The organism is Pantoea sp. BR_17 (assembly GCF_041955125.1).
GTDB lineage: Bacteria > Pseudomonadota > Gammaproteobacteria > Enterobacterales > Enterobacteriaceae > Pantoea > Pantoea stewartii.
In genome coordinates, this window is the sequence record NZ_JAVAXT010000006.1 from 166,338 (window position 1) to 223,805 (window position 57,468).

The following is a 57,468-nucleotide window of genomic DNA, read 5'->3' on the forward strand; positions in this document are numbered from 1 at the left end:
GTTACTGGAGTCTGTTAAGACAGCGTAGCTGGGGACTGCTGTTGGTGGTCGCTGGCGTCTGCGTCATTACGTTTATTATTTCGCATCTTATTCCCGGGGATCCGGCCAGGCTGCTGGCCGGCGATCGTGCCAGTGATGAAATTGTCCAACACATCCGCCAGCAGTTAGGGCTGGACTTACCGCTGTGGCAACAATTTATCCGTTATGTACAGCAACTTTTGCATGGCGATCTGGGCACCTCGATCCGCACAGGCCGCCCGGTGTTAGACGATTTGCGGGCATTCTTTCCCGCCACGCTGGAGCTGGCCTTTTGTGCGCTGTTGATCGCGCTGCTGGTCGGCGTGCCGCTGGGCGTGCTTTCTGCCGTTTATCGCAACCGCTGGCTTGATCATCTGGTGCGTCTGCTGGCGCTGACCGGTATTTCGACCCCGGCGTTCTGGCTGGGACTGGGTGCCATCGTCCTGTTTTATGGCAAGTTGAACCTGCTGCCCGGCGGCGGACGCCTGGATGACTGGCTTGATCCACCCACACGCATCACCGGTTTCTACCTGGTTGATGCCTTGCTGGAGGGCAATACTGAGGTCTTTATGAACGCCCTGCAGCATCTGATTTTGCCTGCCACCACGCTGGCCTTTGTCCATCTGGGCATCGTGGCGCGTCAGATTCGCTCGGCCATGCTGGAACAGTTAAGCGAAGACTATATTCGCACCGCGCTGGCGAGCGGACTGCCTAAGTTTACTATCGTCGTGCGCTATGCCCTGCCCAACGCCCTGATCCCCTCTGTGACCGTGCTGGGGCTGGCCCTGGGTGACCTGCTGTATGGTGCCGTCCTGACCGAAACCGTGTTTGCCTGGCCCGGTATGGGCGCGTACGTGGTGTCCTCGATTCAGGCACTCGATTTTCCCGCCGTGATGGGTTTTGCCATCGTCGTGTCCTTTGCGTACGTGCTGGTCAACCTGTTTGTGGATCTTCTTTATCTGTGGATTGACCCGCGCATGGGTCGGGGAGCGTAACGCATGATGATGACGCAAGAACAGCCTGCTGTACGTCAGGCGAAACCCACGCTTCTCGTCTGGAAGCGTCGGCTCTGGATGGTGCGTAAAAGTCCACTGACCCTGCTGGGGGCCGCCATTATTGTCCTGATGCTGGGATTGATGGTGTTCTCGCCCTGGCTGGTGCCCCACGATCCGAATGCCATCAGTTTGACCGACCGTCTTCAGCCGCCCAGTGCTGCGCACTGGTTTGGCACCGATGAAGTCGGCCGGGATCTGTTTAGTCGCGTGCTGGTCGGCAGCCAGCAGTCTGTCGCGGCCGGACTGGCCGTGGTGTTGCTGGCGGGCATCAGCGGTTCATTACTGGGCTGTCTGTCCGGTGTTCTGGGCGGTCGCAGCGATGCGCTCATTATGCGCCTGATGGACATCATGCTGTCTATCCCTTCGCTGGTGCTGACCATGGCGCTGGCCGCGGCGCTGGGACCGAGCCTGTTTAACGCCATGCTCGCCATCGCCATTGTGCGTATCCCTTTTTACGTCCGGCTGGCACGCGGTCAGACGTTGATTGTCAGACAGCATACCTTTGTCGAAGCCGCCAAAACCTTTGGTGCCTCGCGCTGGCATCTGATTAGCTGGCATATCCTGCGTAATGCGCTGCCGCCTCTGGTGGTACAGGCCTCACTGGATATCGGCAGCGCCATTCTGATGGCCGCGACGCTGGGCTTCATTGGCTTAGGCGCGCAGCAACCGACCGCTGAATGGGGCGCGATGGTGGCGAACGGGCGCAACTACGTGCTGGACCAGTGGTGGTACTGCACCTTCCCCGGCGCGGCGATCTTAATCACCGCCGTTGGATTCAATTTGTTTGGCGATGGGATTCAGGATCTGCTGGATCCGAAAGCAGGAGGACGTCACTGATGCAAGAGAGAATCCTGACGATTGAGGATTTACGCCTCAGTTTCCCGGTCTATCAGGGCGAGGTGAATGTGCTGAACAATGTGTCCATGCACATTAACCGTGGTGAAATTGTCGGCGTAGTCGGGGAATCCGGTTCGGGGAAATCGGTCACCGCCATGCTGGCGATGCGGCTGATTCCCGAACACAGCTATCAGATCAAAAGCGGCAAACTGGAACTGGCGGGACAGAATGTCCTGACCGCCAGTGAGGCCGCGATGCGTAAAATGCGCGGCAATCGCGTTGCCATGATCTTTCAGGAACCCATGACCGCCCTGAATCCCACTCGCCGCATCGGCAAGCAGATGGTGGATGTCATTCGACAACATCGTCCCGTGTCAGCCCGTGAGGCCAACGCACGGGCGCTTGCGCTGTTGGGCGATATGCAAATCGCGGACGCAAAGAACGTGATGGCGCGCTATCCCTTCGAGCTTTCCGGCGGCATGCGTCAGCGCGTCATGATCGCCCTGGCCTTTTCCTGTGAACCCGATCTGCTGATTGCCGATGAACCCACGACCGCGCTGGATGTCACCGTACAGCGTCAGGTACTGCGCCTGTTAAAACAAAAAGCGGAGGCAACGGGCACGGCGGTGCTGTTTATCAGCCACGATATGGCGGTGGTTTCGCAGTTGTGCGACCGGATTTACGTCATGTACGCCGGCGCAGTCATTGAAAGCGGCCTGACGGAAACCGTCCTGCATTCACCGAGCCATCCCTATTCCATTGGCCTGCTTGCCTGCTCGCCCGATGCCAGCGAACCGCGCGCCCCGTTGGCGTCCATTTCCGGCACCGTCCCCAACCTGACCTGCCTGCCCTCGGGCTGTGCGTTTCGCGAGCGCTGCTTCGCGGCAGGCGAACGCTGCACCCGCGCACCACGTTTACAGGCGACGGGCAACGCTGCCCAGCAGGTGGCCTGCTGGTATCCACAACAGGAGACGCGCCATGTCTGATGCTCTGCTCACGCTACAAAACGTACACGTTGCCTTTCCTGCGAAGAAGAACTGGCGTGGCAAAGTGACGGAACGGGTTCATGCACTGAATGGCCTGGATATCCAGGTCAGACAGGGCGAAACGCTGGGCATTGTCGGTGAATCCGGTTGCGGCAAAAGCACCCTGGCGAAACTGTTGATGGGCATGCTGAGTCCGACAACGGGTCAGCTTGACCTGGCCACCGCCGCTGGCGGAGGCCGGGAACGTCGCATGCAAATGGTCTTTCAGGATCCGCTCTCGTCACTGGATCCCCGCCTGCCGGTCTGGCGTATCATGACCGAACCGGTCTGGATTCAGTCACGCGCGTCAGAAAAAACGCGACGCGCCCTGGCTGAATCCCTGGCCCGTCAGGTGGGGATTCGCCCGGAATACCTGGACCGGCCACCGCATGCGTTTTCCGGCGGTCAGCGTCAACGCATTGCCATCGCCCGGGCACTGTCCTCCCAACCCGACATCATTGTGCTGGATGAACCTACCTCGGCACTGGATATTTCTGTCCAGGCGCAGATTCTGAACCTGCTGGTGGAACTGCAACAGCAGTACAATCTGACGTATATCCTGATCTCTCACAACGTCTCGGTCGTCCGTCACATGAGCGATCGCGTTGCGGTCATGTATCTGGGCCAGATTGTCGAACTGGGCGCGGCTCAGCACGTTCTCGATTCACCTCAGCATCCCTATACGCAATTGCTGATGGACTCTGTGCCACGCATTGGCACGCCGCTGGAGGGGGCTCCCGTCAACACCGAACTACCGGGTAACCGCCACCTGCCAACCGGCTGTTTCTTTCGCGATCGCTGTCCGCAGGCAACAAGTGGCTGTGCCACGCCTCAGTCTTTGCGCGTTCAGGATGACGGGCGGGCGGTCAGGTGCTGGCTGGCCCATAACCTTATGCATGCCTGATTCACAACACATCAAGCGGGTGGCGCAACGCGACCACCTTTTAACGATCACTCTTTCAGGAAGACATTGCGATGAAAATCATTGTGCTTGGCAGCGGCGTGGTGGGCGTCACCACCGCCTGGTATCTGCAGCAGGCAGGGCATCAGGTCACCGTGATCGAACGCGAAGCGGGCCCGGCATTGGGTACCAGCGCCGCCAACGCCGGTCAGATCTCGCCTGGCTACGCCGCGCCCTGGGCCGCGCCAGGCGTGCCGCTTAAAGCGGTGAAGTGGATGGTGCAGCGCCATGCGCCCCTTTCGGTACGGCCGGATGGATCTCGCTTCCAGCTGGCCTGGATGATGCAAATGCTGAAAAACTGCAATCCTCACAGCTATGCCGTCAATAAAGCCAGGATGGTCAGACTGGCAGAGTACAGCCGTGACTGCATCAGTGCGCTGCGGGCCAGCACAGGAATTGAATATGAAGGACGCCAGGGCGGCACCCTGCAGCTGTTTCGCACAGAACAGCAGTTTGAAAACGCAGCGCGTGATATTGCCGTGCTGCAGGAGGCTGGCGTGCCGTATCAACTGCTTGAAGCCGACCAGCTGGCGACCATCGAACCTGCACTGGCTGACGTCAAGCACAAGTTGACGGGAGGTTTACGGTTGCCTAACGATGAGACTGGCGATTGCCAGCTGTTTACCCAGCGACTTGCCGCCCTGGCGCGCGATGCCGGCGTCACGTTCCGCTTTAACACGCAGGTGGATGCGCTACTGACCGAAGGTGACAGGATCAGCGGGATTGTCTGTGGCGATCAGACGCTGACGGCGGACGGGTACGTTATGGCATTTGGCGCTTACTCTACCCAGTTGCTTCGACCACTGATGTACATTCCGGTGTATCCGCTGAAAGGCTATTCCCTGACGATTCCCCTCGCCGATGAGGCCGGTGCCCCGGTTTCCACGGTACTGGATGAAACCTATAAAATTGCCATCACGCGTTTTGATAATCGCATCCGCGTCGGCGGTATGGCGGAAATCGTGGGATACAGCAAAACCCTGCTGCCCGCGAGACGGCAAACGCTTGAGATGGTGGTAAACGATCTTTATCCCCGTGGCGGCCGCGTTGAGCAGGCGACTTTCTGGACCGGATTACGGCCGATGACGCCTGACGGCACGCCGATTGTCGGTCATACACATTTCACCAACCTGTGGCTGAACACCGGACATGGCACGCTGGGCTGGACGATGGCCTGCGGATCCGGCCAGCTGTTAAGTGATGTGATTTCAGGCAAACAGCCCGAGATTGCGCACGCAGACTATGCGGTTTCGCGCTATGCCTGAGCGCGTCACTGATGGCGAAGCTCGTTACACGGCCTGCGCGCAAGCCCAGGCCGAGCTCCAGGCCCACTGGAAATTATAGCCTCCCAGCCAGCCGGTCACGTCAACGACCTCACCGATAAAATAGAGTCCCGGCACGTCACGTGCTTCCATTGTTTTAGAGGACAGCTGAGTCGTATCCACACCGCCCAGCGTGACTTCAGCGGTACGGTAACCCTCCGTGCCGTTGGGCTGCACCTGCCAGTTGTGCAACGTCTGCACCAGCGCTGACTGCTGCTTGCTGTTCAGCTGCTTCAGCGTGACATCCGGCACCACCTGCATTTCCTGTAAAATTTCGACCAGGCGCTTAGGCAGAATTTTCGCCAGACTGTTTTTCAGACTCAGATTCGGGTGCGCGTCACGCTGAATCGTGAGGAACGCATCCAGCGGCGTGGCAGGCGAGAGATTGACCGAGATAAACTCACCCGGCTGCCAGTAGCTGGAAATCTGCAAGACCGCCGGGCCGGACAGGCCACGATGGGTAAACAGCATCGCCTCTTTGAAGACGGTGCCGTCTTTCGCTTCGATGGTCGTGTCCAGCGCCACACCGGACAGTGTCTGCAGTTGTTCAAGCAGGGGTTTATGCAGCGTAAAGGGCACCAGGGCGGCACGGGTTGGCAACACCGTTAACCCAAACTGCTCGGCCACTTTATAGCCAAACGGTGACGCGCCCAGGCCCGGCATGGAAAGCCCGCCGCTGGCGATGACCAGCTTCTCTGCCTGTACGCTGCTGCCGTTGAGTTGCAGGACGTAGCCCGCTTCATCGCGGGTTACACTCAGGATTTCGCTGCGCAAACGCAGGGTCACACGCCCCTTTTCACACTCGGCGAGCAGGAGATCGACCATCTGCTGCGCAGACTCATCGCAAAACAGTTGCCCCAGCGTTTTCTCGTGCCAGGCAATGCCGTGACGATTCACCAGATCGATAAAATCCCATTGGGTATAACGCGCCAGCGCTGACTTACAGAAATGGGGATTATTCGACAGGTAGGCGGCCGGTTCGGTATAGAGATTGGTGAAATTGCAGCGCCCGCCGCCTGACATTAAAATCTTGCGGCCCGGCTTTTTGCCGTTATCCAGCAGTAATACGCGGCGACCGCGCTGTCCAGCCTGCGCGGCACAAAAAAGCCCCGCGGCCCCTGCTCCAATCACGATAACGTCAAACTGTTCCACTGCCATTGTCCACCTGATAAAAGAGGGGCAGATTGTAGTGATCTGCCTGCGTTGATGCCAGTGTCAAAAAATTGCCGCAATTATGTCATAATGTAACTTTATAATTTTAAAGGAATTTACGCCTCTAAGCTTACAAAATTGACACTTTTAAGCCGGTTCAGGTCTATATTTTCCTTTCCCAGACCACATATTGTCGCGGATAATGCGCCGCGTTCATGTCCTCCAAAATGGCGTAACGTCTATGCTACATCTGTTTGCTGGTCTCGATCTTAGCACCGGCCTGTTACTGGTTCTTGCTCTGCTGTTTGTATTGTTTTACGAAGCAATTAACGGCTTCCATGATACGGCCAACGCGGTTGCGACGGTCATCTATACACGCGCTATGCGTGCTCAGCTTGCTGTGTTAATGGCTGGGGTATTCAATTTCTTTGGCGTGCTGCTCGGCGGATTAAGCGTGGCTTACGCCATCGTGCATATGCTCCCGACCGATCTGCTGCTCAATGTTGGCTCCGCTCACGGTCTTGCTATGGTCTTCTCCATGCTGCTGGCCGCGATTATCTGGAACCTGGGAACGTGGTATTTAGGGCTTCCGGCCTCCAGTTCTCACACCCTGATCGGCGCGATTATCGGTATTGGCCTGACCAATGCGTTAATGAGCGGGACATCGGTGGTGGATGCGCTTAACATTCCGAAAGTGCTGAATATCTTCCTGTCGCTCATTCTCTCCCCCATTGTCGGTCTGGTGATTGCGGGCAGCCTGATTTTCCTTCTGCGCCGTTACTGGAGCAACACTAAAAAGCGTGCACGCATTCATATGACGCCCGCTGACCGTGAGAAGATTGACGGCAAGAAAAAACCGCCTTTCTGGACCCGTACCGCCCTGATTATCTCCGCCATTGGCGTCAGTTATTCACATGGTGCTAACGACGGGCAAAAAGGCATTGGTCTGATTATGCTGGTCCTGATTGGCGTTGCGCCAGCGGGCTTTGTGGTCAATATGAACGCGTCGGGTTACGACATCACGCGAACGCGCGATGCTGTGAATCACCTGGAACAGTATTACCAGCAGCACAGCGAATCACTGACCCATATTATCCAGATGGCACCGCCTAAGCTGCCCACGCCGGAAGAAGTCGAACCCACCAGTCCCAAAGAGTTTCACTGCGACAGTGCACGTGCGCTTCAGGCCGTGCAGCGTGCGCAGGTGCTTCTGAACAATCTGCAAAACTACAACGACTTGTCGGTTGAGCAACGCAGCCAGATGCGTCGCCTTTTGTTGTGTATTTCCGATACGGCCGATAAAGCGGCGAAGCTGCCGGAAACCTCGCCAGAGGATAAACGCTTCCTGGGCAAGCTCAAAGGCGACCTGCTGAACACCATTGAGTACGCCCCGGTGTGGATTATCATGGCGGTCGCACTGGCATTGGGAATCGGCACGATGATTGGCTGGCGCCGTGTGGCCACCACCATCGGTGAGAAAATCGGTAAAAAAGGCATGACGTATGCGCAGGGCATGTCGGCGCAGGTTACTGCCGCAGTGTCCATAGGGATTGCCAGCTACACCGGCATGCCGGTTTCCACGACCCACATCCTTTCGTCTTCCGTGGCCGGCACCATGCTGGTCGACGGTGGCGGACTGCAGAGTAAAACGATCAAAAACATCGCCATGGCCTGGGTTTTCACCCTGCCGGTCTGTATTTTGTTATCAGGTTCACTCTACTGGATAGCGCTGAAGCTCATCTGAGTAAGCAGCACATCAGGGCGACTTCGGTCGCCCTTTTTAATGCCAGATAGCCAGGGCGATCAAACTGATAATGACTAATCCGCACAGCGAACTGGTCAACAAAAACAAGCCTCTTACCCGCTCACACCGGCGAATAAATTCGTCATCATGATGATCAAGATAGCGCCTTGCCCAGATATAGCGGACCAGCCGCACCTGCTTGCCAGGCTGACCATGGGAGGTGAAAAAACCCGCGCCGTCAACATATTGGTATAAGAGGGGATCGCAACCCCGCAGAACCACCAGCAGCGCACGCAACGAAGAGAAATAGCGCGCCATATTTACAAGGCATACCACACAAAGAGCCCAAAAAAGCGCGATAGTGCTGATCATGTCACCCTCCTTACCGGCACCGCAGAACAGTGCAGAACGCGCACCATGCTGAACAGTCCCTGCAGAATTTGCCAACAACCCCGTTAAGCGATTTGTAGTTTTATTTTTGAATCATCAGAAAAGTAACAGCCATGTGATCAAGGCTGCTTTTTTTAGTTTAGGAGAAATGTTCAATTTTTTACCAGCGAGGATTTTCGTTTTATACGAGTAAAAATCGTTCATCATTGATCTTATTCACAAGCCAGACGGCTTCAGAAGCATTTGTTAACACACAGGGCTATACTTTCAGGTATAACAACAGCATTGCCTGTATTGCAGGTTACCCAATTTGGTGGCGCTCATCGCCCGTTCGCGCAATGGATTTCGCAGCTGTGACGCGTCTGGAAACCGCTGCCATTCTGAATCTCGTGGAAGGAGTTATATCATGGCTTATAAACATATCCTGATTGCAGTCGATCTTTCGCCAGAAAGTCAGTTATTAGTGGATAAAGCTGTCTCGCTCGCGCGCCCTTACGACGCCAAAATTTCGCTGATTCATGTCGATGTGAATTACTCTGATCTGTACACCGGCCTGATTGACGTCAACCTGGGCGATATGCAAAAGCGGATTTCTGAAGAAACCCATCTGGCGCTGAAAAATCTGTCAGATGCAGCGGGCTATCCCATCACCGAAACCCTGAGCGGCAGTGGCGATCTGGGCCAGGTGCTGGTCGATGCGATTAAAAAATACGACGTGGACATGGTGGTGTGCGGTCATCATCAGGACTTCTGGAGCAAGCTGATGTCATCAGCGCGTCAGTTGATCAACACCGTGCATATCGACATGTTGATCGTGCCACTGCGCGACGAGGATGACGAATAACCCGCACGAAAAAAGCCGGGGCGGTTGACGTGAAGGAACGTCGTCGCCGACCGGCTTGACATGACTACTCCGCGAGCGGCGGATAGATATCGAAGCGGTGGCTTTTCGTGACCACCGCAGACTGCGTAACGACACCGGCCAGCGGTGGCGCATAATCAGGACGTTTCACCACGATACGCTTCTTTGCCAGACGGCGGGCCGGTTCCAGCAAGGCATCCGCATCCTCATCCGCGCCGACTAATGACTGAAACACCCGCATCTCTTTTTTCACCATGGCGCTTTTTTGTCGATGGGGATACATAGGATCGAGATAAACCACATCTGGCGGTGGCGCAATATCGGTGAGTGCCTGAATACTGGAGGCATGAATCAGTGAAAGACGCTCACGCAGCCAGCCACCAATTTCCGCATCCTGATAGCCACGCGCCAGCCCGTCTTCCAGCAGTGCCGCCACCACGGGATGCCGTTCCAGCATGCGCACCCGACAGCCTAAGGCCGCCAGCACAAACGCATCGCGCCCTAACCCGGCGGTTGCATCCACTACATCGGGCAGGTAACTGCCTTTAATGCCGACCGCTTTTGCTACCGCTTCGCCACGGCCACCGCCAAAACGCCGGCGATGCGCCATGGCACCGGAAACAAAATCCACGAAGATGCCGCCCAGTTTAGGCTCATCCCGCTTACGCAGTTCAAGATGCGTTGCGGTCTTTACCAGCGCCAGCACCGCATCGTCACAATGCGTCAGTTGCCAGCGTTCGGCCAAAACAGATAAGGCGCCGTCACCGGCGCCTGTTTCATCAAACAAACAAATTTTCACGTACGGCTTATCCCTGAATACCGTAGTGTTCCAGCATGGCATCCAGCTGAGGCTCACGGCCACGGAAGCGTTTAAACAGCTCCATCGGTTCTTCCGAACCGCCGCGCGTCAGAATGTTGTCGAGGAAGGACTGACCGGTTTCGCGGTTAAAAATGCCCTCTTCTTCAAAACGTGAATACGCATCCGCCGCCAGTACATCGGCCCACAGATAGCTGTAATAACCCGCTGCGTATCCGCCCGCGAAGATATGGCTGAACGCATGCGGGAAGCGGCCCCATTCCGGGCTGGGGACCACGGCGACTTTGCTTTTCACTTCGCGCAGCGTCTCCAGGATCTGTGCGCCTTTTTCTGGGTTGAATTCAGTATGCAGACGGAAATCGAACAGACCGAACTCCAGCTGGCGCAGGATGAACAACGCCGCCTGGTAATTTTTCGCTGCCAGCATCTTATTCAGCAGGTCTTCAGGCAGTGGCTCGCCGGTTTCGTAGTGCCCGGAAATAAACGCCAGCGCCTCCGGCTCCCAGCACCAGTTCTCCATGAACTGACTTGGCAGTTCCACCGCATCCCATGGCACACCGTTAATGCCTGACACGCCAGCCGCCTCAACGCGGGTCAGCATGTGGTGCAGGCCGTGACCAAACTCATGGAACAGGGTGATCACTTCGTCGTGCGTGAACAGCGCCGGTTTACCACTGACGGGACGGTTAAAGTTACAGGTCAGGTAAGCGACCGGTTTTTGCAGGCTGCCATCGGCTTTACGCATCTGCCCAACGCAGTCATCCATCCACGCGCCGCCACGCTTATGCTCACGCGCATACAGGTCAAGGTAGAAGCTGCCGCGCAGCTCGCCACTTTCATCAAACAGATCGAAGAAACGCACATCCGGGTGATAAACATCCACATCCGTCCGCTCTTTGGCGGTGATGCCATAGATGCGTTTGACGACTTCAAACAGGCCAGACACCGCACGGGATTCCGGGAAGTAAGGACGCAGTTGCTCATCACTAATGGTGTAGAGGTGCTGTTTCTGTTTTTCGCCATAGTAGGTCAGATCCCAGGGATTCATGGTCTCCACGCCGTACTCTTTCTTCGCGAAAGCACGCAGTTGCGCCAGCTCTTTCTCGCCCTGTGGACGTGCGCGGTCGGCCAGATCGTTCAGGAAATCGATCACCTGAGCAGGGCTTTGCGCCATTTTGGTTGCCAGCGATTTATCCGCGAAGGAGTCGAAACCCAGCAGCTGAGCCAGTTCGTGGCGCAGAGCCAGCTCCTCGGCCATAATCGGGCCGTTATCCCATTTGCCCGCATTAGGGCCTTGATCGGAGGCGCGGGTGGAATAAGCACGGTACATTTCTTCACGCAACGCGGCGTTATCACAGTAGGTCATCACCGGCAGGTAGCTGGGAATATCCAGCGTCAGCAACCAGCCTTCCTGACCTTTGGCTTCAGCCTGCGCTTTCGCTGCGGCCAGTGCGCTCTCCGGCATGCCCGACAGTTCGCTTTCGTCAGTGATCAGCTTGCTCCAGCCCATCGTGGCATCCAGCACGTTGTTACTGTAGGCAGAGCCCAGCTCAGACAAACGCGCGGCAATTTCGCCATAGCGCTGCTGCTTGTCTTTTTCCAGACCAATCCCGGACAGCTCAAAGTCACGCAGGGCGTTATCGACGGCTTTCTGCTGCGCCTGATCCAGCGTGCGGTAATGACTGCCTTCCTTTAAATCCCGGTAAGCCTGATAGAGCCCTTCGTGCTGACCAACCCAGGTACTGTACTCAGACAGCAGCGGCAGCGTTTGCTCGTAGGCTTCACGCAGTTCCGGGCTGTTTTTAACCGAGTTCAGATGGCTGACCGGCGAAAAAATACGGCTCAGGCGATCGTCGGCTTCTGCCAGCGGCTGGACAAGATTATCCCAGGTGTAAGGTGCGCCGTGCGCTACCACTTTTTCCACCATCGCCCGGCATTCATTTAAAACGTCGGTCACGGCAGGCACCACGTGCTCAGGCTTAATCGCCGAAAACGGGGGAAGCGTGAACGAGGTGAGTAACGGATTAGTCATAGCGCAGTCCTTTAACAATGTGTGGGGCGCGATGAATCGCGCAACGCAATCTTATTAACATGCGGTCTGGAATGCTGAAAATCAATGGTGTAACCGGTCATGAATAGCAGAATAGCGCCAGGCTGGCCTTCCGCCGGCGTTTGGATTAACCATAGCAGAGGATAAAACAGGCTAACACACCGATGGCGCAGAAGGTTTACCCTGTAATCCAGGGCCAGAGGCCCGCTGCCGTGCGCGAAATGCCAGCAATTATTCTTATCTGTCGTTATAATCGGGCCAACTTGATTATTTTTAGCTTCAACCGCGGACATACCCTTTTTTATGTTGAGTTATCGCCACAGTTTTCACGCTGGCAACCATGCCGACGTGCTTAAGCACACCGTACAGAGCCTCATCATCACTGCGTTAAAAGAGAAAGAAAAACCATTTCTCTATCTGGATACGCACGCCGGTGCAGGACGTTATCAACTCAGCGGCGAGCACGCAGAGCGCACGGGTGAATATCTGGAAGGCATCGGACGCATCTGGCAACAACCGGACGCGCCCGCCCTGCTGCAACCCTATTTCGATGCGATTCATGCCCTGAACCGTAACGGCACGCTGCGCTACTATCCCGGCTCTCCGCTAATCGCCCGCCATCTGCTGCGCCCTGAAGATAAGATTCAGCTGACCGAGCTGCATTCCAGCGATTATCCGCTGCTGCGTACCGAGTTCAGCAAAGACAGTCGCGCGCGCGTTGAAAGGGCCGATGGCTATCAGCAGCTAAAAGCGAAGCTGCCACCGCTGTCACGTCGTGGACTGATACTGATTGATCCGCCTTACGAAATGAAAAGTGATTACCAGGCCGTCGTAAAAGGCATTCAGGAAGGTCACAAACGTTTCGGTACCGGTATTTATGCGCTGTGGTACCCGGTCGTCTTGCGTCAGCAAATCAAACATATGCTGCGCGAGCTGGAGGCCACGGGCATCCGTAATATCCTGCAGATTGAGCTGGCCGTGCGCCCCGATAGCGATCAGCGTGGCATGACCGCGTCCGGCATGATTGTCATCAATCCCCCGTGGAAGCTGGCCGATCAGATGAACACGCTGCTGCCGTGGCTGCATCAGAAGCTGGTGCCAACCGGCACAGGCCATTTCAGCGTTAACCAAATCGTACCTGAATAATTCCTTTCCCAGCTTAACGTCGCCGCGCACAGCACGGCGGCGTTGAACGTAGGTCATTTTTATGTGGATCATCCTGGCGGGCGCGCTGGCCGCCCTGCAACCGGCGAAACGCCTTTCTCTGTTATTGCTCGCGCTGGCAACGGCGCTGGGCGTTTATCAAAACGTCCTCGACTGGCCCGTTACCTTTGTGTTTGCGGCTGTCGCTGCCCTGGTAGCGTTTCGTATCTACGATCGCCGGAGTCGGCGATGGCAGATCGTCAGCGAAGCCCTTCTGGTGTTGATTGCGCTGGCGCTGATGCTGCACCTTATTCCGGGATTCAATAATCCCCTGCAGGTCGAGGCGGTTAAGGTCGGTGCCCGCAGCGTGCCCTTCTCATTTTCCTTTAATTTCGATAAAGCGCTGATTCCTTTTCTGCTGCTGGCCTGTCTGCCGACGCTGTTCAACGCAGAGGCACATCCGCCGCGCTCGCCGGCCTGGTGGCTCGCGCCTGTCGCCGCCGTGCCGCTGCTGTTGAGCAGCGCCGTGTTGCTGGGCGGCCTTGCCGTCGAAACGCACCTTCCGGACTGGCTGGGATCGTTTGCCCTGGCCAATCTGTTTTTTGTCTCACTGGCCGAAGAGGCGTTTTTCCGGGGTTATCTCCAGCAGCGCCTGCGCCAGAAATGGGGCGGCGTGATCGCCCTGCTGGTAACGGCACTGCTGTTTGGTCTGGCCCATGCATCTGGCGGGGTGCTGCTGATGATCTTTGCCGCGCTGGCCGGACTGATTTATGGTCTGGTCTGGCACTGGAGCGGCCGCCTGTGGCTGGCGACCGCGTTCCATTTTGCACTCAACATGGCCCACCTGCTGTTCTTTACCTACCCTGCGCTGGCGCACTGATCCTTACAGCGTGAAGACCGCCAGGTCGTGCGCCATCTCGGTGTCAGGGAAAATGCGCTGGCATTCTGCCAGCAGGCGCGCCATGTCCCGGGCGAGGTAACGCGAACTAAAATGGGTGGCAATCAGGCGCTTTGCTCCGGCCTGCTTTGCCACCGTCGCAGCCTGTAAGGTAGTAGAGTGACCGCGTCCGTTGGCTTTTTCAGCCAGCGCCTCTTCCAGCGTGGTTTCATGCACCATCACATCCACGTCCGCCGCCAGCTGTAGCGCGACGTCAGTGGGCGCAGTATCACCAAAAATGGCCAGCGTTTTGCCTTTCACTGGCGGCCCAAGATACTCAGCGCCGTTAACGGTACGCCCGTCTTCCAGCGTAATCGTGTCGCCCTGCTTTAACTGCTGATACCAGGGTCCGCGCGGTACGCCCTCTGCTTTCAGGCGAGGCGCATCCAGAAAACCGGGTTTGTCATGCTGCTCAATGCGATAGCCAAAGCAGGCAATGGTGTGATTCATCGGCCAGGCGGTCACGCGAAATTCGCCATCATCCAGTACCTCACCCGCGGCGATCTCAACGATCTCCAGCGGGTAATCGGTATACGAGCTGGACAGCGACAGTGCCGTTTCAACGAAGGCTTTCAGCCCTGCTGGACCGTAAACCGTCATTGGCGTGGTTAACCCCGCCATCGAGCGACTGGTAAGCAGGCCCGGCAGCCCAAAAATATGGTCGCCATGAAGATGGGTGATAAAGATTTTATCGAGTTTGCCAGGCTTCAGGTCTGAGCGCATAAACTGGAGTTGTGTGCCCTCACCGCAGTCAAACAGCCAGGTGGCGCCGCTTTTGTCGCGGGTAAACGCGATGGCAGTGACATTGCGTTGCAGACTCGGCGCGCCCCCGCCGGTGCCAAGAAAAGTCAGGTACATGCTATGCTTCCCTGTAAATAATGAAACGATAAGGCCTGTTACAATCATAGGCGCAATTTTTGCGACGCCGTACCCTGCGGCGTTACACTCTCTATCACTTTCCCAGTAACCGGATGAGACTTCCATGACCCGACATTATGACTATCTCGCCATCGGCGGCGGCAGCGGCGGTATCGCTTCAATTAACCGTGCAGCAAGCTATGGCCAGACGTGCGCCCTGATTGAAGCCAAAGCGCTGGGCGGAACCTGTGTCAACGTCGGCTGCGTGCCGAAAAAAGTAATGTGGCACGCCGCACAAATTGCCGAGGCCATTCATCTTTACGGGCCGGATTATGGTTTTGATACCACCGTTAATCGCTTTGACTGGGGCACGCTGGTGAAAAACCGTAGCGCCTATATCGATCGTATTCACCAATCATACGACAATGTTCTGGGGAAAAATAAGGTCGATGTGATCCACGGTTTTGCCCGTTTTGTTGATGCCCATACCGTTGAGGTGAATGGCGAAACGATCACCGCCGATCATATTTTGATTGCTACGGGCGGACGCCCGAGTCATCCCGACATTCCCGGCGCGGAATACGGGATTGATTCTGACGGCTTCTTTGAGCTGGATGCCCTGCCAAAACGTACCGCCGTGGTCGGCGCGGGCTATATCGCCGTTGAGCTGGCGGGCGTGGTAAACGCATTAGGTTCAGAAACCCATCTGTTTGTTCGCAAACATGCGCCACTACGCAATTTTGATCCGCTAATTACGGATACGCTGGTTGAAGTGATGAACGCGGAAGGCCCAACGCTGCATACGCAGGCGACGCCAAAAGCGGTAGTAAAAAATGCCGATGGCAGCCTGACGCTGCAGCTGGAAGATGGCAGTGAATACACGGTTGATTGCCTGGTCTGGGCGATTGGACGCGTTCCTGAAACCGACGGCCTGAATATTCAGGCAGCGGGTGTGGCGCTGGACGAGAAAGGCTACATCAAGGTCGATAAATTCCAGAACACCAACGTGCCTGGCGTTTATGCCGTCGGCGATAACACCGGTGCCGTTGAACTGACGCCGGTCGCCGTCGCGGCGGGCCGTCGCCTGTCAGAGCGTTTGTTCAATAACAAACCGGATGAGCATCTGGACTACCGCAATATCCCGACTGTGGTGTTCAGCCATCCCCCCATCGGCACGGTGGGCCTGACAGAGCCGCAGGCGCGCGAACAGTACGGTGATGACCAGGTGAAAGTCTACAAATCCGCCTTTACCGCGATGTACACCGCCGTCACGCAGCATCGCCAGCCGTGCCGCATGAAACTCGTCTGCGTCGGTCCGGAGGAAAAAATCGTCGGCATTCATGGCATTGGCAGTGGTATGGACGAAATGCTGCAGGGCTTTGCGGTTGCGTTAAAAATGGGCGCGACCAAAAAAGACTTTGATAATACCGTGGCGATTCACCCGACGGCGGCGGAAGAGTTTGTCACCATGCGCTAACCCGTTCCTCTCTGCTGCCGACAGACAGCAGAGAGACCACCGCTCGCTGGCCTTCGCGCCAGTGAGCGATTTATCAGTTGAAATAGGTCTCCCGCAGCGGCGTCAACGCCGCACCGAGTGCCGAGCTGTCGCCCTCAATAGTGCTCAGCAGAATATCCGGATACTCCGCCGAAATATTCCAGCGTTTGCCCGAACTGACCCGGGGCATGGCTAAAAACATTTCGCCCAGCTTACGGGGCAATTCGCCGCCTAAAATAATGGCACCGGGATCGATAACGGCATTCAGGGCATCCATGGCCCGATGTAAATTGGGCGTGACTTCGTTGACCCATTGCCGGGCAATGGGCCAGTCCGGATCGAATTTATTATTAAGATCGCGAATGTTGTGAATTTCAATACCGCCGTTGCGCAGTCGATCAATTAAGATCCCCAGCGCAGGACGCAGTTTGCCCTCTTCCGGCGAAAAAATCCGGCTGATCTCGCCCGCATTGCCAAAAGCGCCCTGAAACGGTTTGCCGTTAATGACAATGCCGCCACCAAAGCCGTAATTAAAAGAGAGGTAGCCGAAGGTCTCGTAGTGCAGGCCCGCGCCCAAAAAAGCTTCTGCATGCGCGGCCGTCGTGGCGTTATTTTCAATCCAGACGGGCCGGTCAAACAGCGTCATAATTTCACGGCGCAGATCAATGCCCATCCAGTTTTTCAGCGGTTCTGGCGGATTAAAATATTTCCGGGAGTCATACAGAAAGCCCGCCATGCTGTATCCGACGCCACACACTTTTTCTGACGAAATACCAATATGTTTTAAGGTATCCAGATAATGGCGTTTGAGATCCAGCAGCGTTCGGGCAGGATTGCCGGGCAGCGTGTCCAGCACGCAGTATTCGATAATATCGCCGCGGAAATTAATCAGGCTTGCCGCCACGCTGTCAGAGTTAATGGAAATACCGTAACTGTAACGTGCGTCCGGATTCAGGGATAACGACGGGCTGGGCTTACCCCTTCCCTGTGAGGGCGATTCCCCCAGGCTGAGAAAACCGTTTTCGGTCAGTGTATCAACAATACGGTGAACCGATGACTGATTCAGAATCGTTTGTGAAACCAGCGAGGAGCGGGAAATGCCGTGATTGCGGCGGACAAGCTCAAGAATAAGTTTTTCACTGCGATTAAGTTCGACTTCATCACGACCTGAATATCCATGAACCACCACGTTATCCTCACCGTTTTAATGACAGGTTCTGTTACACCCTAGCACGCTTTTATGCATTCCGAATAGTCATGCGCCTGACCTTTACGTGCTGTGTGAACATGCTGATTCAGGACGATATTCCTAAAAAAAAATCGCATCACCAAATCATCATAATACTGACACAAAACAGGCCGACACTCTAATTTCATGCGTAACGCATTATATTAAATCAGCGTTTCCCGTTGCTGAGTCATTGTGCAGCACAAGGTAAACGAACGAGCTCAGGACCTTTCACAAAATGAACGGATTAAGAATGGATACGCGCGTAAAGGTGATTGAACGTATTGCTCAAGAAGCATCACAGCTGGCGCTGGATTATTTCAGGCAGCTCAGTGAATTAGAAATCTGCGAAAAAAGGCCCCAGGATGTGTTCAGTGAAGCAGACCAGGAGGTTGAGAAGCTGATTCGTCAACGTCTGGCGCAATATTTCCCCAATGAACGCGTCATTGGCGAAGAGCAAGGCGGCGAACTCAGTGACCGTTACTGGTCAGTCGATCCGATTGATGGCACCAGTAACTTTCTCCGTGGCTCGTCGTTATGGGGCATTTCTGTCGGTTATGTCATCGACGGCGAACCGGTCATCGGGGTGATTGTTCATCCGGTGTTAAACATCATGCTGAGCGGGGGCAAGGAGACCGGCATTTATTTTAACGGCCAGCCTTTTACGCGGCCCGAGATCGCCCAGGGGCTCAAAACCGTTGCCATTGGCGACAGTCCTTCATGGGACTTCACCCACCAGCTCTGCATTGAAAAAGCGTACCGGGATACTGGCTGGAATGTGGTGCGCTACCGCTGTGCCACCATCGGTTTAAGCTTTAGTGTGCTGGGCTATGTTGATGGCTATCAGGAGTGCTTCAGCAGTATGTGGGATGTTTCCGCGGGCTATGCCCTATGCAAAGCCGCAGGGCTTGATGCTCATCTGGCCGGGAGCCAGGAAAAAAGTTCAACACATGTGAGTGTTGGCACCGCGGCACTCAATCGCCTTTCCGCCCAGTTTATTCCGCATCCCCGCTTTACCCCCGCCTGAATATCCGTCAGTCCGCGCTCTCTTCCTGCCGTCTTTTCAGGACAGCGTTTCGGCGCTGTCCTCCCCGCTTTTTTCTTCATATGACCGACAAACGTCCTGCCCTTAATATTATTCACTACGCATGATAATAGTTAGCAGAGTAAATGTACGAAATCAAAGCAACTCATTATTATCATGTTAAATATGGGTTTTATAAAATTAATAAATTCTTAACCTGCCTGAAATTGCCTAATTTCGCCGCATCAAATTATTATGCGCATCGCATTAATTAATATGCACACATTTCTTCAATGACGGGGCAGCCATACGTGAATACGCTTGAAATCAATAATGCCATGCTCAGATTCGACGACTTTGTCGCGCTGGACGGCATTTCACTGAAGGCCGAAAAAGGACAGTTCGTTTCCCTGCTGGGTCCGTCTGGATGTGGCAAAACCACGCTGCTCAAAGTGATTGCGGGCTTTTACAGCCTGGACAGCGGGGAAGTCCTGATTCACCAGCAGGACATGCATCAGGTTAAACCTGAGCACCGCGATACGGCCATGTGCTTTCAGTCCTATGCGCTGTTCCCTCACCTGTCTGTGGCCGAAAACATTGGGTTTGGGCTGAAGCAGAGGAAAATGGCCAAAGCGGAGAGACAGGATCGCGTCACGCAAACCGCCGCTCAGGTCTCGTTAAACGCCCACTTACCGAAGCTGCCTGCGCAGTTATCGGGCGGTCAGCAGCAGCGTGTCGCGCTGGCCAGAGCGCTGGCTGTGCGGCCCGAAATCGTGTTGTTCGACGAACCGCTGTCGAATCTCGACGCCACATTACGCGACAGAGTCCGCCTCGAAATCCGCCAGCTGCAGCGTTCACACGGGTTTACCGCTATCTATGTGACCCATGACCGTGCAGAAGCCCTGTCCATGTCTGACGTCGTCGTGGTTATGAACGCCGGACGCATTGAGCAAACCGGCACCCCTGAAGATATTTATTACTCGCCGGTTAACCGGTTTGTTGCGGGCTTTGTTGGCCAGGCGAATGTGATGAAAGCGCATGTCATCGACGGTGACAGTCACACCGGAATGTATCGTGTTTCCTGCGTGCTGGGTGAAATGAACATTCACAGTCCTGTTCCGCCCCTTTCCGACAAGGTATACACCTTCTGGCGTCCGGAAGATGCTCTGCTGAGCGAACAGGAAACCGGTATGAATACCCGTGCTTTCGAAATAGGTGCCGTGAGCTTTCTGGGCAACCTGTCCGAGCTACAGGTTCACCCAAAGGACCATGAAGAGCCGGAATACCAGTGGCATATTCAGTTAGTCGGTAAAAATCATATTCGGGAAGGAGATAGCGTTAATTTTTCCATCGCGCCTGACAGGATTCGCTTTTTGCAGGAAAGCTGGTCATGAAAGTGCACAACCGAAACATAGTCGCCTGGTTACTGGTGCTGCCTGCGGTCGCTCCCGTCGTGCTCACCCTGATTCTGATTGTCTTTATGGCCATCGCGCAATCTGTCGGACTGTTCAACTTTGGCGCGCCTGCGCATTTTACGCTGCAGTACTGGGAAACCATCCTGAACGACAGTCAGCTGTGGCGCGCCACCGGCTATTCCCTGAAAATTGGCGTGGTCAGTGCCGTCCTGTCTGTGGCGCTGGCCCTGCCGCTGGCGCTGTGGCTGAGAAAGCCCTTTCCCGGCTCTGTGCTGATGAGCGGCTTACTGAAAGCCCCGTTGATGGTGCACGGGCTGGTCGCCGCCCTGCTGTTCATCAATCTGATTTCCTGGCAGGGCTTTATTAACCTCGGCCTGCTCAAACTGGGCATCATCTCGCAACCCATCCGTATGCAGAATGATCGCTGGGGCATTGGTGTCATTATCCTGCAGGTCTGGAAACAGCTTCCCTATGCCCTGTTGATCATCACCGGCAGCCTGCGCGCTATCGGGGACGAAATCGTTGATGCGGCCCGCGATCTGGGCGCAGGCAAAACCGCCCGCCTTTTACAGATCATTCTGCCCTTATCCATCAAAGCCGTTCAGGTCTCGCTGATCCTGATCTTCATTGGCGCATTGGGCGACTTTTCATTCCAGGTCGTGGCTGGCCCCACCAGCGTTTTCTCCCTGTCGCAATACATGCTGCGCTTTCCGGAAATCAGCGCCCAGGGCTGGAACCTTGCGGCCGTGGTGGCGGTGATATTAATGCTGGCGGCGTTTGTCGGTGCGGTGGTGCTGGCCGGTGTGGCGAAGTGGCTGCAAAAAGTGGGAGAACATAAATGATGAGAGCCAGAAAAAGCATGTCGCCCCTGCGTATCATGATGATGATCCTGATTACCGCACTGTTCATGTTGTGGCTGGTGATCCCCTTTATTCTGACCGTGCTGTGGTCTCTGGTGGATAAAACGCATCCCTGGGCCTGGCCGGATGCCCTGCCGCCCGTGCTTTCCCTGGGCCGCTGGGTCGAAGTCTGGACGACCACGGCCCTGCCGCAGGCGCTGAAGAACAGCTATTTACTGGCAGCAACCGTCTCTGTGCTCACGTTGCTACTGGCCCTGCCAGCGGGCTGGGCGTTTGGCCGGATGTCGTTTACGGGTAAATCCCTGCTACAGAATGCGGTTTTGCTTCCGCTCATCGTGCCCGGCTTTGTGATTGCGCTGTTTTTTTCCATGCTGTTGAACGTGGTGGGCATCCACAGTCGGTTTGTCGGCATTTTACTGGGACATACCATCATCTTAATGCCCTATGCCGTGAGGATTCTGACCCTTTCCTTTTCTCAAATACGTCAGGACACCCTGGATGCCGCCCGCGATATGGGCGCGTCTGTAGTAAATCGTTTTTTAGTTGCCTGCCTGCCAACTATCAGACCCGGCATATTTGCGGCCTTAATTATTGTCTTTACGTTATCCATCGAAGAGTTCGCCATTAGCTTTATTGTCGGCTCGCCGGATTTTATTACCGTACCGACCATTCTTTATTCTTATCTGGGTTACAACTTTATCAGACCTAATGCCGCTGTTATTTCTTTAATGCTGGTCGTGCCGAATGTCATTTTAATGCTGATAGCTGAAAAATTACTGACAAAGAATCCCGTCGCCGCTTTTGCTGGAAAAGGCTGACGGTTATTAACTCGCTTAACTGGGGAAAATCATGTTCAGACGATCTGCCACCTTATTATTACTTGCGTGGGCTTTTTGTACTCAGGCTCAGGGTATTACACAAATGGACTGGCAACACATTGTTGACGAGGCTAAAAAAGAAGGGAAATTAACCTGGTACCAATGGTATTACCAGGATCGTCTTAAAGAGCAGGTCAGCCTGTTTGAAAAACAGTACGGTATTGCTGTTACGATCTCTGAAGGTCCGCTGCAAGGCAATATTAATAAACTCATGGCTGACCGGGGACGGGAAACAGGCGATATTGATGTGTTTTCGATTGGCGGAGGCGCATTCGGTACGGTATCGCCTCAGCAAACGTTTTTTGGCCCGATTAATACGCTGCTGCCGGAAGGCAAAACCCTGAACTACACCATTGAGGGTACGGACAGTAAAGGTTATGGCGTGGCATTTTGGGGCAATCAGACGGGCCTGGCCTACGATTCGCGCCGCATGAAAGAAAGCGAGTTGCCCCGTACCCTGCCGCAGCTCACCACCTTCCTGCAGACTCATCCTCAGGAGTTTGGCTTTAACGTGGAAAACGGCGGTTCCGGTCCGGCGTTTATTGAATCTGTCACGCGTACGCTGGTGCCTGGCTTTGATTTCACCAAAGGCGATGCGGATGTAAAAAGCCTGACGGCCTTACAACCGGCCTGGAACTGGTTCAAACAACTGCGTCCTGATTACATTATTACCGCCTCTAACGCCGACAGCGTAACGCGACTGGTGAGCGGTGAGTTTCTGCTGGTCCCCGCCTGGGAAGACTATCTGGTGGGCTTAGAAAACCACGGCGAAGTCCCCAAAACCATCCGACTCTACATCCCCGATTTTGGCATGCCCGGCGGCGGAAATATGGTGGCGATTCCCAAGAATGCGCCGCACAAAGCGGCAGCATTACTGTTTATCCACTGGCTGACGCTGCCCACGACACAAAGGCTGTTTCAACAGGTTTATGGCATTACGCCACAAAATAAAGAAGTGAATCGCGATGCTGGTCTGATCAACAGCAAAGAACGTGTTCATGGCACCCAGTTCATGCCTAAACCGCTGGGCGACGAAGTCAGAACCGAATTTTCTAACCAGGTCTTACTTAAGTAAGCCTGTGCTAACCCGACAACAGAAGGTAACGCTGAGCATGCCGACAAAAAAACACCCTGTACGCGTAGTGAATTCCCGCCTGATTGCACATCGTGGTGCGCCTCTGCTGGCACCAGAAAACACACTGCCTTCTTTTCAGGCGGCCGTTGAGCATGGCGCGACGTGGATAGAGGTGGATGTCAAACTGACCAAAGACAGGCACCCGGTCATCATTCACGATGATGCGGTGGATCGGACAACAAATGGCACCGGCTACGTCGCCAATTTAACCCTGGACCAAATCCGGTCGCTGGATGCGGGCGTCTGTTATGGCCACCTGTTCAAAGGCGTTAAAGTCCCTACACTGGCTGAAACCGTGGGATTTGTGCTGGATAAAGGTATTGGCCTTCAGCTGGAGATCAAACCAACGTCTGGTCAGGAAATTGAAACCGCGGAAATTGCCATTACGCAGCTGAAATCGCTGTGGCCTGCGGATGAAAAGAAGCTCTTTATCAGCAGCTTTTCTGAGCTCTCGCTGAAGGTTGCGGAAAGGATCATGCCTGACGTCCCGCGTGGACTGGCCGTGTGCGTTCCTCCCAGCGATCCTGTGGCATTACTGGCCAGAACCGGCTGTCAGATCCTGCACTTCCTGGCGGACTTTGCGACGGATGACGACCTGAAACGCCTGGCCGATTCCGGTATTGAATTTGCGATTGCCACAATTAATGACCCTGCTGTCGCCCGTAAATATTTACACAGTGGCGCGCAAACGATATTGAGCGATATACCTGATTTAGCCATTTAATAATAAATTCATTATCAAGGCGTTATGCGCCCTGATAATAAACACCAGGGAAAACCATAAAAATACGGCCACATGATGTAGCCACGTAACGCTTTTAATTATTTCGTCATAACGAAACTGACATTTTTGAACAATGCCGCCTTGTGCGGAAATAAACCTCATGCTTCACCAACATTAAAGGGTAGATGATATGCAACGTAAAATAAAAATATGCGCGCCGCATGCACTGTGTTTGCTGATCTCATTTTCTGCATGCTCCGCTGAAATTTATAATAAAAACGGTAATAAACTTGATCTGTACGGTAAAGTCGATGCGCGTCATGTCTTTTCGGACAATACCGCCGAAGATGGTGATAACTCTTATGCGCGCCTGGGTTTTAAAGGTGAAACCCAAATTAACGATCAGCTGACAGGCTATGGTCAATGGGAATATAACTTCCAGCTGAACCACAGTGAAGGCGGCACTGACGCACAAACCGGGAATGCGACGCGTCTGGGTTTTGCAGGTCTGAAACTGGCTGACTTTGGCTCATTCGATTACGGCCGCAGCTTTGGCGTGCTGTATACCGCATCGGCTTACACCGATATGGCACCGATTTACGGTTCCGGCACCATGACCACCAACGACAACTTCCTGTCAAAACGCTCAACCGGCCTGGCCACCTGGCACTCGCCAGACTGGAACGGCCTGAAGGTCATTCTTCAGTATCAGGGGAAAAACGACCGCTCAACCGCTAAGCTGGCAAACGGCGACGGCTACGGTGCCGGTCTGACCTACAGCATTACCGATGGTTTGAGCTTTGCTGCGGCCGGTATGAAAGCCAATCGTACGCTGACACAGCAAGCTGACGGTCAGGGTGACGATGCGACGGCATGGGTGACCTCGGCCAAATACGATGCGAACCAAATCTACCTTGCCGCGATGTACGGTGAGGCCAACGATGTGACCCCGTACGGCCAGCTGTCGCAGATTGCTGATAAGACGCATAACTTCGAAGCCATTGCGCAATATCAGTTCCTCAACGGCTTACGCCCTTCCATTGGTTTTGTCACGCAGCGTGGGGAAAACCTGCAAGGCGCAGGCAACTTTGCCGGTGGAAGCCAGACCATGCAGAAATATATTGCGGTGGGCACCTATTACTACTTCAACAAGAACATGCTGACCTATGTGGATTACCGCATTAACCTGTTGAAAGATAATGACTTTACTCGTGCTACCGGTATCACTACGAAAGACAGCGTCGGGATGGGCCTGACCTATCAGTTTTAATCGCAGTGACCGTGCTTTATCACATGCTTTGCCCTGTGTCGCTTCAATCCTGAGAATCGCTGTTTTAGCGAGGCCGGCAACTGTCGGCTTTTTTTATGACCGGCGTCGCCAGGATAACTAAAGGACAGTGGCAGACCGATGCGTCAACGGTGAGGGGTTCTGATCAAGGTTTTCCAGCCATTTCACATAGGCCTGATCCCACAGCGCAGCCGGCGTGCCCGCTTTACCCAGGCCAAAACCATGCCCGCCGCTGGAAAGCTGAATCAACTGAACCGGCACGCGATTGCGGCGACAGGTATCGCGCATTAACTGCGTGTTAAAGGGTTTCGAAGTGTGGTCGTCACCGGCCTGAGCCAGGAAGGTGGGCGGATAAGCGTGCGTGACATAATTTTGCACAGACCAACTGGCTTCTTCCTGTGGGCTGGCATCATTACCGACCATCATCAGATGTGTATTGGTATGTTGATAAGGGGCTTCCAGGGTAATGACCGGATAAATCAGCCCGACACTGTCCGCTTTGGGGATTTCCTGATCCACTCTGTCAATGGGGGGATAGGACTGAAAGTCCGGACGCGCCGCCGCCATCCCCAGCAAATGCCCACCGGCCGAAAATCCTAATACATGCACTTTTCGTTCGAATGAGCGAAGCAGACGCAGCGCGCGCTGGGCATCCTGTAAAGGCGCCAGATTTCCGGCCTGCCACTTTTCACGCGGCAAACGGTAGCTGAGAACATAGGCGGTATAGCCGTTGGCATTTAACCAGTGTGCAACGGGCCAGGCTTCACGTCCCATACCGATCCAGCGGTAGCCGCCGCCTGCCGCGATGAGCACCGCTTCACCGTTGGGGTTTTCAGGTCTGAAACGCTGAATCGCCGGGCTGACGATATTCGACCAGGAGCCCCATGCATCAACACGTAATTTTCCGCCAGGGCCGCCACCGCCGGGCGGTTCGTCCGGCCAGAGGGGAATAATATCATCGCGGGCAAACAGTTTGCTGGTAGCCAGTGAAAGCGCAAGCGCTCCTGTGCCGAAAATAAAGCGTCGACGCGTAATCATGATGCCTGTTAAATCTATGCCAGAAAGGTCAGACGGCCCTGTCGGTCCGCTGCGTTTTTATTATGTATCGCACGTTTGGTGAAGACGCTGGCGATTATGTACGCAATCGGGCATGAAAATCCATTAAAAAACGCGCCATTTTAGCGCGTTTATTGACGATTTAACTGCGGTTAATCTTCCTGCTGGAACTGCGTCATCACCGTTTGCTCACACTGCTGCGTATTTTTACGCAGTTTAGCGCGCTCTTCGTCACCCAGCTGCAGCCATGCGCTGGCGACTTCATTCGCCAGTTCCTCGTCAAATTCAGGTTTATTGAAGGCGGAAGAGGACTGCGATCCTGCGACGCTGGATTTCATTTTTTCGACATACTGATCGGCTGTCGATACGCTTTTTTCACTGCTCACGATGTGACACAGCTGGCTGGCGTAAGCACTTTGTTCCGTGTCGTCTGCCGCCAGCGCACTGCCAGAGGCCAGTACGCTCAGCAACAGTATCTGAGATATCTTCATCGTCTTCTCCTGTTATCAGTTAACCCACTTTCATGACTGGCGCTGCTTTGCATCCAGTCGGGCCTGGCGCCAGTTTAGCAACGGCGTTACCGACACGCCGTGCACCACGATGCTGCATACCACCAGCGTCAGCGCCATATCAACCATCATCGTTGCCTGCGAGCCGCCCATACCATGGACCCAGGCAAACGCAATATAATTAAGACTACCTATACCGCGAATCCCCAGCCAGCCGATGAGCAAACGGTGAGGAAGCGATACGCCGCAGCGCAGCGTGACCAGCCATACGGCGAGTGGCCGGACGACCACAAACAGCAACAGGCCGAGCATCACGCCCTGCATGTTCCAGTGATGGGCCAGCGTCACGCCGAGGACCACCATCATTGTGGCCGCCAGTAAACGCTCAATAGTATCGCCAAAAGACAGCGCGTCGCCTACCACTAAACCGACCGATTTCACCATACCGCTACCGTGTTGCTGTAAACGCTGGTTGGGATTGACCAGTGCTTCCGCAGGCAGCACCCGATCGTCATCCGGCATATCATCAGGCTGATAACGTTTGAACACACCCAGTTCAGCCCGACGTAATCCCAGGCCTGCCGCAAAGGTAGCCAGAAAGCCCGACGCGCCCAGCGATTCAGCAAGGGCATAGCTCAACGCAATGAGCGCCAGCGCCAGAAAGTCATTGGGTGCGACATCACCATGCGCATGACGAAGCCGTGCGGCCAGCAGGCCGACTAACCGCCCCAGACCAAACCCCAGCAGAATGCCGCCGCCAATGGCCCACACCACATCAATGGCTGCCCAGCGTGCCAGCATGCCCGTGCCCAGACTTTCACCGTTAAACAGCAACAGGGCCAGAATGAGTAACGGCAGCGCCGAACCATCATTCATGCCCGCCTCACTGGATATCGCAACGCGCAGGGCATCATCGTCCTGCGCATCGCTGACGGAAATCAGGCTGGCCAGCACAGGATCGGTGGGCGCAACAATGGCACCAAAGGCCAGCGCAATCGGCCACGACAGCCCCACCAGCCAGTGAGACAGCAGCGTCATTGCGGCGACCGTCAACAACATGGCCGGAAACGCCAGCAGGCTGCCCGCGCGCCATTGCCTGGCTTTCAGCGGCAGACGCAGCTTGAGCCCGGTGATGAACAGCGACGCGGCCATCGTTATCTCGGTAATATGCGCGACCAGTTCAGCATGGCGGAGGATATCGATTTCAATCACATCAAATCCCCACGGCCCACAGGCGATCCCGGTTAATAAAAAAAGACCAAAAGAGGTCACGGGGCCGCGGTGGATCCACCCTGATGCCAGCGACATTAATAACAGCAGACAGCCCGTCGCAGCTGTCCAGGCAATGAAGTTCATAACGCACCGTTTTAATTGAGTTTATGACTAAGCCTGGCACATTTGCTGGCGGGCGGAAGAATCAGTCCCTGAGGTGACGACTGGCGAGGCGGATCAACAGGCTGACAGCGGCGGCAGCGGTGGATAACACGACAACGCCATTCCAGCCCCAGTGCGCCAACGCCAGGCTACCCAGTGCCGCCCCACTGGCCATACCGATAAACACCACGGTAAACAGCAGGGCATTTAGCCGGCTACGCGCCTCGGGAACCAGACCGTAAATCAATGTCTGATGGGCCACCAGGGTCGCCTGCACGCCTAAGTCAAAACCTATTGTGCTGATAATAATGACGGCCAGTTGAGCAGACAGCGGCAGGAAAGGCAGTAAAAACATCAGCGCGAAAGAGAGCGTCACCAGACCGGCACCAAACTGGGTGACGCGCGCCGGGCCAATACGATCCGCCACGTTCCCGGCCAGCGGCGCCGCCAGCGCGCCTGCCGCCCCTGCCAGACCAAAAGCACCGGCAATGGCACTGTCAAAATGGAAGCGGTCGCTAAGCATGATCGCCAGCGTTGACCAGAACGCACTAAAACTCACGGAGAGCAGTCCCTGTGCCAGCGCCGCACGCCGCAGGGTTTGATGCGCACGCCATAAGTGCACCAGTGACAACAGCAGGCGGGGATAGCTTACCGACGTACCCGGCGTAAAGCGCGGCAGTACGCGCCACAGCGTCAGGCTGATCAGCAACACGGCCACAGCCGCAATCATGTACATGGTGCGCCAGCCAAAATACTCCGCCACCACACCGCTAACGACACGGGATAATAAAATGCCGACCAGTAAACCCGTCATCACCGTGCCAACCGTTTTACCCCGGCTGGCCACCGGGGCGAGCGCGGCCGACGCCGGAACAATGTCCTGCGCCACGGTCGCCGTCAGGCCGGTGATAAAACTGGCGATAAGCAGTGCGCTGATGCCGCCGGAAAAGCCGCACAGCAGAAGCGCCATGACTAGCAGTAACCCTTTGATTAAAATAATGGTGCGACGATCGTGGCGATCGCCGAGCGGGGCCAGCAGCAGGATCCCCAGCGCATAACCCGCCTGGGTTAACATGGGCACCATACCGACGCTGCCAACGCTTATCTGGAACTGCTTGCTGATGATGTCGAGCATGGGCTGACTGTAGTAAATCGATGCCACGCTCAGACCCGCACCGGTTGCTAACGTAAAAACAAGGGGCGCAGGCAGGCGCTCAGTTGAATGCCGGTTCAGGTTGTGTACCACTGTCATAGTGAAATCCTCGAAAAAAGCGTGTGGCAAGTAAAGCCTGTTTTTGGCATACGCGGTAGACTGATAAAAAACAAAACGGTTATACGTGGGGCGCATGATCAATTTCAGCAATAACGATCGTATCGCATTGATGCATACCTTTATTCGCATTGTCGAAAACGGCAGTTTGTCTGCCGCCGCAGTGCAACTTGGCTCAACGCAGCCCACTATCAGCCGTCGGTTGCAGGCGCTTGAGCACGGGCTCGGCGTGAAGCTGATACTGCGCACGACGCACGCGCTCAAGCTCACCGATGATGGCGAACGCTGTTATGCACAGGCACGGCAACTGCTCGCCACCTGGCATGCGCTGGAAGACGATTTAACCGGCGCAGGTAGCGATCCCGTCGGGACACTGCGGGTACGCGCGCCGCATGCATTTGGTCAGGATCAACTGGTCGCCCCGCTGGTGGACTTTATGCGCCGCTATCCCCGTTTACGCATTGAGTGGATGCTTAACGACAGAACACCCGATTTTGTGGCCGAGAACGTTGACTGCGCCATTCAGGTCGGCGCGCCTACCGATCCTTCGGTCGTGGCGGTGCTGCTGGCCGAAGTGCCGCGCATTGTTGTCGCGGCCCCTGAGCTGCTCCGGCAGCATGCACCGATCACCCGGGTCGAACAGCTGGGCGCGTTGCCCTGGCTCGCGTTAACCAGCTTCTACCGTAACGAAATCGCGTTACAGCATCAGGACAAAGGTGAACCGGTGAATCTGCCGATCGCCCCTGTTTTAAGCAGCGACAGCCTCTATGCGGTACGCAAAGCCGCGCTGGCGGGCCTGGGGGCCGCCATCGTCTCGTCGTGGGTGATACAAGAGGATTTAGCAGAGGGCAGGCTGGTCCAGCTCATGCCGGAATGGCAGGCTCCGGCGTTACCGGTATGGCTGACCTATCCCTGGGCGAGCTATTATCCTGCCCGGCTGACTGCGTTTTTTGCCATGATCAAGGCGGTGTTGCCTCATCTGGCGGGGGCACGGCCGGCGTCAGGCTGACGCCGGCATCTCGCGGGAAAAGCGACGTCAGTCGCCGGCGCGGATAACGCGTGCCGTCGGTTACACGTTTTTCTTCTCTGCCCGCGACATGCTGTCCAGCCAGCCCATCACAAAGGCCGACAAAACGAAGGTCAGATGGATGATCACGTACCACATCAGCTTATCATTTTCGACATTGCGCGCGTCCATAAACACCCGCAGCAGGTGGATGGAGGAGATAGCCACAATCGACGCCGCCACTTTGTTTTTCAGCGAGCCGGAATCCATCTTACCCAGCCAGCTCAGCTTCTCTTTGCCCTCATCAATATCGAGTTTGGAGACAAAGTTTTCATAGCCAGACAGCATCACCATCACGAGCAACCCGCCGACCAGCGTCATGTCCACCAGTGACAGCAACAGCAGGATCAGATCGTTTTCTGCAATGCTAAAAATGTTGGGCAACAGGTGAACAATTTCCTGGAAAAATTTGATGGTCAGTGCCAGTAATCCCAGCGAAAGTCCAATGTAAACGGGAGCCAACAGCCAGCGCGATGCATACATCAGGTTTTCGGTAAAACGTTCCATAATTTCCCAGTCATAAGCAGTAAAGTCGCGCATTATAACCGATCATCTGTGAAGTTATTTCAGCCCTTCAGGAGAAATTTCAGGTGCGGGCGGCAAGGGTAAAGAAAGACGGAAACAGGCCCCACCTTCCGGGCGATTTTCCGCCCAGATCTGACCGCCGTGACTCTCAATGATGGTTTTACAAATGGCCAGCCCCAGTCCGACGCCAGGCACGGCCGACTCTTTGTCGCCACGCGAAAACTTATCAAAAATACGGGTCATGTCCTGTTCCGCGATGCCCGGACCGCCATCCCAGACGGCAATTTCCAGGCGGGCATGATCACACCAGGCGCGGATCCCGCGCGGCGCGCAGTTACCGGCGTATTTGAGGCTGTTTTCGATCAGGTTGGTAAACACCCGCTCCAGCAAGGTGCTGTCTCCCTTAATCAGGACGATATCCGCAGGCAGATCGAGTTCGACCGCCTTTCCTTTCAGCGACGGTGCCATGCTACTGAGCGCCCCGCCGATCACCTCTTCGAGAGCCAGCCACTCTTCCCGTAAATTCAGACCGCCGGACTGAATACGCGCCATATCCAGCATATTGCTGACCAGACGAATCGTGCTCAGGGTCTGTTCGCGAATCTGGCTGGCCTGGGGCACATACTTTGAATTATCACTGGCCAGGTCGAGCATCAGCATTTCCGCCTGACCAAACAGCACGGTTAAGGGCGTGCGTAAATCGTGAGACAGCGCCGACAACAGGGCATTGCGTAACTGTTCACGCTCGGCGGCCAGCCGCGAAGCCGCTTCACTCTGCGACAGCGCCAGACGTTCCAGCGCGTTCGCAATCAGGACGGTGAAGGTTTCTAACAGCCGCTGCTGTTCGGGAATCATCAGCTGGCGCACGTTTTCTGGCTCGACGACCAGCAGCCCGCGACAGGATTCTCCTACCTTCAGCGGCAGAATCTGGTAGGGCACGGCCGGTAACGTGTCTGTGCCTGCGCCGGCTGGCTGGCCTTTGCTGTAGCTCCATTTGGCGATAGCCCAGTCCGGTTCATTTCCCGGTAGCGCGTTGCCCTGGGTTTGCAGCTCGCCCTGCTCATCCGGCAGCAGCAGCAGGGATCGGGCCTGCAATGTGGCGTCGAGCACGCGCTGACTGGTGGCCGCGATATCCTCGGGTGTCAGACCGCTGCCCAACGATTTAGCCATTTCATACAGTTGCCGGGTGCGCTGTTCGCGATAACGCGCGACGCGCGCCTGGTAGCGCACGCCCGCCGTCAGGTTACCCACGATCACGCCGACCGCCAGCATTACGCCAAAGGTCACCAGGTACTGTAAATCGGAGACGGCAATCGTGCCTTTCGGTGCCACAAAAAACAGATCAAAGGCAATGATGTTGATGACTGTGGCGATTACGGATGGCCATCGGCCATAACGCAGGGCCACGATCACCACCGCCAGCAGGTAGATCATCACGCAGTTGGCCGGATCAAAGCTGATCAGCACCGATTGTCCGGCGGCGGTGACCAGAATACACAGCACCAGCGCCATCATGACGCCGCGCAACTGCATGCGCCATTTGTCGCTGTTAACCCGGTCGCTGGCTAAGGGATGCGGCGCATCCTGCATGGGCTCATTGAGTGCCACTACCAGCAAATCCAGATCCGGGCCCAGTTGCCCAAGCCGCTCAGCAAAACTGTCGCGCCGCCAGCGTCGCACGGGACGCCGTCCGGTCACAATCTTGCCCAGATCGTGTTCCCGCGCGTAGCGCAGCACCGCCTGAGCGTCGTCGGGATCGGAGAGCGTTGCCGTTTCCGCGCCCATCTCCTGCGCCAGTTTGAGCGTCCGCAAAATGGCGCGGCGACGGGCCTCCGGTAAGCGGTTGAGGCGCGGCGTTTCAACATAGACAGCGTGCCATTCGCTGCCGAGCCGGGCGGCCAGCCGTGCCGCCGTACGAACCAGTTTCTCGCTGCCCGTATCGTCTCCGATACAGAGCAAAATCGCGTCGCGCGTGTGCCAGACCTTGTCCCGTCCCTGGCTGTCGCGCCAGGCGCGCATCTGGTCGTCTACCCGATCGGCCGTGCGGCGCAGTGCCAGCTCACGAAGCGCAAACAGGTTGCCTTTGCGGAAGAAATTTTCGATGGCCCGCTCGGCGCGATCGCCAATGTAGACCTTGCCCTCTTTCAGGCGTTGCCGGAGATCATCAGGCGGCAGATCCACCAGCACCACTTCATCGGCGCTGTCAAAAAACGGGTCTGGTACGGTTTCACGCACCTGAATGCCGGTAACGCCGCCGACCACATCATTCAGGCTTTCCAGGTGCTGAACGTTCACTGTGGTCAGCACATCGATGCCCGCATCCAGCAGTTCTTCAATATCCTGCCAGCGTTTGGGATGTCGCGAGCCTTTCACGTTGGTATGAGCCAGTTCATCCATCAGGATGACCGCCGGATGACGTGCCAGCGCGGCATCCAGATCGAATTCAGCATGGCGGGATCGGCCGGTAGCGCGACGCGGCAGCACCACCAGTCCGTTAAGAAGCTGGGCCGTTTCCGGCCGCTCGTGGGTTTCCACCACGCCGACCAGCACGTCGAGTCCCTGGGCACGGAGCCGCTGCGCCTCCTGCAGCATGGCGTAGGTTTTCCCTACCCCCGCACAGGCACCAAAATAGATCTTGAGCTTACCGCGATGGCTGTCACTGTTGGCCTGTAACAGCGCATCCGGATCGGGGCGCAGCGGTTCGTGATTCATAGCGTCCTTTTACTTATTTAAGATCGTTCAGCGCCAGATTGAGTTGCAGCACATTCACCGTGGGTTCGCCGATAAATGGGAGCAGCGGACGTTGGGTCAGGCTGTCCACCAGCGCATCCACTTTCGCCAGCGGCAACTGACGGGCCGCCGCCACGCGCGGTGCCTGCCACAGCGCTGCCTGTGGCGAAATCTCTGGATCAAGCCCACTGGCTGAACTGGTCACCAGATCCACCGGCACCGGCCCATTGGCCTGCGGATTGGCTGCACGTAACGCGGCAACGCGTTCAGCCACCGCTTTGTCGAGTGCCGGATTACTCGCGGCCAGGTTACTGCCACTGGATGCCAGGGGATTATACGGTTTGTCGCCGGTGGCAGAAGGACGGCCCCAAAACTCGCCAGGCTGGCTAAAAGCCTGCCCAATCAATGCAGAGCCCCGTTCTTCACCTTCTACCTTTAACAGCGATCCGTTAGCCTGCCAGGGAAACAGCCACTGCGCCAACCCGGTCGTGAGCAAAGGATAAACTACGCCACATACAACCGTTAGCAGCAGCAGCAGAAAAATTGCCGGACGTAACTGACTCATTTTATTCTCCTCAGGCCATACCAAACAGCACAAGCAACATATCGATCGCTTTGATACCGATAAACGGCACCAGCAGTCCACCTAATCCATAAATCAGCAAATTACGGCGCAGCAGTGATGCGGCGCTTAATGGCCGGTAGCTCACGCCTTTTAAGGCCAGCGGAATCAGGAAGACGATTACCAGGGCATTAAAAATCACTGCCGACAGAATCGCGGAGGACGGTGAGTGCAGCTCCATCACGTTGAGCATATTGAGCTGAGGATACGTAGCCGCAAACGCCGCCGGAATAATGGCGAAGTATTTGGCTACGTCGTTGGCGATACTGAACGTGGTTAACGATCCGCGCGTCATCAACATCTGTTTACCGATATGGACCACTTCCAGCAGCTTGGTCGGGTTGGAATCCAGATCGACCATGTTGCCTGCCTCTTTTGCGGCCTGCGTCCCCGAGTTCATCGCGACCGCGACATCGGCCTGCGCCAGCGCAGGCGCATCGTTGGTGCCGTCACCGGTCATCGCCACCAGGCGGCCTTCGGCCTGATACTGACGGATCAGCGCCAGTTTGGCTTCGGGTGTCGCTTCCGACAAAAAGTCATCCACGCCCGCTTCGGCTGCAATCGCGGCGGCGGTCAGCGGGTTATCACCGGTAATCATCACGGTTTTAATGCCCATTTTGCGCAGTTCGGCAAAGCGCTCTTTGATCCCGCCCTTGACGATATCTTTCAGCGCGACCACGCCCAGCACTTTCGGGCCTTCAGCGACCACCAGCGGGGTGCCGCCCGCACGGGCAACCTCTTCCACCCGGGCGTTTACTTCTGCCGGGAACGCACCGTGACTGGCTTCAATATGACGGCGCACCGCATCGACCGCCCCTTTACGAATCAGGCGGTTCTGCACGTTCACACCGCTCATGCGCGTCTGGGCTGAGAAGGGAATAAAACTGGCTCCCATGCTGCTCAGGTCCCGCTCACGCAGATTAAATTTTTGCTTCGCCAGGACCACGATACTGCGACCTTCCGGCGTTTCATCCGCCAGCGAGGCCAACTGGGCGGCATCGGCAAGCTGTTCTTCTGTGACGCCGGGGGCCGGTAAAAACTGGGTCGCCTGGCGGTTACCCAGTGTGATGGTGCCGGTTTTGTCCAGCATCAGCACGTCCACATCCCCGGCCGCTTCGACAGCACGACCACTGGTGGCAATCACGTTTGCCCCCAGCATTCGGCTCATCCCCGCGACGCCGATGGCGGAGAGTAAACCACCAATCGTGGTAGGGATCAGGCACACCAGTAACGCAACCAGCACGGTGATGGTCACCGGCGTACCGCCCCAGGCGGAGAACGGCCACAGCGTGACGGTAGCTAACAGAAACACAATCGTCAGGGACACCAGCAGAATCGTCAGGGCGATTTCATTGGGCGTTTTACGGCGCTGTGCGCCTTCCACCATCGCGATCATGCGATCCAGGAAGGTTTCGCCGGGGTTTGCACTGCAGGTGATGACCAGCCAGTCGGACAGAATACGCGTCCCGCCGGTTACCGAGGCAAAGTCACCGCCCGATTCACGAATCACCGGCGCGGATTCCCCGGTGATGGCACTTTCATCAACCGATGCGCCCCCTTCGACCACCTCACCATCGCACGGGATAACGTCACCCGCTTCCACTAATACCGCATCCCCTTTGCGCAGCTCATCGGCCGCAATCTGCTGCCATTTTGCACCGTAATGCGCAGCCGACAGTTTTTTCGCAAAGCTGGTTTTTTTGACGCCTTTCAGGCTGTTCGCCTGGGCTTTACTGCGCCCTTCGGCCAGCGCTTCTGCCATGTTCGCAAACAGCACGGTAAACCACAGCCAGACAGACACCGCGCCGGTAAAACTGGCGCTGCCGGTCTGATAGCCAGTAGACATCAGCACCGCCAGTACCGTGGTCAGGAGACTGCCCAGGTAGACGACAAACATCACCGGATTACGAAACTGAACGCGTGGGTCGAGTTTTTTCACGGCATCGATTGCTGAAGTGCGCAAGAGCGCTGCGTCAAACACCTGTTGTTGACGACTCATGATTAATGTCCCTGAATAAGTTGCAGATGCTCGGCTACCGGACCCAGAGCCAGAGCGGGGATAAAGGTCAGTGCGCCCACCAGCAGGACGGTGCCTACCAACAACGCGATAAACAGCGGACCATGCGTTGGCAGCGTCCCGTTACCGACCGGCTGAATTTTTTTACCGGCCATAGAACCGGCAATCGCCATTACCGGCAGGATGATGCCAAAGCGCCCCAGGAACATGCAGATGGCCAGCAAAACGTTCCAGAACGGCGTGTTCGCGCTCAGACCGGCAAAGGCACTGCCGTTGTTGTTGGCGGCCGACGATACGGCGTATAACACTTCACTGAAGCCGTGGGTGCCTGGGTTAGCCATACCGGCCCGGCCAGCGTCGGTCATCATGGCGATGGCTGTACCGATCAGCACCAGAGCGGGCGTCACCAGAATGGCAAGGGCGGTCATTTTCATTTCCCAGACTTCGATTTTTTTGCCGAGAAACTCGGGAGTACGGCCAATCATCAGTCCGGCGATAAACACCGCCAGCAACACGAACAGCAACATCCCATACAGGCCCGCACCGACACCGCCGAAGATCACTTCGCCCAGTTGCATCAGCAGCATAGGTACCATACCGCCCAGGGCCGTGAACGAGTCATGCATCGCATTCACCGCACCACAGGACGCGGCGGTCGTGATAACCGCAAACAGGCTGGAATTGAGAATGCCAAAGCGCGTTTCTTTTCCTTCCATATTGATGGCGCTGTCCGCGCCCAGCGTCAGGAAGTGCGGATTCCCGTTCACTTCCGCCCACATCACGAAGGCCGCCGCCACAACAAACATCAGCGTCATTGACCACAGCAGCATGTTGCCCTGACGACGGTCTTTCACACATTCGCCAAAGGCAAAGCACAGCGCGGCCGGTATCAGGAAGATACTGAGCATCTGCACGAAGTTGGTCAGCGCGGTGGGGTTTTCAAACGGGTGAGCAGAGTTCGCGTTAAAAAAGCCGCCGCCGTTGGTGCCCAGCATTTTGATGGCTTCCTGCGAGGCCACCGGGCCCATTGCCAGCGTTTGCTGCGCCCCATCCAGGCCGGTAATCGTCTGATAAGGCAGGACGTTCTGAATGCTGCCCTGGCTGACAAAAAACAGCGCCATCAGCAGACTGACGGGCAATAACACGTAAAGCGTCACGCGCGTCAGATCGCGCCAGGCGTTACCCAGGGTTGCAATCGAGCGATTCGCAAAGCCCCGAATCAGGGCAAAGGCGACAGCGATACCGGTCGCGGCAGAGAAAAAGTTCTGCACGGTCAGGCCCACCATCTGGCTGAAATAGCTCAGGGTGCTCTCGCCTGAATAAGCTTGCCAGTTGGTGTTAGTGACGAAGCTAATCGCGGTGTTAAGCGCCAGATCCCAGCTCAAGGCAGGAAAGTGTTGTGGATTGAGAGGGAGCTTGTCCTGAAGCAGCAGTATAGCCAGCAGGAGGATCAGGCCGAAAAGGTTGAACAGCACAATGGCCAGCAGGTATTGCGGCCAGCGCATATCGCCTTGCTGTACCCCGGCGACGCGCCAAAACAGCGCTTCGGCACGGGTAAAAAGGGGTTTGTCCGCCACCAGCGCTGCCAGACCACGTCCCAGCGGCTGTGCCAACACCATCAGCACCAGCAGATACACCGCGATCAGTAAAAATGCATTGGCCGCCATCAGAAGGCCTCCGCATTCAACAGGGCATACACTAAATAGCCCAGCAACAACACGACCAGCACAATGCCGGTTATCACGCCTGCACTCACAGCAACCTCCAGAGGTTTGGATTTGCTGAATAGCTTGCGCTGAGTCACATAAAGAAAGGGTTAAAAAGCACTGGCACGCTGTAAAAAAGGTATAAAAATGGCGACGTTGGCTCAGGCAACGTCCAGCAACCAGACCCGGTTGAGGTCGATCGTTGGCCAGGCCGCGAGACTCTCCGAGCAGACAATGCTGTCCGTGCAAAAACTGTCCCCCAGATCGACCACTTCTGGTCTGACGGGGCGCTTAGCGTGCAACGACCAGAAAACATGTACGCGCGGCTTCTGAAGCGATTGTTCGCCCGCCTTGACCACCAGTGCAATACGTCCCGATGCCAGCCGCACCAGCGACCCCACCGGATACAGACCGATTGTCGTAACGAACGCATGCAGCAGCGTTGTGTCAAAATGCCCGCGCCAGGCCAGCATCGACTGTAAAGCCTGTGCGGGTGTCCAGCCCTCGCGGTAAGGACGCGTTGAGGTCAGGGCATCGTACACATCACAAATGGTGGCCATACGGGAATAGACGCTAATCTCATGGCCTTTATGACGGTAGGGATAACCGCTGCCGTCATATTTTTCATGATGATGCAGGGCAATATCGACCAGGTCATCCCCTGCGTTCGCTTCCATCAGCATCTGTGCACCCGCTATCGGATGCTCGCACATGATGGCAAACTCGTCGTCGCTCAGCTTATCCGGTTTATTCAGGATACTGAGCGGTACGGCCGCTTTGCCAATGTCATGTAACAACCCTCCCATGCCAACGCGCTGAAGTTGCTGCGCATCCAGGCCGAGCTTTTTACCCAGAGCGATCATCAAGCCGCAGACCGCCATGGAGTGCAGGTAGGTGTAATTATCGTGATCTTTCAGTTGTGCCACGCGCAGAAGTGCGCTGGGCTCGCGCTCAATCGAACCGGCTATTTTATCCACAATATCAATCATACTGCTCAGATCGAGGCCGCAACCCATTCGCGCTTCGTTAAACAGCGCCAGGACCTTGATTTTGCCTTGTTCAAACAGCTGCTGTGCCTGTTCACGTTCCTGCGTAAAGGGAGCCTGCTGGCAGGGTGCGGTATGGACTGGCTCAGGAGGTGGTGATGAAATCGATTTCTCTTCATCAATCCATAACCGCTGAATACCTTCACGCCGGAACATCGCAACCTGCTGCGGATCGGTGATCAGCATCTGATTACGAATACGTTTGTCTTTAAACCACCAGACCTCAAGTTTGTGGACGAACATGCCCGTTTTCAGTTCGTCGATCGTTATTAGTTTTATCACAATCGCCCTCCAGAGCATCAGTGGGTGATACCGTCATATCGGCAGGCGATGGGTTTTATGCAGGGCATTTTGTGCGAACTGTGGCACAGAACAACGTTTAAACATGTTGCGCGACTTTTGACCTTAACGCCGCGCGCAAAAACGGGCAATGCGCGGTCGTTACGCCACGTTGAGCAGTTTGGCCATCATCACCACATCATGAAGTTTACCTTCACGTAAGGATGCCTGACGACGCACCCCTTCGCGCTCAAAACCCAGCCTTTCATACAGCGCCAGCGCCCGATGGTTGTCATGAAACACCTCAAGCTCCATGCGGGTGATGCCCAGCCAGTTACGTGCATAATCCATTGCCGTGCGGATCAACAGCTCGCCAATGCCGCGCCCTGAGAACGCCGGATTGACACCGATGCCGAAGCTGATGCAGTGACGCGTACGCGGATTATGATTTGTAAACAAGGTCAGCTCACCAACCATTTCGCCGTCTACTTCGGCAACAAAATTGATGAAGCCCTCGGCATCCATTTTTGCGAATTTCTTTTCCCAGGTGGCGACGCTGGGAAACGGCAATTGCAGCGTCCAGGGGAAAACCGCCGGATGGCCGTAAAGACGTTGGTAAGCCGCTGCATCATGCGGTTCACGGCCGCGCAGAGTGATATCCATAGAGAATCCTTTTTTTAATCGGGCGTACACATGCACTAAGCTGTAATTCTTATCGAACGGAAAGAGTAACTGTATGTTGTATCGTCGTTTCGAACGTTTTATCAATATTTTTCAGGATGCCCCCACCGATATGCCGCCCTCACGGGTCTGGCCTTTTTATTTTTACTACCTGCGCCAGGTGTGGCCGAGCTTCGCAGCACTGCTGGTGGTGGGGCTGGTGGGCGCGCTCATTGAGGTGGCGCTGTTCAGTTATCTGAGCCGCATCATTGATCTGGTTAACCATTCCACCCCGGCTACGCTGTTCCACGATAACTGGCCAACCTTACTCTGGATGGGCTGCGTCGCCCTGATACTGCGGCCGGTGTTTATTGCGCTGCACGATATGCTGGTTCACCAGAGCATTAATCCCGGCATGACCAGCATGATTCGCTGGCAGCACCACAACTACGTTCTGCGTCAGAGCATGAATTTTTTCCAGAACGATTTTGCGGGCCGGATTGCGCAGCGCATTTTGCAAACCGGCAACTCGCTCCGCGATTCTGCGGTGCAGTTGGTCGATGCCATCTGGCATGTGCTGATCTACGCCGCGACGGCGCTGGTGCTGTTCGCCGAAGCGGACTGGCGTTTGATGATTCCGCTCATTATCTGGATTGTGCTTTACAGCGCGGCGCTGCGCTATTTTGTGCCGCGCGTAAAGGCCCGTTCCGTGGTGTCCTCAGAAGCGCGCTCGAAACTCATGGGCACGATTGTGGATGGTTACACCAATATCGCTACCATCAAGCTGTTCGCCCATAGCGACCTGGAGCGGCAGTACGCACGTGAGGCGATTCAGGAGCAGACAGACAAAACGCAGCAGGCTAACCGCATGGTAACCAGCATGGATTTGACGCTGTCGACGCTCAACGGCGTTCTGATTGTCGCCACGTCCGGCCTGGCGCTGTGGCTGTGGAGCGCATCGCTGATTAGCGTCGGTGCCATTGCCCTGGCGACCGGCCTGGTTATCCGTCTGGTTAATATGTCCGGTTGGGTGATGTGGGTGGTGAACGGCATTTTTGAAAATATCGGCATGGTGCAGGACGGACTGAACACCATTTCCCAACCGCTTAGCGTGCAGGATGCGCCCCAGGCGAAACAGCTCAGGGTGACGCAGGGGGAGATTCGCTTCGACAACATCCGTTTTAACTATGGTGGCGAGCGGCAGGTGATTAATGGCCTGAACCTGACCATTAAACCGGGAGAAAAGATTGGCCTGATTGGACCTTCCGGTGCCGGAAAATCAACGCTGGTCAATCTGCTGTTGCGTCTTTACGACCTGAACGGCGGGCGCATCCTGATTGACGGTCAGTGTATTGCCGAGGTGACGCAGGAAAGCCTGCGCAGCCAGATTGGCATGATCACCCAGGATACCTCGCTGCTGCACCGCTCTATCCGCGAAAATCTGCTCTATGGCCGGCCCCATGCCAGCGAGGAAGAACTGCAACTGGCTATCCGTCGCGCCCGCGCCGACGAATTTATCCCGCTGCTGTCGGATTCCCAGGGCCGGACAGGGCTGGATGCGCATGTCGGTGAGCGCGGCGTAAAACTGTCTGGCGGGCAGCGTCAGCGTATAGCCATTGCGCGCGTGTTGCTGAAAGACGCGCCGGTTCTGATCATGGATGAAGCCACTTCCGCCCTTGATTCAGAGGTGGAAGCGGCGATTCAGGAAAGCCTGGAGTCGTTGATGCAGGGTAAAACGGTGATTGCCATCGCTCACCGTCTGTCCACCATTGCAAAAATGGACCGGCTGGTGGTGCTGGAACACGGCCAGATTGTCGAAATCGGTAGCCACCAGGAACTGCTGGCACAAAATGGCCTGTATGCCCGGCTCTGGCAACACCAGACCGGCGGGTTTGTCGGGGCGGACTAGTCGCCGCGTCGGTAAGGCAAGGCGTCCCGGGCGTCCTCGGCCCACAGGTGAACGCCCTGCCGCTCCTGCTGCAAAAAATCGTCAACGGCGGCGCGCAGGCCGGGATGACACAGGTAGTGCCAGGAGTGGGTAATCTGCGGTTCGAAACCACGCACCAGCTTGTGTTCGCCCTGCGCGCCCGCATCGAAGCGTTGCAGGCCTTCGGCGATGGCGAAATCCATCCCCTGATAAAAACAGGTTTCGAAGTGAAGCTGGTTAAATTCCGCCAGGCAGCCCCAGTAGCGGCCATACAGGCTTTCCCCGTCTTTAAGGTAAAAAGCCATCGCTGCGGGCTGCTGCTGCAAACGGGCAATGACGACGCGAATGTTTTCCGGCAGACGCGCGGCCAGTAAGCTAAAAAAGGCACGCGTCAGATAAGGACGCTGACCGCGCACCGCGTACGTGTTGGCATAGCAGGTGTACACAAAATCCCATTGATCTTCACGCAGTTGATCGCCGCGATACCAGTCAAATTCAAAGCCGTTCAGGGCGACCTGCTCCCGTTCCTTGCGCAGCTGTTTGCGCTTGCGTGACATCAACGTATCCAGAAAGTCCTGGAAGTCGCGATAGCCGCGATTGTGCCAGTGATACTGGCAGCCCAGCCGCGCCAGCCAGTCGGGTTGTTCCGCCAGCAGCGCGTTAGCGTGAGAGTCGGTGAAATTGATATGCGCGCCACTCAACGCCTGGCGCTCCAGCCAGTCTGGCAGCCTCGACAGCAGACGGATAGCGGCATCGGATTTGCCCAGCACGCGCGCGCCCGTTACCGGGCTGAAGGGAATGGCACCGAGCCATTTCGGATAGTAAGCGATACCGGCTCGCTGACAGGCATCGGCCCAGGCGTGATCGAACACGTATTCACCCTGTGAATGGCTTTTTTGGTAGCCGGGTAGCGCGGCGCAGAGTTCACCCTGCTCACGCCAGACCAGATGGGCTGGCTGCCAGCCCCTTTCCGGCCTGACGCTGCCGCTGTCTTCAAGGCTCAGCAAAAAGGCATGGCGCAAAAAAGGCTGATCATCAGGCAGCAGCGCATCCCATTCAGCGGCGGGAATGTCGGATAACGTGCTCAGGGTAAACAACGACATGCATAACTCCAGACGGCAAGCGGTGACGTTTCAGTCAAGCAGGTTTTACGTTACAGGGAAAGGGAGACGGCACGTAATGTTTGCCTTTTCCTGAACGACAGGCGGCCTTCCCGACGGTCAGTTTGATTTTGACGTTAACCGGTGTAACTGTTCAAATACCTGTCAGACAACACAACTTTTACAGGAACCGGCATGGCAAAAGCACTGGTGATTTTTCTGCACGGCGTAGGCAGTAACGGCGACGATCTGGCACCTGTCGGCGACTATTGGGCAACCTTGTTACCCGATGTGGTCTTTGCCTCACCGGATGCGCCTTATGCTTTTGAACAGGGCATGGGCTATCAGTGGTTCAGTCTGGCGGGCATTACGCCGGAAAACCGTCCAGGGCGGGTTCGCGAAGCTCGTGAGGCGTTTGACCGCGTTCTGCGTGACCTGATGGCGCAGCATGATATGGCAGAATGCTGGGAGAAGGTCATCCTGGTGGGCTTTTCTCAGGGCTCGATCATGGCGCTAGATCTACTGGCCTCTGGCCGTTATCCCCTGGCGGGCGTGGTGGCATTTTCCGGCCGACTGGCCTTTGACGGCCCACTGACACCACTCGCGCATACGCCAGCCCTGCTGATCCATGGCCGGGCTGATGCGGTGATCCCCGTCAGCGAAAGCGAGTCAGCCGCGGCTCGCCTGAAAGCTGCGGCGGTTCCGGTCGAGGCATTGATTGAGCCACAGACTGGCCACACGATTTCAGCCGAGGGCGCCCTGCACGCCGCCAGCTTCATCGCTCAGTGTCTGCAGGACTGATGGCATCCGGTTTCGCGGCGGCGTTAACCCAACAGGTTAATCAGCGCAAAACCGGCAAAACTCATCAGCAACGAGCCAATGACATGCACCAGCGCGCTGCTCATGGCCCAGAGATATTTTCCGGACTGCAACAGGGTCATTAATTCTGCGGTAAACGTGGAAAACGTGGTGAGCCCGCCACATAAGCCTGTAATGATCAGTAACCGCCAGGCGGGATCGAGCTGGGGATTTTTAATAAACCAGGCCATGGCCCCCCCGATCACAAAGCCGCCAATCAGATTCACCAGCAACGTACCCGGTGGAAGATTGGGGAAAAACGCATTGAAACGCATACCGAACCACCAACGCAGTACACAACCTACGCTGCCGCCCACAATCACAGCGAATAGCGGTTTTAACATCTTATACTCCCGTTAACAGGCATTGTGCAGAAGACGGTGGAGGGTCAGCAAATACCGGCACCTGACGCTCCCGCTCCCACGAAAGGATAAAGGATAGTGTCAGGCGTCATCAGCCGCAGGGGAAACCTGCTGGCGGTTGGGGAAGGTGGAACGCCATCACCTTGCGCAGGCAATCATACGATGCCTTTTTCTGACTGGCAACTCAGACCATGTGAACGCGCGCCCGTGATGTGCGGCTGACATATAGTGTTAAAAACCCGACGCGGGTAGCCTTAAAAGGGGGGAGAATTCAGGTTTCCCCTTTTTCCGTTTTCCGCTTAAATAAATGACGGCTTTTACGCTTGCCGCGCCCGCACAACGATTGTCGCCCCGGGTGAGGCGCTCACGCTTTCTGGAGAATCCTGTGCGCACTGTCATTTTTGATACTGATATCGGCGTGGATGATGCCTTCGCGCTGGCCTATGCCGCGCGGACGCAACATCTGCTGGGCATTACCACGGTATTCGGCAACGTTGCCGTGGGCCAGGCGGTGAAAAATGCGCGGCTTTTTTGCCAGAAAATGGCGATTGACGTGCCGGTGTACCGCGGCTGCGCCCGTCCGCTGGCACGGGAACCGAGCGCACCTGCCAGGCTGCATGGTGAAGACGGTTTAGGGGATGCGTTTGATAATCCGTTTAGCGACGACGCGCCCGGTGCCGTGCAGTTTATTATCGACAGCGTTCGTGCTAATCCCGGCGTCATTACGCTGGTGGCGATCGGCCCCCTTACCAATATCGCCAGCGCCATCAATCAGGCACCGGATATTATCCCGCTGGTCAAAGAACTGATCATCATGGGCGGCGCCTTTGGTACCGATGGCCACAGCGGGAATGTGACACCGTTCAGTGAATTTAATATCTGGAAGGATCCTCATGCTGCGGATCAGGTCCTGTCCTCGGCCTTGCCGGTTATTCTGATCCCGCTGGATGTTACCCATAAGGTGTTGATCAATAGCGATGAGGTGGATCAACTGCAACAGCCGATCCTGCGGGCGATCTGCCGCCCTTATCTGGCGTACAGTCTTGAGAAGGAAGGATTTGCGGGAATGGCGTTGCATGACACGCTGACGATATCCTGGCTGTGTTTGCCCGAGGCATTTACGCTGGTGGAAAGCCCACTGCGGGTGATTACCGAAGGCATCGCCTGTGGTCAGACGGTGCGCCAGATCAGCACGCTGGCTTCCCGTCACAACCCTTTTCGCGATTTACCCCGACAACGCATCGCATTGGGCGTGGATGCCGACGCCGTGCGTCGCCACTTTTTCCAGTCGCTCTCCGGAACGGCGTAGGGCGTGCGGAGACAGCGCCCCCCGTTGTCTCCGGCTTCAGCGATCAAAATCGATAACGCCCTTAATTAACGCACGATTGTTGATGACCTGCGCTTCAAACTGTTCTGCCAGCGTCGAAAACGCGAAACGCCGGTTGAGCATCATATCGGCACGTAACGTCCCGGCCGCCATGAGTTCACGCACCCGATCAAAATCCTCACGGGTGGCGTTACGGCTACCCATGATCGTGCTCTCCTTCTTGTGAAACTCACTGTCAGGAATCACCAAATCCCCTTTATGCAGACCGACATACACGATTGTTCCGCCATGGCGAATCAGGCTCACGGCCGCGTTCATCGCCGCAGGATTGCCTGTGGCATCAAGCACCTTCAACGGCAGCCTGCCATCAAATTCGTTTCGCAGTGAGGTTATAAACGCCGCATCAGCCGGATTGAGCGCACAGAGGCCCAACTGCTGGCTGACGTGCTGACGGCGGTAATCACTGGTATCTGCGACCACCACCTGCGCGCCGTTAGCAGCGGCAATGGCGGTAGCCCCCAGGCCGATCGGCCCCGCCCCCACGACCAGCACCTGCTCGCCCTGCGCCACCGCCGCTCGCCGCACCGCGTGGGCGCTGATGGCAAAAGGCTCAATGAGCGCTGCGGCTTCTGGCGCAAGATCGTCCACCACCAGCAGGTTAGCTGCCGGTACGCAAAGATAGTCGCTAAAGCCGCCATCCTGATGGACACCCATCACCGAAATGTTTTCGCAGCAGTTGGTTTTACCGCTGCGGCAGGCATCGCATTCAAAACAGGAGAGATAGGGAATCAGTGCCACCCGCTGTCCTGCGGCTAAATCGTGAACGGCAGCGCCTGTCTCCACCACCTCCGCACAGAGTTCATGGCCGAGGACACGCGGATAGCTAAAAAAGGGTTGGTTTCCTGCCCAGGCATGAATGTCGGTGCCGCAAATGCCTGCGCTGACGATTTTAAGCAGCGCTTCAGTCGCGGCAGGCCGGGGTTGAGGGCGTGTAGCCCAGACCAGCGAACGCGGTTCTGCGATGACTAAGGCTTTCATAGTGGTCATGGCCACTCTCCGGTTATCAAAAGCGCAGTTATGGCGAATCTGGCTGCGGCACCGTATTCCCCTCTTCTCACTTTGTGAACCAGAACGGCTTTTTTGGGCCTTCAATGGTTTTTAATGCATAAAAAACCGGAGCCCCCGCATGAGCCGCAGCCAAAATTTACGCCATAACGTCATCAACCATATGCTGGAAAGCATCGCCCAGGGCCACGTTCAGTCGCCGCTGCCACCGCAGTCCGCCCTGGCCGAAATGTTCACGGTCAGCCGCACGACCGTGCGTCATGTGCTGAGTTATCTGCATGAGCGAGGCGTACTGGAAAAAGTCAAAGACAGCTGGGTTATTGTGCGCGCGCCGGAGGCGCAGGACAGCCTGAACGCGGTGATGCCGCCGATTGATCAACAGGCCAGTCTGGTTGAAAAGCGTTTTTTCGATCTGATCAATCAGCGACAGTTGCAGCCCGGCGATACCTTCAGCGAGCTGCAACTGGCAAAGCAGGCCAATGTCAGCCCGGTGGCCGTGCGCGAATTCTTACTGCATTTTATGCGCTACAACCTGCTGGAACCGGTCAAACGCGGCCACTGGCAGATGAAAAAGTTTTCGCAGACGTATGCGGAAAAGCTGTTTGAGCTACGTGAAATGCTGGAAACCCATGCCCTGACGCGTTTTTTAAATTTGCCCATGGACGATGAACGCTGGATTCAGGCGCGCGATCTACTGGATCGGCACCGATCGATGCGTGAGACCATTGCCAGCAACTATCGCCATTTTGCGGCGCTGGATAAGCAGTTGCACTCGCTGATTCTGTCTGCCGCCAATAACCCGTTCTTTAATCAGTCGCTGGAGATTATTTCCGTTATTTTCCATTCGCACTATCAGTGGGATGAAAGCGATCTGAAGCAGCGCAACATCGTTGCCCTGGAGGAGCATATGGCGATTTTGTCTGCGTTAATCGGTCGCCGGGATGTGGATGCGCTTTGCGCCCTGCACAGTCATCTGGCCACAGCCAAGCGATCCATGATCCGCAGCATTAATCAGTACAATTAAAAACCGATTAAAAACCGCAAAGCATTAGCTCTCGCACGATTTTGAAACAACTTTACAACATCTCTGCTTTATCGCCCTTACTCTTCATCGCAACGCGCCGGCGGCCCTGTGCCGTCGGGCATCCTTAATGCTCACAATAATGATAAATCGCCTGCTCAGGGAGATTGCCATGGAAAACAGATCGGTTATTGATCGTTCAACCTCGCCCGCCGCCGCTGCACCTGATGAGGCGTTTGTGCCGTTGCGCAGTGATATCGTGCGCTCGCCGCGCATCCGTAAAGTCCAGATTACCGCCATGCTGTTGCTGCTGCTTGCCGCCATCATTAACTACCTTGATCGCAGCTCGCTGTCGGTGGCCAATATGACGATTCGTGAGGAGATGGGGCTGAGCGCGACGGAAATTGGCGTGCTGCTCTCGGCATTTTCGCTGGCTTACGGGCTGGCACAACTGCCCGCTGGCGCCCTGCTGGACCGCAAAGGCCCACGTATTATGCTGGGCGTGGGCATGTTCATCTGGTCACTTTTCCAGGCCGCGTCCGGACTGGTGCATAACTTTACTCAGTTCGTGTTGGTGCGCATTGGCCTCGGGATGGGTGAAGCGCCCATGAATCCATGCGGCGTAAAGGTCATCAATGACTGGTTCAATATTAAAGATCGCGGGATGCCGATGGGGATGTTTAACGCCGCCTCGATGATCGGATTATCGGTGGCGCCGCCGATCCTGGCGGCCATGATGCTGCTGCTGGGCTGGCGCGGCATGTTTGTGACTATCGGTATTTTAGGGATTTTCCTCGCGATCGGCTGGTACATGACTTATCGCGACCGTGATAACAACACCTTAAGTGCGGAAGAGATCCATTATCTGCAGGCGGGCAGCGTGGCATCGCGTAAAGCGCCGATCAGCTTTCGTGAATGGCGCGGCCTGTTTAAGCAGCGCACCATGTGGGGCATGATGATTGGCTTCAGCGGCATTAACTACACCGCCTGGCTGTATATTGCTTGGCTGCCGGGTTATCTGCAGTCGACCTATCACCTTGATCTTAAGAGCACAGGCTTACTGGCGGCGATTCCTTTCCTGTTTGGCGCAGCCGGCATGTTGCTCAACGGCTATGTGGTGGATGCGTTAGTGAAACGCGGCTGGGATGCGGTTAAAACCCGTAAGGTGTGCATTGTCAGCGGCATGGTTCTGTCTGCGGGTTTTACCGCCTTCGTCACGCGCGCCACTGAGACCACCAGCGCCGTCACCCTGATTGGCATGGCCCTGTTTTGTATTCACTTTGCGGGGACCTCATGCTGGGGCCTGATCCACGCTAACGTGACCGCGCGCATGACAGCCTCCGTAGGCAGCATTCAAAACTTCGCCAGCTTTATCTTCGCGTCCTTTGCTCCGGTGATTACCGGCTGGATACTGGACACCACGAAGTCCTTCAGCCTGGCGCTGATGATTTGTGCCTGCGTAACCCTGATGGGCGCACTGGCCTATCTGGTGCTGGTTCGCAAGCCCATCACCGACGGGGCCTGACTCAGGTCAGCGCCCTGATGCTCACGCCATGACGGGCGCCGTAACGCTGAATACCGGCGATCGCTGTCCCGACAGTGAGCGGCGGCGGCGCAGGCAGCAGCGGTGCCTGCTCACGGAGCGCCGCGTCAAACTGCGAAACACTGGTGACATCATGAGGAAAACGCGTTTCATCCACACCGACCAGCGCGCCTTCGTCTTTGGCGAAGGTAAGCAACTGCTGCCAGCGGGCGATGTCGGCCAGCCCGATGCTGTCGGCCCCTTGTGAGTACAACAGCATATCGATGTAGCGGAACGGCGGCTGTTTTTCCAGAAAACGCTGCAGCGCATCTGCCGAGGCGGCAGAGGGGAACATCAGCCAGAAGGGAATCGCCTGTTGCTGCATACTGCACCAGGGATCCAGCAATATAAAGCTGTCTACCGTAAGCCGGGTGGGCAGCACGCCTGCCACCAGATACCAGTCACGGTAGATTTCCGCCACCACAAAACTCAGCGCCTCCGGTTGCTCATAACGAATTTCCATCAGCGTCCAGCGTTGAGCTTCTGCCAGTTTTTTCAGAGGAGAGATCAGGTAACCGTCCAGCCCCCATTCGGCTTCAGGGACATGATCGGTGATGGCAGGCGGCGTCCAGCGCGCCCGATCAACCCCTGCCCGCGCCAGATATTCCGCAACGCGGGGGCCGCCCTGCAAATACTCGCTTTCCGTTGCCCCACCGGGTGCGCCAAACTGGAAAAACGAACGGTCGCTGGTGCGGGTGACCGGCCACTGGCGCGTGCAGTGATTGATAAACAGGGTCGCGCCTGCGGGCAATCCTCCCAGCAGAAATTCATTAAAGGCGAGTGGCATATCGCGTAATTTAAGCCGGAAAGCCTGCATATTTTCGAGCAGCAGCCGGTCCTGACTCGGATCCTGCCTGTGATGGACCGCCAGCCTTGGCCAGGTCGCCAGCAGCGCCGCGGCCACCGCTTTGCCTTGCTCAAAGCCGGCCTGGGCATCGTCCGGATCGCTGGGTTCCACGCGCACCGGGCACAGAAACGTTTGCGGTAGCCAGGGCGTTCCCATCGCCGCCGCCAGATGGACCAGCGCACCGTTCGATGCGCCGATAAATGCCGCCGGATACTCGCGCTGCGGGTAGGCACTCACCATCCATTCGGCGATGCCTTCCACATCCAGCTCACCCGCCTGTTTCGGGCTGATTCCGTCCGCCTGGCCACTTATAGCATGGCCCCATTCACGTAACCGGCTCGGTAGTCGATCCAGTGAAGGCAGTAACCGGTCCAGCATCGATGACGAACGGGTCAGGGGCTCATCGCGCAGTGCACTTGCCAGAGCCAGCAACATGGTTGCTGCGGAATCAAAGCGGGCGATGCCCTTCGGCGGTTTACTCATCGGCGTTCTCCTGCTGAATACGGGCCAAAAAGGGTCGGATCGCATGGCAGAAGCTCCATGGATAGACATAGTGCAGCCGGTGGGTACCGCCGCGCAGGGTGATTTTTTCACACTGAGGCAACAGCCCCGCCAGCTCATCCAGCCAGCGCGCCGGACAAACCGGGTCCCGCGAACCCCGGAGCAACAATGTGGGGGCCGTCAGATACGTCAGATGGTATTCAATCGGATCGTTAAGCATGGCGCGCAGCGTGCCAAATACACGGGGGAGACCGGCTTTCGCCCAGTCGATGCGGGCCAGCGGGTCAGGTGAACGGTGGGCTTCCAGTCGGCTGTTGCGCCAGCCGCGCCAGAGCTGGCGCAACAGGCTTCGCGCATGGCGATCGGCTGTGGGTCCCTGTAGCACCAGTCCGGCCACGGCGTCCGGGTGTTTATCCGCCAGCGCCGCCAGCACCTGACAGCCAAAGGCGCTGCCGACCCAGATTGCCCGCCGGAAACCATTGTGCTGGAGCCACTGCCACAGGATATCGGCCAGTTCACTGACGGAAAGCACCGGTGCCGATGCGGGCAACGCGCTACCGCCAAAGCCGGGCAGGTCGGGGACCAGCACGTGATAGTCCCGACCCAGCGCGAGGGCCAGCGCCTCCATCGAACGGCCTGACATCGCCAGACCGTGAAGCAGAACGACAGGTAAACCATGAGGCGCGTCGGGCGTCACGCGGGTGAACATGCGCCAGTCACCGATCTGTTGATAGTAACCCGCCAGCCCCGCATGGTGACTACGCGGTGAAACAGGCGGCGTTTGTTTCATTTGCTGCCAGCGCTTCGCGCCCCACAGCACTGCACCTATACCTAAACCAACCCCTGCGGCCACGGCTATGCCCTGTCGCCTTTTACACCGGATGGTACGCCTCATCAGCTGCTCCTGTTCCTGGGTACTTATTGAGTGTAGGACGGGATCGGCAGAGAGGCAGTGAATACACTGCGTCAGGCGACAGGGTTACGCAGGCAACCGATTTTTTCTATCTCGACTTCCACCACGTCCCCACGGAACATGAACAGGGGCGGCGTCCGTTTTTTCCCTACGCCGCCGGGGGAGCCGGTGATAATGACATCGCCGGGTGATAGCGGACTGAAGGCAGAGATATATTCGATAATGCTGGCGACCGGATGCACCATGCTGGCGGTGGTATCGTTTTGCACTTCCCGACCGTTCAGTCGGGTTTTAATCGATAACTGTTGGGGATCAGGAATCTCGTCCGCAGTCGTCATCCAGGGGCCAAATCCTCCGGTCTGCGGCCAGTTTTTCCCGGCGGTAAACCAGGTAAACTGCATGTCGCGCACGGTGGCATCCATAAAGCAGCTGTAACCCGCAATGACGTCCAGCGCGTCGGCGGCCTTAACCCGATGCGCCGGTTTACCAATAATCACCGCCAGCTCACCCTCGTAATCGAATTCCTGGGTAGTCAGCGGTTTTTGCAGCGGTTGCTCATGGCCGGTCAGTGAATCAGCAAAACGGATAAATAAGGTTGGCGCGTCCAGCGTTGCGGCAAACTCCTGGCGTTTATCCGCGTAGTTCATTCCTACGCAGAAAATTTTTCCAGGCTGCTCAATAACGGGAAGAAACTGCACGGCAGAAAACGCGTGATCGACGGACATGTTCTGAAAGGCGGCAAGATCGGCCAGAGAAGAACGTGTCAAAAAGGTTTTTAAATCCGGGCAGGCTTTGCCCAGGCGCATCCCGACATCGATCACGCCCTGTTCCCGTACGATACCCACGCTTTTTTTCCCCTGAGCAGGAAGATAAAAACTGCATAACTGCATTGCTGCCTCTTTTATTATGTCGGGCGATCCACCCGTGTTGAGAATAAATCGGCGCGCAGAGTAGCAAAAAACATGACGGAAATCGTACTGCGATTGGCACAGTGGATGTCCAGTTGTATCACAGTATGTCAGGCGGAATGCAAGGCCAGTGCGGGCTGAACAGAGAGGCGGAGTCAGGCGAGAAGAACGGCAAAATGAGGTGATAATCACCGGTCATTCCCTGACCGCGACTATCGAGGGTAAAACGTGGCGCTTAGTTCAGCGCACCGGGTGGTACGTGTTTAAAGGTTTCCACATACGCGTGAAACACGTACTTAAAAAAACGTTTCATACAGCATCCAGTTAAAAATTTGTTGAATAACTACAGGAAAAGTATAGCTCCTGCTGTTTTAATCAGCAATAAATTTTGAACCAGATCACAAAATACGATTTTGCGGGCGTTACTGAAACAGCCCGAGATGCTCGGTGAGGATGGTGGAGCCGATGGCGATGAGGACCAGTCCGCCCAGCACTTCGGCCCATTTACCTAAAACAGGCCCAATGAAGCGGCCGACCAGCACGCCAGTGGTAGCCATAACGGTAGTGGCGGCACCGATTGTCAGAGCCGTGGTGACGATATTAACCTGAAGGAAGGCCAGCCCCACGCCAACCGCCAGCGCATCCAGGCTGGTGGCAACGGCGGTCGCCGCCAGGACCATAAAACCATGGCTTTGCGGCGCTTCGCACGGTTCAGACGCCGTTTTACGGAAGCCTTCCATCATCATTCGGGCACCCAGGAAAGCCAGCAGGAAAAAGGCTATCCAGTGATCCCACGCGGCAACATACTGGCTGGCAGCAAGACCCAATGCCCAGCCAATCAGCGGCGTCAGGGCTTCGATACAACCGAAAATCAGACCGGTGCGCACGGCTTCTTTCAGGCCCGGGCGATGCAAGGTCGCACCCTTGCCCAGCGCAGCAGCAAATGCGTCCATCGACATTCCAAAAGCAAGAATCAGGGTGGCGATAAAGGTCATGATTTGTTCACTTGGGATGAAAAGCCAGCATTTCGTGCTGAATTCATCACACATATGGCTCGGTTATTAAAAAGTGCGCGCAGTCTATCACGCAATAATCGTTATAAAAAGACAATAAAATCAGGGATTTAAGTATAGCAAAGGCTATAACTCATAACAATCGCTATGAATGTCTCTAAGTTAATGTCATTTAAGCCTTTTCTTTGCAATGCACAGCGTGACTTCCTGCCCTGAACAGTCCGTCATTGAACCTTCTCGCGGAATGCCGGAAAATGGCGGGCTGGTAAATACGGAATTTTTGTCCATGACTAACCCCTTCGAATCCCTGATCATTCCCGGCGGCATTTTACTGTTGGGCTTTCTCTCTGCCCTTCTGCTTCCCGCTCCCGCGTTTAGCCTGGCCGTCGCGCAGCACCTGCAACAGATGTTCCATCTGCAGGACCTTAATCAGCTTTATACCGTGGTCTTTTGCCTGTGGTTTTTACTTCTGGGCGCGCTGGAGTTTTTTGTTATTCGCTTTATCTGGCGCCGCTGGTTTCGGGCGTAATCACGCCGTCAGGGCGACATCTGCCTGCTGCCCCTCTTTTTTTAAAAGACTGAATTACTGAGAGGCTGGCGGTGGTGAACCTTTGATCATGCAAAGCGTCAGCGATGCGGCGCGCTTCCTTGCCGTCGGTCAGTCACCTGGCTGGCTCTGAGGTCACAAAAATGTAACATTTGTTTTACAAGATAGCCTTCGCCGCCTTATCGATTAAAAATTCAACGCAAAGAATAAATTTCAATAATCCTTTTTTTTCATTAGGTTAGATTATTCCTTTCGCTAAGTGACATTTTCATACCGCACCATTACGGGGCAATCCCGCAACATCCTCTTTTACTTAACCCGTTGAGTTAGCTGCAAAAAAGGCTTATGGCGCGCCTGTTATTATGATTCTTTCTTATGCTGAATCATTTCTGCATTTAAAAAATAAACAAATGTTTAATTCGAACGCGAGAATGTTATATTTGGGCAACAAAGCATAACGTTCAGTTAACTCGTTATCGTCGCTTTAACCTATACCTGAGTCTTAACCCGGAAATAGCGCAACGCGCTCGACAGAAGCGTGACTATTTCGCCTGCAACACTGTTGAGCTTCAGGTCAACAGAAGAGGAGATGTCGCCTCATGTGCAAATCAGCTGTAAATCTTGCGCTCACAATGAGTGTTAGCGGAAAGGACACCACCGGGGCGCAGGAGCGTAAAGACGTCGATGTGCTACTCATTGGCGCTGGCGTCATGAGCGCCACCTTAGGCACCTGGCTGCAGGATCTTGAGCCAGACTGGTCCATTGAAATGGTGGAACGGCTGCCGCATGTGGCGGAAGAGTCCTCTAATGGCTGGAACAATGCCGGTACAGGCCATGCCGCGCTGGCCGAGCTGAACTATACGCCGCAGAGAGCTGACGGCAGTATCGATATCGCGAAAGCCATTGCGATTAACGAAGCCTTCCAGATTTCTCGCCAGTTCTGGGCCTATCATGTCCAGAAAGGCAATCTGCATACGCCAAAAAGCTTTATCCACAGCACACCGCATATGAGCTTTGTCTGGGGCGATGACAACGTTAACTTCCTGCGCAAACGCTTTAACGCATTACAGAAAAGCACTTTGTTCCGTGGCATGGCTTACTCTGAAGATCCACAGCAAATTGCGAAGTGGATTCCGTTGGTGATGAAAGGCCGTCCCGCCAGTCAAAAAGTGGCCGCGACCTGGACCGATATGGGCACCGACGTCGATTTCGGTGAAGTGACGCGTCAGTTGATTGCCTCACTGGAGAAAAAAGCCAGTTTCCGTTTGCGCATGAGCCAGGAAGTTCGCGACATTACACGCCTGAACGATGGTCGCTGGCAGGTTACCCTTGTCAGCCTGACAGACGGTTCACGTCGTACGTTAACCGCCGGTAAGATTTTCATTGGCGCAGGCGGTGCGGCGTTGCCGTTGCTGCAGAAGGCTGGCGTTCCCGAAGCCAATGGCTATGCGGGCTTCCCGGTCGGCGGCTCTTTCCTGGTGACCGAAAATCCCGATGTTGTGAAACAGCATATGGCGAAGGTCTATGGTAAAGCGAGCGTCGGTGCGCCGCCAATGTCCGTGCCGCATGTGGACACGCGCGTTCTGAACGGCAAACAGGTTCTGCTGTTTGGGCCGTTCGCGACCTTCTCGACCAAGTTCCTGAAGCAGGGTTCGCTGCTGGACATGTTTGCCTCGCTGAACAGTACTAACCTTATGCCGATGATCAAAGTCGGACTGAAAAGCTTTGATCTGGTGAAGTACCTGATGGATCAGGTTCTGCAAAGCGACAGTGACCGGATGGACGCGCTGCGCGCCTATGTTCCGCAGGCGAAGCAGGAAGACTGGCGTCTGGTGACCGCAGGTCAGCGCGTGCAAATCATCAAGAAAGATGAAAAAGAAGGCGCAGTATTGCGTCTGGGCACAGAAGTGGTGTCGTCGGAAGATGGCTCGATTTCGGCACTGCTGGGTGCTTCGCCGGGCGCCTCAACAGCGGCACCGATCATGCTGGAACTGCTGCACAAGGTCTGTCCAGAGCAGATGGCGTCACCGGAATGGCAAAATAAAATTCGTGCCGTTGTGCCGTCCTGGGGCCGCAAACTTAACGGTGACGTCGCCCTGACTGAAAAAGTGCTGGCTGAAACCAGCCGCGTCCTGCAACTGCCGTATACGCCTGTAACGCCGGTGGCCGCGAATGACGAAGGCCGTGAAACTGCCTACGTCGTCGGTAAATAACCGTCTTCTACCTGTCTGAGGCCTCGCTTGCGAGGCCTTTTTGTTTGCCGCTTGCCTGGTTGACTCCCCCATTCTCTATTAGGGTTAGTGCATCGTCTGACGTAATGCAGGAGAAAATGGCATGGCTCAACCGAACACGGCACACGAACTCACGTTACTTGATCGCTACTGGCGCGCCGCTAACTATCTGTCTGTCGGGCAGATTTATTTGATGAACAATCCGCTGTTACGCGAGCCATTGAAGCCAGAGCATATTAAACCGCGCTTACTGGGCCACTGGGGCACCACGCCCGGACTGAATTTTATCTATGCCCATCTGAACCGGATTATTCGTCAGCGCGACCTCAACCTTATTTATGTCTGTGGTCCCGGCCATGGCGGGCCTGGCATGGTTGCGAATACCTGGCTTGAGGGGAGCTATAGCGAAATCTATCCGCATATCCGTCAGGATGCCGACGGCATGCAGAAGCTGTTCAAACAGTTTTCTTTTCCGGGCGGTATTCCCAGTCATGCGGCACCCGAAACCCCGGGCTCGATCAATGAAGGTGGAGAGTTAGGCTACTCACTTTCTCATGCCTTTGGCGCTGTCTTTGATAACCCCGATCTGATCGCGCCCTGCATCATTGGCGACGGCGAAGCCGAAACCGGGCCGCTGGCCTCCAGCTGGCACGGGATTAAGTTTCTTAATCCCCAGCGCGACGGTGCCGTGCTGCCCATTCTGCATCTGAATGGTTATAAGATTGCGAATCCAACGATTCTGGGCCGCGCCAGTGACGACGATCTGCGTCAGCTGTTTCGCGGTTACGGCTATGAACCGCTGTTTGTCTGCGGTCATGAACCTGAAGAGATGCATCCGTTGATGGCCGACACGCTGGATCGCGCTTTTTCAGAGATTGCCGGCTTTCAACAGGCCGCCCGGCAGGGCTCACCAATGAAGTCCATTCCCCGCTGGCCGATGATTATCCTGCGCAGCCCTAAAGGCTGGACCGGGCCGAAAACGGTAGACGGCAAGAAAGTGGAAGGTTTCTGGCGGGCGCACCAGGTGCCCGTAGCGGCCTGCCGCGAAAACGAAGACCACCGTAACATTCTGGAGAACTGGCTGCGCAGCTATCAGCCTGACGATCTGTTTGATGAACAGGGGCGGCTTAAGCCGGAACTGCAGGCGCTGGCCCCACAGGGCGACAAACGTATGGGCGCGTCCCCGTT

52 protein-coding genes and 1 riboswitch (2 of these 53 running past the window's edge) are annotated in these 57,468 nt (G+C 56.0%); of the genes, 26 read left to right on the forward strand and 26 right to left on the reverse strand.

Features of this window, described 5'->3' with window-relative positions:
* The 5 genes from RAC60_RS11740 to RAC60_RS11760 all read left to right on the forward strand — a co-directional run.
* Positions 1-1,013, forward strand: the 3' portion of a protein-coding gene (locus tag RAC60_RS11740; RefSeq protein ID WP_054632925.1) for an ABC transporter permease. 4 nt of this gene lie to the left of the window's left edge; only the last 1,013 of its 1,017 coding nucleotides appear in the window; the start codon falls outside the window, past its left edge; it ends in the stop codon at positions 1,011-1,013.
* 3 nt (positions 1,014-1,016) lie between these two features.
* On the forward strand, positions 1,017-1,910 hold the full coding sequence (gene ddpC / locus RAC60_RS11745; protein WP_006121090.1) for a D,D-dipeptide ABC transporter permease: 894 nt from the start codon (positions 1,017-1,019) through the stop codon (positions 1,908-1,910).
* Positions 1,910-2,896, forward strand: a complete 987-nt coding sequence (locus RAC60_RS11750) for an ABC transporter ATP-binding protein (RefSeq protein ID WP_058701451.1) — start codon at positions 1,910-1,912, stop codon at positions 2,894-2,896. Before ddpC ends, RAC60_RS11750 begins: the two co-directional genes overlap by 1 nt.
* On the forward strand, positions 2,889-3,839 hold the full coding sequence (locus tag RAC60_RS11755) for an oligopeptide/dipeptide ABC transporter ATP-binding protein (RefSeq protein WP_375093779.1): 951 nt from the start codon (positions 2,889-2,891) through the stop codon (positions 3,837-3,839). The genes RAC60_RS11750 and RAC60_RS11755 overlap by 8 nt, the downstream gene beginning before the upstream one ends.
* Before the next feature lie 71 nt (positions 3,840-3,910).
* Positions 3,911-5,161 (forward strand): D-amino acid dehydrogenase, encoded by a 1,251-nt coding sequence (locus RAC60_RS11760; protein WP_375093780.1) that lies wholly within the window; start codon positions 3,911-3,913, stop codon positions 5,159-5,161.
* Positions 5,162-5,185: 24 nt separating this feature from the next.
* Here RAC60_RS11760 and RAC60_RS11765 read toward each other — a convergent pair whose 3' ends face one another.
* Positions 5,186-6,370 carry an NAD(P)/FAD-dependent oxidoreductase gene (locus RAC60_RS11765; protein WP_033738343.1) on the reverse strand — a complete coding sequence of 395 codons (1,185 nt, stop codon included), beginning with the start codon at positions 6,368-6,370 and terminating at the stop codon, positions 5,186-5,188.
* A gap of 241 nt (positions 6,371-6,611) precedes the next feature.
* Between RAC60_RS11765 and pitA the strand changes: the two genes are divergently transcribed.
* A complete protein-coding gene (gene pitA / locus RAC60_RS11770; protein WP_039342786.1) occupies positions 6,612-8,114 on the forward strand; it encodes an inorganic phosphate transporter PitA in 1,503 nt (500 codons plus the stop codon).
* 36 nt (positions 8,115-8,150) lie between these two features.
* Here pitA and uspB read toward each other — a convergent pair whose 3' ends face one another.
* Positions 8,151-8,486: a universal stress protein UspB gene (uspB, locus tag RAC60_RS11775; protein WP_006121097.1), complete on the reverse strand. Its 336-nt coding sequence runs from the start codon at positions 8,484-8,486 to the stop codon at positions 8,151-8,153.
* 424 nt (positions 8,487-8,910) lie between these two features.
* Here uspB and uspA point away from each other — a divergent pair, with 424 nt between their 5' ends.
* Positions 8,911-9,348, forward strand: coding sequence for a universal stress protein UspA (gene uspA, locus RAC60_RS11780; protein ID WP_006121100.1), 438 nt, complete (start codon positions 8,911-8,913; stop codon positions 9,346-9,348).
* Positions 9,349-9,412: 64 nt separating this feature from the next.
* Here the strand turns inward: uspA and rsmJ are convergent, their stop codons facing one another.
* Both rsmJ and prlC read right to left on the reverse strand, forming a co-directional pair.
* Positions 9,413-10,165, reverse strand: coding sequence for a 16S rRNA (guanine(1516)-N(2))-methyltransferase RsmJ (gene rsmJ, locus RAC60_RS11785; protein WP_033738260.1), 753 nt, complete (start codon positions 10,163-10,165; stop codon positions 9,413-9,415).
* 7 nt (positions 10,166-10,172) lie between these two features.
* Positions 10,173-12,215 carry an oligopeptidase A gene (gene prlC / locus RAC60_RS11790; protein WP_054632922.1) on the reverse strand — a complete coding sequence of 681 codons (2,043 nt, stop codon included), beginning with the start codon at positions 12,213-12,215 and terminating at the stop codon, positions 10,173-10,175.
* A 321-nt stretch (positions 12,216-12,536) separates the two neighbouring features.
* Here prlC and RAC60_RS11795 point away from each other — a divergent pair, with 321 nt between their 5' ends.
* Both RAC60_RS11795 and RAC60_RS11800 read left to right on the forward strand, forming a co-directional pair.
* On the forward strand, positions 12,537-13,379 hold the full coding sequence (locus tag RAC60_RS11795; RefSeq protein ID WP_006121111.1) for a 23S rRNA (adenine(2030)-N(6))-methyltransferase RlmJ: 843 nt from the start codon (positions 12,537-12,539) through the stop codon (positions 13,377-13,379).
* Between the two features lie 61 nt (positions 13,380-13,440).
* Positions 13,441-14,256, forward strand: coding sequence for a CPBP family intramembrane glutamic endopeptidase (locus tag RAC60_RS11800; protein WP_058701454.1), 816 nt, complete (start codon positions 13,441-13,443; stop codon positions 14,254-14,256).
* A gap of 3 nt (positions 14,257-14,259) precedes the next feature.
* Here RAC60_RS11800 and rnz read toward each other — a convergent pair whose 3' ends face one another.
* Positions 14,260-15,171, reverse strand: coding sequence for a ribonuclease Z (gene rnz / locus RAC60_RS11805; RefSeq protein WP_033738264.1), 912 nt, complete (start codon positions 15,169-15,171; stop codon positions 14,260-14,262).
* A gap of 124 nt (positions 15,172-15,295) precedes the next feature.
* Between rnz and gorA the strand changes: the two genes are divergently transcribed.
* Positions 15,296-16,648, forward strand: a complete 1,353-nt coding sequence (gorA, locus tag RAC60_RS11810) for a glutathione-disulfide reductase (RefSeq protein ID WP_054632919.1) — start codon at positions 15,296-15,298, stop codon at positions 16,646-16,648.
* Positions 16,649-16,721: 73 nt separating this feature from the next.
* On the opposite strand, the gene RAC60_RS11815 is transcribed toward gorA, so the two are convergent.
* The gene (locus RAC60_RS11815) at positions 16,722-17,852 is read right to left on the reverse strand and encodes an ROK family transcriptional regulator (protein WP_054686841.1); all 1,131 of its coding nucleotides are present in this window, start codon (positions 17,850-17,852) and stop codon (positions 16,722-16,724) included.
* Between the two features lie 295 nt (positions 17,853-18,147).
* Between RAC60_RS11815 and RAC60_RS11820 the strand changes: the two genes are divergently transcribed.
* The 7 genes from RAC60_RS11820 (at position 18,148) to RAC60_RS11850 (ending at position 25,200) form a co-directional block, all read left to right on the forward strand.
* Positions 18,148-18,921 (forward strand): inositol monophosphatase family protein, encoded by a 774-nt coding sequence (locus RAC60_RS11820; RefSeq protein WP_033738271.1) that lies wholly within the window; start codon positions 18,148-18,150, stop codon positions 18,919-18,921.
* A gap of 290 nt (positions 18,922-19,211) precedes the next feature.
* A complete protein-coding gene (locus tag RAC60_RS11825; RefSeq protein ID WP_054632917.1) occupies positions 19,212-20,312 on the forward strand; it encodes an ABC transporter ATP-binding protein in 1,101 nt (366 codons plus the stop codon).
* A complete protein-coding gene (locus RAC60_RS11830; RefSeq protein WP_058701456.1) occupies positions 20,309-21,175 on the forward strand; it encodes an ABC transporter permease in 867 nt (288 codons plus the stop codon). Before RAC60_RS11825 ends, RAC60_RS11830 begins: the two co-directional genes overlap by 4 nt.
* Entirely contained in the window at positions 21,175-22,011 is an 837-nt protein-coding gene (locus RAC60_RS11835; protein ID WP_058701474.1) for an ABC transporter permease, read from the forward strand. The genes RAC60_RS11830 and RAC60_RS11835 overlap by 1 nt, the downstream gene beginning before the upstream one ends.
* 31 nt (positions 22,012-22,042) lie before the next feature.
* Positions 22,043-23,146: an extracellular solute-binding protein gene (locus RAC60_RS11840; protein WP_375093786.1), complete on the forward strand. Its 1,104-nt coding sequence runs from the start codon at positions 22,043-22,045 to the stop codon at positions 23,144-23,146.
* Positions 23,147-23,183: 37 nt separating this feature from the next.
* Positions 23,184-23,930, forward strand: a complete 747-nt coding sequence (locus RAC60_RS11845; RefSeq protein ID WP_006121123.1) for a glycerophosphodiester phosphodiesterase family protein — start codon at positions 23,184-23,186, stop codon at positions 23,928-23,930.
* 190 nt (positions 23,931-24,120) lie between these two features.
* Positions 24,121-25,200 (forward strand): porin, encoded by a 1,080-nt coding sequence (locus tag RAC60_RS11850; RefSeq protein WP_375093788.1) that lies wholly within the window; start codon positions 24,121-24,123, stop codon positions 25,198-25,200.
* A 117-nt stretch (positions 25,201-25,317) separates the two neighbouring features.
* Here RAC60_RS11850 and RAC60_RS11855 read toward each other — a convergent pair whose 3' ends face one another.
* From RAC60_RS11855 to RAC60_RS11870, 4 genes are all read right to left on the reverse strand, one after another.
* Positions 25,318-26,256, reverse strand: a complete 939-nt coding sequence (locus RAC60_RS11855; protein ID WP_006121126.1) for an alpha/beta hydrolase — start codon at positions 26,254-26,256, stop codon at positions 25,318-25,320.
* A gap of 170 nt (positions 26,257-26,426) precedes the next feature.
* Positions 26,427-26,765, reverse strand: coding sequence for a hypothetical protein (locus tag RAC60_RS11860; RefSeq protein WP_006121127.1), 339 nt, complete (start codon positions 26,763-26,765; stop codon positions 26,427-26,429).
* Between the two features lie 30 nt (positions 26,766-26,795).
* Positions 26,796-28,139: a sodium:proton antiporter gene (locus RAC60_RS11865; protein WP_006121128.1), complete on the reverse strand. Its 1,344-nt coding sequence runs from the start codon at positions 28,137-28,139 to the stop codon at positions 26,796-26,798.
* Between the two features lie 61 nt (positions 28,140-28,200).
* Positions 28,201-29,409 (reverse strand): MFS transporter, encoded by a 1,209-nt coding sequence (locus RAC60_RS11870; protein ID WP_375093791.1) that lies wholly within the window; start codon positions 29,407-29,409, stop codon positions 28,201-28,203.
* Positions 29,410-29,503: 94 nt separating this feature from the next.
* Between RAC60_RS11870 and RAC60_RS11875 the strand changes: the two genes are divergently transcribed.
* On the forward strand, positions 29,504-30,436 hold the full coding sequence (locus RAC60_RS11875; protein WP_375093793.1) for a LysR family transcriptional regulator: 933 nt from the start codon (positions 29,504-29,506) through the stop codon (positions 30,434-30,436).
* A gap of 60 nt (positions 30,437-30,496) precedes the next feature.
* Here RAC60_RS11875 and RAC60_RS11880 read toward each other — a convergent pair whose 3' ends face one another.
* From RAC60_RS11880 to RAC60_RS11915, 8 genes are all read right to left on the reverse strand, one after another.
* Complete coding sequence (locus RAC60_RS11880) at positions 30,497-31,000, reverse strand: TIGR00645 family protein (RefSeq protein WP_006121131.1); 504 nt, start codon at positions 30,998-31,000, stop codon at positions 30,497-30,499.
* A gap of 54 nt (positions 31,001-31,054) precedes the next feature.
* The gene (kdpD, locus tag RAC60_RS11885) at positions 31,055-33,730 is read right to left on the reverse strand and encodes a two-component system sensor histidine kinase KdpD (protein WP_375093795.1); all 2,676 of its coding nucleotides are present in this window, start codon (positions 33,728-33,730) and stop codon (positions 31,055-31,057) included.
* 13 nt (positions 33,731-33,743) lie between these two features.
* A complete protein-coding gene (gene kdpC / locus RAC60_RS11890) occupies positions 33,744-34,313 on the reverse strand; it encodes a potassium-transporting ATPase subunit KdpC (RefSeq protein WP_006121133.1) in 570 nt (189 codons plus the stop codon).
* 10 nt (positions 34,314-34,323) lie between these two features.
* On the reverse strand, positions 34,324-36,369 hold the full coding sequence (gene kdpB / locus RAC60_RS11895; protein WP_054632913.1) for a potassium-transporting ATPase subunit KdpB: 2,046 nt from the start codon (positions 36,367-36,369) through the stop codon (positions 34,324-34,326).
* A 2-nt stretch (positions 36,370-36,371) separates the two neighbouring features.
* A complete protein-coding gene (kdpA, locus tag RAC60_RS11900) occupies positions 36,372-38,054 on the reverse strand; it encodes a potassium-transporting ATPase subunit KdpA (protein ID WP_033738293.1) in 1,683 nt (560 codons plus the stop codon).
* Positions 38,054-38,143 (reverse strand): K(+)-transporting ATPase subunit F, encoded by a 90-nt coding sequence (gene kdpF, locus RAC60_RS11905; RefSeq protein WP_033738296.1) that lies wholly within the window; start codon positions 38,141-38,143, stop codon positions 38,054-38,056. The genes kdpA and kdpF overlap by 1 nt, the downstream gene beginning before the upstream one ends.
* Before the next feature lie 111 nt (positions 38,144-38,254).
* Positions 38,255-39,421, reverse strand: coding sequence for an HD-GYP domain-containing protein (locus RAC60_RS11910; protein ID WP_110268699.1), 1,167 nt, complete (start codon positions 39,419-39,421; stop codon positions 38,255-38,257).
* 159 nt (positions 39,422-39,580) lie between these two features.
* A complete protein-coding gene (locus tag RAC60_RS11915) occupies positions 39,581-40,081 on the reverse strand; it encodes a GNAT family N-acetyltransferase (protein WP_006121137.1) in 501 nt (166 codons plus the stop codon).
* A 73-nt stretch (positions 40,082-40,154) separates the two neighbouring features.
* Here RAC60_RS11915 and RAC60_RS11920 point away from each other — a divergent pair, with 73 nt between their 5' ends.
* Complete coding sequence (locus RAC60_RS11920) at positions 40,155-41,987, forward strand: ABC transporter ATP-binding protein (RefSeq protein WP_006121138.1); 1,833 nt, start codon at positions 40,155-40,157, stop codon at positions 41,985-41,987.
* Here the strand turns inward: RAC60_RS11920 and RAC60_RS11925 are convergent.
* Entirely contained in the window at positions 41,984-43,108 is a 1,125-nt protein-coding gene (locus RAC60_RS11925; RefSeq protein ID WP_375093799.1) for a GNAT family N-acetyltransferase, read from the reverse strand. The genes RAC60_RS11920 and RAC60_RS11925 overlap by 4 nt on opposite strands.
* A gap of 192 nt (positions 43,109-43,300) precedes the next feature.
* Between RAC60_RS11925 and RAC60_RS11930 the strand changes: the two genes are divergently transcribed.
* Positions 43,301-43,906 (forward strand): alpha/beta hydrolase, encoded by a 606-nt coding sequence (locus RAC60_RS11930; protein WP_033738302.1) that lies wholly within the window; start codon positions 43,301-43,303, stop codon positions 43,904-43,906.
* A 23-nt stretch (positions 43,907-43,929) separates the two neighbouring features.
* On the opposite strand, the gene crcB is transcribed toward RAC60_RS11930, so the two are convergent.
* The gene (gene crcB / locus RAC60_RS11935; RefSeq protein WP_006121140.1) at positions 43,930-44,307 is read right to left on the reverse strand and encodes a fluoride efflux transporter CrcB; all 378 of its coding nucleotides are present in this window, start codon (positions 44,305-44,307) and stop codon (positions 43,930-43,932) included.
* 93 nt (positions 44,308-44,400) lie between these two features.
* Positions 44,401-44,477, reverse strand: a riboswitch (Fluoride riboswitch).
* A gap of 233 nt (positions 44,478-44,710) precedes the next feature.
* Between crcB and RAC60_RS11940 the strand changes: the two genes are divergently transcribed.
* On the forward strand, positions 44,711-45,634 hold the full coding sequence (locus RAC60_RS11940; RefSeq protein ID WP_375093801.1) for a nucleoside hydrolase: 924 nt from the start codon (positions 44,711-44,713) through the stop codon (positions 45,632-45,634).
* A 36-nt stretch (positions 45,635-45,670) separates the two neighbouring features.
* Here RAC60_RS11940 and RAC60_RS11945 read toward each other — a convergent pair whose 3' ends face one another.
* On the reverse strand, positions 45,671-46,699 hold the full coding sequence (locus RAC60_RS11945) for a zinc-binding alcohol dehydrogenase family protein (protein ID WP_375093803.1): 1,029 nt from the start codon (positions 46,697-46,699) through the stop codon (positions 45,671-45,673).
* A 139-nt stretch (positions 46,700-46,838) separates the two neighbouring features.
* On the opposite strand from RAC60_RS11945, the gene RAC60_RS11950 reads away from it, so the two are divergent.
* Both RAC60_RS11950 and RAC60_RS11955 read left to right on the forward strand, forming a co-directional pair.
* Positions 46,839-47,741, forward strand: a complete 903-nt coding sequence (locus RAC60_RS11950) for a GntR family transcriptional regulator (protein WP_375093804.1) — start codon at positions 46,839-46,841, stop codon at positions 47,739-47,741.
* A 169-nt stretch (positions 47,742-47,910) separates the two neighbouring features.
* On the forward strand, positions 47,911-49,263 hold the full coding sequence (locus RAC60_RS11955) for an MFS transporter (protein ID WP_006121144.1): 1,353 nt from the start codon (positions 47,911-47,913) through the stop codon (positions 49,261-49,263).
* A gap of 1 nt (position 49,264) precedes the next feature.
* Here the strand turns inward: RAC60_RS11955 and RAC60_RS11960 are convergent, their stop codons facing one another.
* The 5 genes from RAC60_RS11960 to mntP all read right to left on the reverse strand — a co-directional run bounded on the left by RAC60_RS11960 (position 49,265) and on the right by mntP (position 53,484).
* Positions 49,265-50,650, reverse strand: coding sequence for a hypothetical protein (locus RAC60_RS11960; RefSeq protein WP_375093806.1), 1,386 nt, complete (start codon positions 50,648-50,650; stop codon positions 49,265-49,267).
* A complete protein-coding gene (locus RAC60_RS11965) occupies positions 50,643-51,563 on the reverse strand; it encodes an alpha/beta fold hydrolase (RefSeq protein ID WP_172913593.1) in 921 nt (306 codons plus the stop codon). Before RAC60_RS11965 ends, RAC60_RS11960 begins: the two co-directional genes overlap by 8 nt.
* Before the next feature lie 71 nt (positions 51,564-51,634).
* Entirely contained in the window at positions 51,635-52,471 is an 837-nt protein-coding gene (locus tag RAC60_RS11970) for a fumarylacetoacetate hydrolase family protein (protein ID WP_375093808.1), read from the reverse strand.
* A gap of 253 nt (positions 52,472-52,724) precedes the next feature.
* Entirely contained in the window at positions 52,725-52,802 is a 78-nt protein-coding gene (azuC, locus tag RAC60_RS11975) for a stress response protein AzuC (RefSeq protein WP_112900613.1), read from the reverse strand.
* Positions 52,803-52,911: 109 nt separating this feature from the next.
* The gene (gene mntP / locus RAC60_RS11980) at positions 52,912-53,484 is read right to left on the reverse strand and encodes a manganese efflux pump MntP (RefSeq protein ID WP_033738352.1); all 573 of its coding nucleotides are present in this window, start codon (positions 53,482-53,484) and stop codon (positions 52,912-52,914) included.
* Positions 53,485-53,788: 304 nt separating this feature from the next.
* Here mntP and RAC60_RS11985 point away from each other — a divergent pair, with 304 nt between their 5' ends.
* The 3 genes from RAC60_RS11985 to RAC60_RS11995 form a co-directional block, all read left to right on the forward strand.
* Positions 53,789-54,031, forward strand: coding sequence for a DUF1158 domain-containing protein (locus tag RAC60_RS11985; RefSeq protein ID WP_033738354.1), 243 nt, complete (start codon positions 53,789-53,791; stop codon positions 54,029-54,031).
* A gap of 617 nt (positions 54,032-54,648) precedes the next feature.
* The gene (gene mqo / locus RAC60_RS11990; RefSeq protein ID WP_375093811.1) at positions 54,649-56,262 is read left to right on the forward strand and encodes a malate dehydrogenase (quinone); all 1,614 of its coding nucleotides are present in this window, start codon (positions 54,649-54,651) and stop codon (positions 56,260-56,262) included.
* Between the two features lie 121 nt (positions 56,263-56,383).
* Positions 56,384-57,468, forward strand: the 5' portion of a protein-coding gene (locus RAC60_RS11995; RefSeq protein ID WP_375093813.1) for a phosphoketolase. It continues 1,300 nt past the right edge of the window; the window shows 1,085 of its 2,385 coding nt (coding positions 1-1,085); the start codon lies at positions 56,384-56,386; the stop codon falls past the right edge of the window.

Excerpts from the sequence above, each read along its gene's own strand:
- ddpC (WP_006121090.1), top strand. The coding sequence starts at position 1,017 with ATGATGATGACGCAAGAACAGCCTGCTGTACGTCAGGCGAAACCCACG.
- RAC60_RS11750 (WP_058701451.1), top strand. The coding sequence starts at position 1,910 with ATGCAAGAGAGAATCCTGACGATTGAGGATTTACGCCTCAGTTTCCCG.
- RAC60_RS11755 (WP_375093779.1), top strand. The coding sequence starts at position 2,889 with ATGTCTGATGCTCTGCTCACGCTACAAAACGTACACGTTGCCTTTCCT.
- RAC60_RS11760 (WP_375093780.1), top strand. The coding sequence starts at position 3,911 with ATGAAAATCATTGTGCTTGGCAGCGGCGTGGTGGGCGTCACCACCGCC.
- pitA (WP_039342786.1), top strand. The coding sequence starts at position 6,612 with ATGCTACATCTGTTTGCTGGTCTCGATCTTAGCACCGGCCTGTTACTG.
- uspB (WP_006121097.1), bottom strand. The coding sequence starts at position 8,486 with ATGATCAGCACTATCGCGCTTTTTTGGGCTCTTTGTGTGGTATGCCTT.
- uspA (WP_006121100.1), top strand. The coding sequence starts at position 8,911 with ATGGCTTATAAACATATCCTGATTGCAGTCGATCTTTCGCCAGAAAGT.
- prlC (WP_054632922.1), bottom strand. The coding sequence starts at position 12,215 with ATGACTAATCCGTTACTCACCTCGTTCACGCTTCCCCCGTTTTCGGCG.
- RAC60_RS11795 (WP_006121111.1), top strand. The coding sequence starts at position 12,537 with ATGTTGAGTTATCGCCACAGTTTTCACGCTGGCAACCATGCCGACGTG.
- RAC60_RS11800 (WP_058701454.1), top strand. The coding sequence starts at position 13,441 with ATGTGGATCATCCTGGCGGGCGCGCTGGCCGCCCTGCAACCGGCGAAA.
- rnz (WP_033738264.1), bottom strand. The coding sequence starts at position 15,171 with ATGTACCTGACTTTTCTTGGCACCGGCGGGGGCGCGCCGAGTCTGCAA.
- gorA (WP_054632919.1), top strand. The coding sequence starts at position 15,296 with ATGACCCGACATTATGACTATCTCGCCATCGGCGGCGGCAGCGGCGGT.
- RAC60_RS11820 (WP_033738271.1), top strand. The coding sequence starts at position 18,148 with ATGGATACGCGCGTAAAGGTGATTGAACGTATTGCTCAAGAAGCATCA.
- RAC60_RS11825 (WP_054632917.1), top strand. The coding sequence starts at position 19,212 with ATGACGGGGCAGCCATACGTGAATACGCTTGAAATCAATAATGCCATG.
- RAC60_RS11830 (WP_058701456.1), top strand. The coding sequence starts at position 20,309 with ATGAAAGTGCACAACCGAAACATAGTCGCCTGGTTACTGGTGCTGCCT.
- RAC60_RS11835 (WP_058701474.1), top strand. The coding sequence starts at position 21,175 with ATGAGAGCCAGAAAAAGCATGTCGCCCCTGCGTATCATGATGATGATC.
- RAC60_RS11840 (WP_375093786.1), top strand. The coding sequence starts at position 22,043 with ATGTTCAGACGATCTGCCACCTTATTATTACTTGCGTGGGCTTTTTGT.
- RAC60_RS11845 (WP_006121123.1), top strand. The coding sequence starts at position 23,184 with ATGCCGACAAAAAAACACCCTGTACGCGTAGTGAATTCCCGCCTGATT.
- RAC60_RS11850 (WP_375093788.1), top strand. The coding sequence starts at position 24,121 with ATGCAACGTAAAATAAAAATATGCGCGCCGCATGCACTGTGTTTGCTG.
- RAC60_RS11855 (WP_006121126.1), bottom strand. The coding sequence starts at position 26,256 with ATGATTACGCGTCGACGCTTTATTTTCGGCACAGGAGCGCTTGCGCTT.
- RAC60_RS11860 (WP_006121127.1), bottom strand. The coding sequence starts at position 26,765 with ATGAAGATATCTCAGATACTGTTGCTGAGCGTACTGGCCTCTGGCAGT.
- RAC60_RS11865 (WP_006121128.1), bottom strand. The coding sequence starts at position 28,139 with ATGAACTTCATTGCCTGGACAGCTGCGACGGGCTGTCTGCTGTTATTA.
- RAC60_RS11870 (WP_375093791.1), bottom strand. The coding sequence starts at position 29,409 with ATGACAGTGGTACACAACCTGAACCGGCATTCAACTGAGCGCCTGCCT.
- RAC60_RS11875 (WP_375093793.1), top strand. The coding sequence starts at position 29,504 with ATGATCAATTTCAGCAATAACGATCGTATCGCATTGATGCATACCTTT.
- RAC60_RS11880 (WP_006121131.1), bottom strand. The coding sequence starts at position 31,000 with ATGGAACGTTTTACCGAAAACCTGATGTATGCATCGCGCTGGCTGTTG.
- kdpD (WP_375093795.1), bottom strand. The coding sequence starts at position 33,730 with ATGAATCACGAACCGCTGCGCCCCGATCCGGATGCGCTGTTACAGGCC.
- kdpC (WP_006121133.1), bottom strand. The coding sequence starts at position 34,313 with ATGAGTCAGTTACGTCCGGCAATTTTTCTGCTGCTGCTGCTAACGGTT.
- kdpB (WP_054632913.1), bottom strand. The coding sequence starts at position 36,369 with ATGAGTCGTCAACAACAGGTGTTTGACGCAGCGCTCTTGCGCACTTCA.
- kdpA (WP_033738293.1), bottom strand. The coding sequence starts at position 38,054 with ATGGCGGCCAATGCATTTTTACTGATCGCGGTGTATCTGCTGGTGCTG.
- RAC60_RS11915 (WP_006121137.1), bottom strand. The coding sequence starts at position 40,081 with ATGGATATCACTCTGCGCGGCCGTGAACCGCATGATGCAGCGGCTTAC.
- RAC60_RS11920 (WP_006121138.1), top strand. The coding sequence starts at position 40,155 with ATGTTGTATCGTCGTTTCGAACGTTTTATCAATATTTTTCAGGATGCC.
- RAC60_RS11925 (WP_375093799.1), bottom strand. The coding sequence starts at position 43,108 with ATGTCGTTGTTTACCCTGAGCACGTTATCCGACATTCCCGCCGCTGAA.
- RAC60_RS11930 (WP_033738302.1), top strand. The coding sequence starts at position 43,301 with ATGGCAAAAGCACTGGTGATTTTTCTGCACGGCGTAGGCAGTAACGGC.
- crcB (WP_006121140.1), bottom strand. The coding sequence starts at position 44,307 with ATGTTAAAACCGCTATTCGCTGTGATTGTGGGCGGCAGCGTAGGTTGT.
- RAC60_RS11945 (WP_375093803.1), bottom strand. The coding sequence starts at position 46,699 with ATGACCACTATGAAAGCCTTAGTCATCGCAGAACCGCGTTCGCTGGTC.
- RAC60_RS11950 (WP_375093804.1), top strand. The coding sequence starts at position 46,839 with ATGAGCCGCAGCCAAAATTTACGCCATAACGTCATCAACCATATGCTG.
- RAC60_RS11955 (WP_006121144.1), top strand. The coding sequence starts at position 47,911 with ATGGAAAACAGATCGGTTATTGATCGTTCAACCTCGCCCGCCGCCGCT.
- RAC60_RS11960 (WP_375093806.1), bottom strand. The coding sequence starts at position 50,650 with ATGAGTAAACCGCCGAAGGGCATCGCCCGCTTTGATTCCGCAGCAACC.
- RAC60_RS11965 (WP_172913593.1), bottom strand. The coding sequence starts at position 51,563 with ATGAGGCGTACCATCCGGTGTAAAAGGCGACAGGGCATAGCCGTGGCC.
- RAC60_RS11970 (WP_375093808.1), bottom strand. The coding sequence starts at position 52,471 with ATGCAGTTATGCAGTTTTTATCTTCCTGCTCAGGGGAAAAAAAGCGTG.
- azuC (WP_112900613.1), bottom strand. The coding sequence starts at position 52,802 with ATGAAACGTTTTTTTAAGTACGTGTTTCACGCGTATGTGGAAACCTTT.
- mntP (WP_033738352.1), bottom strand. The coding sequence starts at position 53,484 with ATGACCTTTATCGCCACCCTGATTCTTGCTTTTGGAATGTCGATGGAC.
- RAC60_RS11985 (WP_033738354.1), top strand. The coding sequence starts at position 53,789 with ATGACTAACCCCTTCGAATCCCTGATCATTCCCGGCGGCATTTTACTG.
- mqo (WP_375093811.1), top strand. The coding sequence starts at position 54,649 with ATGTGCAAATCAGCTGTAAATCTTGCGCTCACAATGAGTGTTAGCGGA.